Genomic DNA, 55,048 nt, shown 5'->3' with positions numbered 1-55,048 from the left:
CGGCACGCCGCCGTCCACCGGATCCTTCCAGATGTAGTAGTCGCGGTAGGGACTGTTCTTGTCCCCCAGAGCGGATTGGAACCAGGCGTGCTCGGTGGAGGTGTGGTTGACGACGATATCCATCACGATGCGGATGCTTCGCTCATGGGCCGCCGCCAGCAGGGCCTCGAAGTCCGCCATGGTGCCGTAGGCGGGGTCGATATTGAGGTAATCGGCGATGTCGTAGCCGTTGTCCACCTGGGGGGAGACGTAGACGGGGGTCAGCCAGAGGGCGTCGACGCCGAGGGTCTTGAGGTAATCGAGGCGGGCCATGATCCCCTTGAGGTCACCGGTGCCACGGGCACCGCTGTCCTGAAAGCTCTTGGGGTAGATCTGGTAAATCGTGGCGCTCTGCCACCAGGGTGTCTGGCTCATGGTCATGTTCTCGTGTTGCTTGTCATGACAAGGCGCAGCACAGGGCTGCGCCTTGTGTTTTTCCTTCAAGGGGTCAGGCGGCGGTTAGTTCCAGTTTGCCGGCGGCTTGCTGGCGCTTGTAGACCAGCAGGGTCAGCACGGCGGGGACGACGATGGCCACCAGCATGGCGATGGCGTAGATGCCCCAGTATTGCGGCTGGATGGAGAGGATGCCGGGCAGGCCACCGACCCCGATGCCGTTTGCCATCACACCGGCGAAGCCGCAGATGAGGGCCGCACAGCTCGAGCCCACCATGGCGCACAGCATGGGGAATTTGTACTTCAGGTTGATGCCGTACATGGCCGGCTCTGTCACCCCGAGGTAGGCGGAGATGGCTGCGGGCACCGAGATTTCCCGCTCGTTCTCCTTGCGGCTGATGAGGATGATCCCCACCACGGCGGAGGCCTGGGCGATGTTGGACAGCGCGATCAGCGGCCAGATCGGGGTGCCACCCATGCTCTGCATCAGTTGCAGATCCACCGCGTTGGTGGTGTGGTGGATGCCGGTGATGACCAGGGGGGCATAGAGGAAGCCGAACAGGGCGGCGCCTATGGGGGCGAAGGATCCTGTCATGGCAGCCTTGGCGGCGAAGCCGACGCCCTCACCGATCCAGCGGCCGAAGGGGCCGATGAGGGCGTGGGCGACGATTACCGCCAAGAGCAGGGAGATGAAGGGCACTATCACCAGGTAGAGATAGGCCGGGATGATGCGCTTGAGGTTGGTCTCGATCCAGGCGAGGAAGACACCCGCCAGCAGGGCAGGGATGACCTGGGCCTGGTAGCCGACCTTCTGGATGACGAAGAGGCCGAAGTCCCACACCTCCGGGGTCTGCTGGCCGATGCCGTAGGCGTTCATCAACTGCGGGGAGACCAGGGTGACCCCCAGCACTATCCCCAGGATCTCGGAGCCGCCCATCTTCTTGACCGCGGACCAGCAGACGCCGACCGGCAGGAAGTGGAAGATGGCTTCACCCAGCAGCCAGAGGAAGGCGTGGACCTGGGCCCAGAACTGGCTGATCTCGGTGAGGGTGTGGGTGCCGTCGTCGAACATCTTGATGTCGCCGATGACGTTGCGAAAGCCCAGGATCAGACCGCCTGTGATGATGGCGGGCAGCAGGGGCACGAAGATCTCCGCCAGATGGGAGATGCCGCGCTCCAGCGGGTTCATGTTCTGGCGCGCCGCCTGCTTGGCGCTCTCCTTGCTGGCACCGCTCACGCCTATCTCCTGGGTGAGCGCCTTGTACCAGTCCTCCACCTCGTTGCCGATGACCACCTGGAACTGGCCACCCTGAGTGAAGCTGCCCTTCACCGCCGGTATGGTCTCGATGGCCTTGGAATCGGCCTTGGCCGGGTCATTGAGCACGAAGCGCAGCCGGGTCAGGCAGTGGCTGACGGTGGCTATGTTCTCCTTGCCGCCGATCTTGTCGATGAGCTGGGCCAGATGTTGTGCGTTGATCTTGGACATGAGTCTTCCCTCTGTGACTCCAGTGAGTTTGGTATGCATCACCCTGTAGGGCCAACCTGCCGGCCCGAGCGTTCTTGGTATAGTTCCTATTTAGCATGCTACCAATTTCTCCCGGCAGAAATGGGAACGTTCCCATTTCGTGGGCGATCTCACAAAACGGGTGATTTTCACTCAACGACGAGTGATGGGGGTCACGGCAGCCGGCTGGGGGCTATGGTGGCCTGGGGGGGCAGGTTCTGCTCTATCTGACCGAGCAGCTGGCGGGTGGCCTGCTCGCCGGCCCCCTTGTAACCGAGGTCCAGGCTGAGGGCGTTGGGGAACAGAAAACCGAGCAGGGGGTTGTTGCCAAGGCCGGTGACCAGCACCTCGCCGCGGCCCTGCTCCTGCAGGTACTTGGCCGCCCCCATGGCGAGGGTGTCGCTGGCGCAGACCAGGGCCTGGGTGCTTGGGGTGAGCAGCTCGGCCGCCAGCCGATAGCCACTCTGCAGGCTGAGATCCCCGAGCGCGCTGCGGGCTGTCAGCCCCCGCTCTGCGCAGTGGGCGAGGTAGGCGTCGAGGCGGCGCTGGCCCGTGGTGAGATCCGAGACGTCCACCCCGAGGTAGGCGATGTCCCGGGCTCCCCGTTGCTCCAGCTGGGCCAGCATGGTGTGCACGGCGCCGGCATCGTCGAAACAGACTGAGGAAAATCCTGGAAATTCCCGCGCCACCAGCACCAGCTTCTCCCGATATGGGATCATGGCGTCGTAATCGAGGTCGTTGAAGGCGAACAAGATGATGCCGTCCACCCCGCGCCGCGCCAGCACCGCCAGATGCTCGCTCACCTTGTCAGGGGAGAACTTGCTCTCCATCAGCACGGCGTCATAGCCGCGGGCATAGAGGGTCTCCAGCATGCCGCGCACCGCCTGGTTCTCCGAGCTCGAATCGAGTCGCGAGACTATGATGCCCACCACCTGCTGGCTCTGGCTGCGCATGGCGCGGGCCGACTTGCTCGGCACGAAGCCGTGCTGGGCGATAACCTGCTCCACCTTCTCCCGGGTCTGGGGTTTGACCTTGGGATCCTGGTTGAGCACCCGGGAGACGGTCGACTTGCCGACACCCGATAGGCGGGCGATGTCGAGGATGGTCAGTTTCTTTTCCATAACGGGTGCTCGGGCGGTGAATTGCCCACATTGTTGTGATTAACCCCTGTGAATACAAGCCCATGGCGTTAGAATGACCGCTCCCCCCTCTCCATTTCGGCGACGGCCTGCCGCTCGCTACGCACAGGACGCGCATCATGGATCTGTTGGCAAGTCTGCACTTCTCCCTCTCCATCACAGGCCCCATCTGCATGGTGCTGGTGCTCGGCATCTGGCTCAAGCGCCTGGGTCTCTTGCCAGACAGCTTCGTCGAATCCGCCTCCCGCCTGGTGTTTCAGGTCACACTGCCGGCCCTGCTGTTCCTCAGCATGGTACGCACGGACTTCTCCACCATGCCGAGCCCCTGGCTCATCCTCTACGGCCTGTTGGGCACACTTGCGGGGTTTCTGGTGCTCGAGCTGCTGGCGACCCGCTTCATCGGCGAACAGAAGTTGCGGGGCATCTTCGTGCAGGGCAGCTTTCGCGGCAACATGGGGATCATGGGGCTGGCCTATGTGCAAAACGCCTACGGTCCGGAGGGGATAGGCGCCGCCGCCCTGCTGGTGGGGGCGGTGACCGTGCTCTACAACATCCTGGCGGTCATCACCCTCACCCGTAGCCTGGGGGGAGGGCGGGGGATCAAGCCCATCCTGAAGGGGATAGTCAAAAACCCCCTCATCATCGCCATCCTCTCGGCGCTGCCCTTCGGCCTGCTCGGCATAGAGCTGCCCCAGCTGGTCATCAACACCGGCAACTACTTTGCCAACATGACGTTGCCGCTGGCCCTGCTCTGCACCGGCGCCAGCCTGAACCTCAAGGCTTTGCGCGGCGGCGCCGGCCTGACCGGCTGGGCCACCGCCAACCGGCTGTTCTTCATTCCCGTGCTGCTGGTCATGGGGGCCTGGGCACTCGGCTTCAGCATCCAGGCCCTCGGCATCCTGTTCCTCATCAGCTCCACCCCGACGGCGGCCGCCAGCTATGTGATGACCCGTGCCATGGGGGGTGACAGCGTGCTCGCTGCCAACATCATCGCCACCACCACCCTTGGATCGCTGGTGAGCACCAGCCTGGGGGCGGCGCTGATGAACTACCTGGGGCTGATGGGCTGATGGGGAGCTTGTATGTGCTCACGGACTGTATCGCCCCATGCTGTCCGGCGCAGGGTCCCAGACTGAAACGGTGCTGATAAACCAGGGCCGATGAGTTGCTGATACGAGACCTGCTGATTGTGGAGAGGCGGTGCTTGACCTTGCCGCTGGCGGTAGCTTTAGGCTGGGATCACATTCACGAGAGGAGAGAGCACATGACCATCGAACTCAATGTATCCGGTATGTCCTGCGGCGGTTGCGCCGCCAGCCTGCAAAAGGCCCTGCTGGCCCAGAGTGCCGTCACCCAGGCCAAAGTCGATTTCGACAGCAGCAAGGCCGTGGTGGAGAGCAGCCTCAGCAAGGCCGAGATCATCGCCCTGATCGAGGCCAAGGGCTTCTCGGTAGAGTGACTTAACACTATATAGGTAAAAAACAGACCAATATTCTGTTTGCTTGTTTTTATTGGTGAGAATAATCACTTAAATTCGTTTTAAAAAGCATAAAAATGCTGCAATCAACCCATCAGAAGGATTGCAGCATGACCCTCCCTATCCGCAAGACCCTGCTCGCCGCCGTACTCGGCCTGACCCTCTCCCCCCTGGCCATGGCCCTGCCCAGCGTGCACATACTGGCGACCGGCGGCACCATAGCCGGGGCGGGTCAGTCTGCGACCCAGTCCAACTACGAGGCTGGCAAGGTGGCCATCGAGACCCTGATCGCCGCCGTGCCCGAGATGAAGAACGTGGCCGAGGTGCAGGGGGAGCAGGTGGTCAAGATAGGCTCCCAGGACATGAACGACGAGGTGTGGCTCAAGCTCGCCAAGCGGGTCAACGAGCTGCTGGCCAAGGATGATGTGGACGGCATCGTCATCACCCACGGCACCGACACCATGGAAGAGACCGCCTACTTCCTGAACCTCACCGTCAAGAGCGACAAGCCGGTGGTGCTGGTGGGCGCCATGCGTCCTTCCACCGCCATGAGTGCCGACGGTCCGCTGAACCTCTACAACGCCGTGGTCACCGCCTCGGATCCGAGCTCCAAGGGTCGCGGCGTCATGGTCGCCATGAACGACACCGTGCTGGATGCCCGTGACGTCACCAAGACCAACACCACAGGGGTGCAGACCTTTGCCGCCCCGAACTTCGGCCCGCTCGGCTACATCCACAACGGCAAGATAGACTACCAGCGCAGCCCGGCCCGCCTGCACACCAGCAAGACCCCGTTCGACGTGAGCAAGCTCGACAAGCTGCCTCAGGTCGGCATCGTCTACAACTATGCCAATGCCACCGATCTGCCCGCCAAGGCCATGGTGGACGCCAAGTTTGACGGCATCGTCAGCGCCGGGGTGGGCAACGGCAACCTCTACCACAGCCTGTTCGATACCCTGGCCAAGGCGAGCGAGGACGGTATCCGGGTGGTGCGCTCCGCCCGCGTGCCGACCGGTGCCACCACACTGGATGCGGAGATCGACGACGCCAAGTACGGCTTCGTGGCCGCCGGCACCCTGAACCCGCAGAAGGCGCGCATCCTGCTGATGCTCTCCCTGACCCAGAGCAAGGATCCCAAGCAGATCCAGCGCTGGTTCCAGGAGTTCTAACCGCACATTATCGGATGGATCCAACGGGAGGCTCAGGCCTCCCGTTTTCATTGCTCACGCCTTGGCACACTCATTGCTATGGATAGACCACTGTCCACAATGCTCTGGGAAGGATGAACGATGAAACGGTGGATCCAACATTTCTATCAGCTGAACCGCCTCAACTGGCTCATGGTCTGGCTGCTGCTCTGCTGCAGCATCATACTGCTGTTCCCGGTGGGGCTGATGAAGGGGGCCGTCAGCCAGTGGGCCAGCGCCCATGCGGCCTGGCTCGGGGTCGGCATGCTGATCGCCATCTCCTACTTCTGCAGCCAGGGCTTTTTGATCTTCTGGGAGTGGGCCTGTGACGAGTGGCAGTCTCGCCGCCAGCAGGATCAGCTGGCCCAGATGATCGGCTTCCTCGACTTCAACGAGAAGGCGGTGCTGCGCGAGTTCGTGCTGCAGCGCAAGAGCGTCATAAACCTGCCGATCACCGAGCCCGCCGTCAAAAACCTGATGGATGCCGGCGTCCTCACCTACGCCTACGGCAAGCCGGTGCGGGAGAAGGATGACGAGAACCAGATCCGCGCCCTGATGATAGCGCTGCCGGCACGGCCGCTGCTCACCTACAAGGTGCTGGGGCTGTCTCGCGGCAAGATGAGCGACGAGCAGGTGGAACAGATCATGAACGCCAGACCCAAGTTCGCCCAGAAGAGCTTCCAGCGCTGAGGCGTATTCATCCTGAATAAAAAAGCCGGACGTTGTCCGGCTTTTTGCTGTCTGGGGATCTTACTCGGTTCTGGCTTTCAGGTAGCCGGCGTAGTCCGGCACCTGGACGCTGAACGCGCGCTGCATGTGCGGGCTGTCCATGATGAAGTCCGCGGTCGCCTCGTTGGTGGCGACCGGAATATTCCACACCGCCGCGAGACGCAGCAGCGCCTTCACATCCGGATCGTGGGCCGCGGGGTTGAGGGGATCCCAGAAGAAGATCATCACGTCAATCTTGCCCTCGGCGATGAGGGCGCCGAGCTGCTGATCGCCCCCCATGGGGCCGGAGAACAGACAGGTGATGGGCAGCTGTGCCTGCTTGCCGAGCAAGGTCCCCGTGGTGCCGGTCGCATAGAGATGGTGGAGCTTGAGCTCCTCCTTGCGCCTCAGCACCCAGCTCAGCAGGGGGGCCTTCATGTTGTCGTGAGCCACCAGGGCTACCCGTTTGTGGGGCGCCATCTCACGTGCGATCAGTTCCATGGGATCATCCGTAGCAAAATGATGGGAGTAGGGCCGTATCCTAATCGAAAGCGGCGCCCGCTGTCTTGCCGGGCGCCGTAACTGTGATCACTTCGACTCTTCTATCCACTGCCGGTTCTTCTGCTCCAGCACGGAGATGGGCAGCATGCCGAATTCCAGCACCTGGTGGTGGAAGGCCTTGAGGTCAAACTGGCTGCCAAGGGCCTGCTCGGCACTCTCCCTCATCCGGATCAGGGCCAGCTGGCCCGCCTTGTAGGAGGTGGCCTGGCCGGTATAGGCCATGTAGCGCGGTACCTCGGAGCTGATATCGCCCGCCCCCAGCGCCGAGTTCTCCTGCATGTAGCCGACGGCCCTGTCGTGACTCCAGCCATACCAGTGGATGCCGGTGTCCACCACCAGCCGCATGGCCCTGAGCATCTCCTCGTTGAGGCGCCCGAAGTACTGCAGCTGGTTGTTGAAGGCAGGCGAGCCTTCGACCTTCACATCCCCCACCGCCGGATCGTAGAGGCCGCGCCCCTGATAGAGGCCCATGTCGTGGTCTGCCAGATACTCGGTGTAGAGCGCCCAGCCCTCCGCATAGGCGGTGTAGGAGGCGTTCGCCACATACTGCGGGAAGTCGGGATCCTTGGCCGCCAGCTCCTGGGCTATGGTGATCTGGAAGTGGTGGCCGGGGGCCCCCTCGTGGGCCAGCAGGGTGCTGATGTTCCAGCTCTGCAGGCCATAGGGGTAATAGGTATTGAGGAAGAACTGGCCCTTGCGACCGGTCTGGGGGTTACCGTCCTGATACCAGGCGACGCCACCGTAGGGCGCATCCTCATAGGCGACTGGCACGACGTCGTAATCCAGCCTGGGAATGGTGCGCTCGGCATCGAAGAAGTCAGGCAGCACCTGGGCGGCCTTGCTCTTGAAGGCGTTGTACTCCGCCAGCGCCCGCCCATGCTCGGCCAGCGCCTGCTGTTGTGGCTCGCTCAAGGTCGCGCCGGCCGCGTTGTCCGGGTTCAGACCGGCTGACCAGACCGCCAACGGGTTCTGGTAGAAGAAGCCAGGCTCGTTCAAGTAGCGGAAGAAGGCGTAGATCTGGCCGCTCTGCTTGCTCTGGGCCACATCCTCGCTGTCGCACTTGCCGACGGTATGGCACACCTTGACCATGGCGTCGAATATCCGGGTCACCTCGGCCAGCCCCAACTCGTGCACCTCTTGTGGCGTCATCTCTGTGGTGGTGTGTTTCTTCAGCAGCCAGCGATACCAGTCGCGACCATCCGTCATGCCACAGAAGCCGTCATCGCACTCGCCGCTGCCAAGACGCACCCCGTAGGCACCACCATGCTGGTAATCCAGATAATCCCGCAGTGCCAGGTAGCGGCCATTGATGCTGTCCAGCACGGCCTTGTAGTCGGTACGCAGCGTCTCGTCGGCATCCCCTGGCAACTGCTGCCAGCCGAGGTAAGATCCCGCGATCGCTTCCCCATCCAGCTTGCCATTGAGCTGGGCCAACAGCCGGTCCACCAGCTCGTCCGGCAAGGTATTGCCCTGGGCGCTGCCGAGCTCAAACTGCTGCTTCACCTCGGTCAGATAGGCGTCATAGGCCTTGAGCCAGACAAGATGCTCCTGATACCAGGCGAGCGGTGCAGTGGCCGCCCGTGCCTTGGCGGACTGCACCGGGGCTGCGGCCGTGCGGTCGAGATCCCGCCGCCAGCTGGCATCCCCCGGTGCCACCCGCTCGGCCGAGCTCTGGGCGAAGTAGTCGAAGCCACGCTCGACGGTGCGTGCCGCCCTGCCGCTGGCGGGTGCGGCCCCGACCTCGTCGGCCAGATCCACCACCCGGTTGCGGAAGTGATGGATGGGGATCTGGGATTGAGGCAGTTCATAACCTTCCAGGTTGATCCGCAGATCCCAGCGGATCATGTCGTAGAACAACCGATCCCGCTCGCTCAGCACGCTAGGATCCAGTGCATCCAGCCGCTTGAGCAGGGAGGCGTCGAGAGCCTTGCGTTTGGCGATGCTCGCGGCATCGATCGCGAACCCGTAGGGATCCAGCGCCTGGCTCTCGCGCAGGGCCTCGTCCATGGTTTGCATCAGGGTTGCCTTGGTGGCGACGGGATCTGCCGGTGCCTTGGAGCTGTTGTCGTTACAGGCGGTGAGGGAGAGGGCGATGGCGCAAGCCAGAGCCACCTTGTTGAGTGAGAGGTACATGGTTTAGTCCTTTAATGCCTTGTTATTATGAGTCCCCTTGAGGGGTTCCAATAGTGCACCTTTAGACCACCATCTTTTGCGACTCACTTAACAAAAATAGCCTTGTATTTCATATGGATAGTCATGGTGAAAAGCTATGCGTCCAGAAATAAAAAAACCCGCCTGAGCGGGTTAAGAGTCGGTCATCTCATGCCATAACTATTCAGGACGATTCCGAGTGCAGCTGGGATTGTTGATAGTTTTCCAGACCGATGCGATCGATGAGGTCCAGCTGGGTTTCCAGCCAGTCCACATGTTCTTCTTCGTCTTCCAGGATCTCCTGGAACAGGTCACGGCTGACGTAATCATGGACTGATTCGGCATAGGTGATGGCCACCTTCAAATCGGGGATGGCATCCATCTCCAGCGAGAGATCGCAACGCAACATCTCGTCGACCGTCTCACCGATGCGCAGCTTGCCCAGATCCTGCAAGTTGGGTAGTCCTTCCAGAAACAGTACCCGCTTGACCAGTTCATCGGCATGCTTCATCTCATCGATGGACTCGTGGTATTCCTTGTGCCCGAGCCCCTTGAGGCCCCAGTCATCGTAGATGCGGGCATGCAGGAAATACTGGTTGATGGCCACCAACTCATTGGCCAGCACCTTGTTGAGGTGGGCAATGATTTTGGGATCTCCTTTCATCGACATTACTCCTTATGTTCGTGCCTTATAGAGGCAGCGATCACTAGAGCTTAGTCCAGAAAAGTGACAATAGGAGTGCTGGCGATTTGTCTCGCCCGAGGATACAAGGATCCGGCTGACGGATCAGAGAGGGGAGAATTCAGGTATCAAGCCACTTCGTAATAGAGCTGGGCCCGATCCGATTCCATCTTGTTGCGTTCGGTGGCGATGATCTCCATGGCCATGCGTACACACTTGCCACATTGGGCACCCACTTCCAGCGACTCTTTCAGCTGTCTGAATTCTGTCTTGCCTGCTTGTACCGCCTTGCGGATCTGGGTATCTGTGATGCCGCGGCACAAACACACGTACATAATACTGACCTCATACTGGAATGAGGGAAAATCTAAATGAGAATGGTTTGCAGTGCAAATACCGATTGGTAATAAGATCCCCCGCTTGCCAGCCATTCTCCCCTTGGGGACAATGCGGCCATCAGAGAGGAGAGGATGATGCTCAAGAAACTGTTCAATGCCCTGTTCAACAGCCAGGTGGCGCCAGCCGTCGAGGTGACCCCGACCGAGTACGTCGGCTACCTCATCTACCCCGAACCCATGGCGGAAGGGGGCCAGTATCGACTGGCCGGCCGCATCACCAAGGAGGTGGGTGGCGAGGTGCTGACCCACAGATTCATTCGCTCCGACCTGTTCGTCAATCCGGCCGATGCCGAGCGCTTCATGGTGCAAAAAGCCCATACCTTTATCGATCAGATGGGGGAGAAGATGTTCGAGCCTCGCACCCGAGGCGGTGATCCCGCCGCCTCATGAACCCCGTTGACGCAAGCGCGCTGCGCCACTCCCTCGCTCGCTGTGGTGAGCGGCGACTGGTCTGGCTGGAAGGGGGGGAGGCCGATTGCATCGCCCGGGCCGAGCCCTGGCTGGGGGAGGCGGTGTTCTGGCTGGGGGAGGGCCCTGCCCGCCATGATCCCATGCCGGCCGCCAAGGCGCTGCAACGACTCGGCCAGGAGTGCGACACGCTCGTCTTCAATGCCTTCAGCGGTTTCCATCCCGATGCTTTCGGCGCCCTGGCGGGTACCCTGCGCGCCGGTGGCCTGCTGTTGCTGCTGACCCCCCCGAGGGAGAGCTGGCCTACCTTCCCGGATCCGGACAGAGTGCGGCTGGTCGCCCAGTCGGAGGACGCGAGCAAGGCCGGTCATGGTTTTATCGCCCGCCTGGTGCGGCTGCTGGCAGGGGATCCCGCCACCTTGCTGAGTCCACCTGGGGAAAACGGTCACTGGCGGCCGCTGGGGCCGGGTCACCTGCTGAGCGAGGATCAGGCCTGTGCCCTGCCCGCCATTCACAGAGTGCTCCATGGCCACCGCCGCCGCCCCCTGGTACTCAGCGCGGATCGCGGCCGGGGAAAGAGCACCCTGCTCGGTCTCGCCGCCGCCGATCTGCTGCGCCAGCATCCAAACCTGAAGATAGCGGTGACGGCCCCCTCGCAGGGAACGGTTGCCACCCTCTTCGCCCACGCCGCGGCCGGACTCGATACCAGCGAGGGGAGGCTGGAAGGGCTGGAATATGTGTCGCCGGATCGGCTGGTGCAGGGAGATCTGCAGCCTGATCTGCTGATGGTGGACGAGGCGGCCGCCATCCCGACCCCGCTGCTGGAGGCCATGCTGGCCCGTCACAGTCGCATCGTCTTCGCCACCACCGAGCATGGCTACGAGGGGACAGGGCGAGGCTTTCATCTGCGTTTCAAACGGACTCTGGATAAGCAGACCCCGGGCTGGCAGGAGCTGCACCTGAGTGAGCCCATCCGCTGGAGCCGGTACGATCCCCTGGAGCCCCTGGTGTTCCGCCTGCTTGGCCTCGATACGGACGTCTCGCCGCCGCCGCAACCGATAGCACCCGCCTGGCGGTTGCTGGAGCAGGACAGGCTGGCCGAGGACGATGAGCTACTCGGCCAGGTATTCGGCCTGCTGGTGCTGGCCCATTACCAGACCAGTCCGAGCGATCTGCGATACCTGCTGGAGAGCCCGGATCTCGACATCCATCTGCTAGAGCAGGATCAGCATCTGCTCGGGGTTGCCCTGGTGGTACGAGAGGGCAAGATAGATCCCGTCCTGGCTCAGGATATCTGGGCGGGGCGAAGGCGTCCCCGTGGCCATCTGTTACCCCAGTCACTGCTGGCTCACTCCGGCTTCATGACGGCGGGTGAGCGCAGCTACGCCAGGGTGATGCGCATCGCCATCCATCCGAGCCTGCATCGCCATGGCTTGGGCTCAATGCTGCTGGGCAAGCTGGAGGCCCATTATTGGGCACTCGGGTTCGACTATCTGGGGTCGGCCTTCTCCGCCAGCGCCGATCTGCTGCCGTTCTGGCACAAGGCCGGTCTCAAGACCCTGCGCATCGGCCTGCAGCGGGATGCCGCCAGCGGCTGTCACGCAGCCCTGCTGCTCAAGGCGCTGAAAACGCAGTGGGAGCCTGAGCTGGCCCAGTGGCGCCAGCGTTTCCTGCATCAGTTGCCAACCCTGCTGGCGGGGGAGCTCAAGATGCTGGAGGCGGAGATCGTCTGGCAGTGCCTGCAAGGAGAGCCTATCAGGGGACTCGCGCCGGACGAGCTTGACCGCCTGGAGCTGGAGTGTTTCGCCTACCACCACAAGCCGTTCGAGCTGTGTCAGTCCAGCCTGCAACGCTGGTTGGCGAGTCAAACGGCTGTGCTGGATGCATTGGCTTCGGACGAGCGTCGCCTGCTGATCGGGAGCATCTGGCAGTATGCCCCCTGGACGGATCTGGCCAGAGCCTTGGGTCTGGCCGGCAAGCCCGCGATCATCAAGGCATTGCGCAGCCTGCTGGCTCGTCTGCTGGAGAAGGACGGGCCGACGGGCTGAGACCCGGGCGGGATTTCCATAGGGGTCTAAACGCGCGTTTCATGGAGGCATCAGGCCGGTGGAACCGTCGATACAGATACTGGGGGCCAACAGGCCCCTCGTTCGTTGATGGTCTGGCTTGATGATGCCTGTCCTTCCCCAGACTCGGCCTGGGGCGAGAGAAGGGTTACCCGGCTGACTAAGATGCCTCCGTCAGGGCCATCATGACCTTCATACCCCGTACTCAATACCATCACTTAAATCCCTGAATCGCGCCAACTGCTCTGATGAGTTTCTCATGGGGCTGCGCCATTTTGGTTTTTTCGGAATATGGACTAATACTTGATCGTGGTAACGATTTTAATAACTGCATTATTTTCAGGTGGTTAGCATTGTCAGTGGTTAATGTTTGCCATCTTTTCTAACGTGCACAGGGAGTGCAATGTGGGAAAAAATGCAACTAGCCATGGCCCATGGGTCGTCGGTTTCATTGCGGGTCCTGTTTCTGCCGGCGACCTGACGTTCAATATGACGCGCGGGGCCACCGCCATCAGCCAGCAGGTCTATGACCTGCACATGACCATCTTCTACATCTGTTGCGTGATCGGCTTGCTGGTGTTCGGCGCCATGCTCTGGTCCATCGTCCGTCATCGTAAATCCCGTGGTGCCAAGGCAGCCCAATTCCACGAGAGCACCCGCATCGAGCTGCTCTGGACCGCCATTCCCGTGTTGATCCTGGTGGCCATGGCGGTGCCCGCCACCTCGACCCTGCTGAAGATGGAAGACACCTCCAAGGCCGATCTGACCGTGCTGGTCACCGGCTCCCAATGGAAGTGGCATTACAAGTACCTCGAGCACCCGGTGGAGTTCTACTCCCTGCTGGCTACCGACAGGAAGCAGATAAAGGGTGAGCAGCCCAAAGGCGACCACTACTTGCTGGAGGTCGATCAGCCGCTGGTACTGCCCGTCGGCAAGAAGATCCGCTTCCTGATGACTTCGGACGACGTCATCCACTCCTGGTGGGTGCCCGCCTTCGCGGTGAAACGGGATGCTAACCCCGGCTACATCAATGAGTCCTGGACCCGGATAGACAAACCGGGCACCTACCGGGGGCAGTGCGCCGAGCTGTGCGGCAAGGATCACGGTTTCATGCCCATCGTCGTGGTGGCGAAATCCGCCGAGGAGTTTGATGGCTGGATTGTTAAGACCGCAGGGGAGCAGGCGGCCGCCAAGGCGCAGCAGCAAGATCTGGCAAGCCAGACCATGACCCTGCCCCAGGCCATGGAGATCGGCGAGAAGGTGTTCCTCGGCCACTGTGCCGCCTGTCACCAGCCCGCCGGGACCGGGTTGCCCGGCATCTTCCCCGCCCTCAAGGGCAGCAAGGTCACCACGATGGCGGAGAATCGGAGCCATCATCTGGATCTGGTACTCCATGGCAAGAGCGGAACGGCCATGCTCGGCTTTGGCAAGCAGCTCAGCCTGCAGGAGGTGGCCGCCGTGGTGACTTACGAGCGCAATGCCTGGGGCAACAATACCGGCGATGTGGTTCAGGCTGCCGAGGTGCAGTCCATCTTGAAACAGGACAAGTGAGGCGTCGGCATGAGTGATGGAATCATGGATACCCCGCACGGCGAGCACGCCCATCAGCCGGCGACGGGTCTGAGGCGCTGGCTATACACCACGAATCACAAGGATATCGGCACCCTCTATCTGCTGTTCGCGCTGACCATGTTCTTCACCGGCGGTGCCATGGCCATGGTGATCCGGGCCGAGTTGTTCCAGCCCGGGCTGCAACTGGTCGAGCCCCTGTTCTTCAACCAGATGACCACGGTGCACGGCCTCATCATGGTGTTTGGCGCCGTGATGCCGGCCTTCACCGGCCTCGCCAACTGGCTGATCCCCATGATGATAGGGGCGCCGGACATGGCGCTGCCCAGGATGAACAACTGGAGCTTCTGGATACTGCCGTTTGCCTTCCTGATCCTGCTGTCGAGCCTGTTCATGGAGGGCGGCGGCCCGAGCTCTGGCTGGACCTTCTACGCCCCCTTGTCGACCAAGTACAGCGGCAACAGTACGGCGCTGTTTGTGTTCGCCATCCACATCATGGGGATCTCCTCCATCATGGGGGCCATCAACGTCATCGTGACCATCTTCAACCTGCGGGCGCCGGGCATGGGCTGGATGAGGATGCCGCTGTTTGTCTGGACCTGGCTCATCACCGCCTTCCTGCTCATCGCCGTCATGCCGGTGCTGGCGGCGGCGGTGACCATGGTGCTGACGGACAAGTACTTCGGCACCAGTTTCTTCGATGCGGCCGGGGGCGGGGATCCCGTGATGTTCCAGCATATCTTCTGGTTCTTCGGCCACCCCGAGGTCTACATCATGATATTGCCGGCGTTCGGCATCGTCTCCAGCATCATCCCGACCTTTTCCCGCAAGAAGCTGTTCGGCTATCGATCCATGGTCTATGCCACCAGCAGCATAGCCCTGCTCTCCTTCATGGTGTGGGCCCACCACATGTTCACCACCGGGCTGCCGGTGGTGGCCGAACTGTTCTTCATGTACACCACCATGCTGATCGCGGTGCCGACCGGGGTGAAGGTGTTTAACTGGGTCGCCACCATGTGGCGCGGTTCCCTGACCTTCGAGACCCCCATGCTGTTTGCCATCGCCTTCATCACCCTGTTCACCATAGGCGGCTTCTCGGGGCTGATGCTGGCCATGACGCCGGCGGATTTCCAGTATCACGACACCTATTTCGTGGTGGCCCATTTCCACTATGTGCTAGTCACCGGCGCCGTCTTCTCGATCCTGGCTGCCGCTTACTACTGGCTGCCAAAATGGACAGGGCACAGGTATGACGAGCGGCTGGGGCAGTGGCATTTCTGGTGCTCCCTCATCTCGGTGAACATGTTGTTCTTCCCCATGCACTTCGTCGGGCTGGCGGGTATGCCCCGCCGCATCCCGGACTACGCGCTGCAGTTTGCCGACTTCAACATGTTCATCAGCCTGGGGGGGGTCGCCTTCGGGTTGTCTCAACTGCTCTTCGTCTGGGGAGTGGTCAAGTGCATCCGGGGAGGGGAGCCGGCGACGGATCGGGTGTGGGAAGGGGCCGAGGGGTTGGAGTGGACCCTGCCATCGCCGCCTCCCTATCACAGCTTCAAGGTTCCGCCCGAAATCCGGCCGGATGAGCACTAGGGAGGCCCCATGAACCAAGTCAATCATGGGCCGCTGCTCAGGAAGCTGGCCCTGATCATCGTCCTCATGTTCGGGTTCGCCTTCGCACTGGTCCCCCTGTATGACGTCTTTTGCAGGATCACCGGGCTCAATGGCAAGACGGCGGATCGGCCGGCCACGGCGGAGCGCGCCGTGATAGATGACAAGCGGACCATACAGGTAGAGTTCCTGGCCCATGCAGATACCCAGATGCCCTGGCAGTTCAACGGGGAAACCCAGCGCCTGTCGGTGAAGCCCGGTGAGATGAGGCAGGTCAACTTCAAGGTGTTCAACCCGACGGACAGCACCATGGTGGGTCAGGCGGTTCCCTCTGTCTCCCCGGGCACTGCCGCCGCCTACCTGAAGAAGGTGGAGTGCTTCTGTTTCAACCGTCAGGAGTTAAAGGCGGGGGAGAGCAAGCTGATGCCCCTCAAGTTTTACGTAGATCCGGCCCTGCCCGACGATATCAACACCATCACGCTCTCCTATTCGCTCTATGACATCACAAAGTCCAAGCCGGCACCGGCGCTAGCGCAGAGGAAATAACCATGGCCAAGGCGACCCAGACTTACTATGTTCCCGAGCAGAGCCGCTGGCCCATCATAGGTGCCATGGCCCTGTTCCTGCTGGCCTTCGGGGCTGGTCACCTGGTCAACGAGGTCGCCAGCAAGCAGACGGGGATAGGTGGCTACCTGATGCTGGGGGGCGTCGCCCTGCTGGTTTTCATGTTGTTTGGCTGGTTTCGCCACATCATCCAGGAGTCCATGACCGGGCTCTACAGCGCCCAGATGGACAGATCCTTCAGACAGGGCATGGTCTGGTTCATCTTCTCCGAGGTGATGTTCTTCCTGGCTTTCTTCGCGGTGCTGTTCTATGCGCGGCAGTTGGCCATGCCCTGGCTGGATGGCGCCGGCAACAAGGCGATGACGGCGCAACTGCTCTGGCCGGACTTCTCGGCCCACTGGCCCATGCTCAAGACACCTGGCGGCACCATTACCCAGGCGATGCCCTGGCACGGCATTCCGCTCATCAACACCCTGATCTTGCTCAGCTCCTCCGTCACCCTGCTGTTCGCCCATACCGGCCTGGAGAACAACCAGCGTACTCGTCTCAAGTGGATGCTGTTCGCCACCCTGCTGCTGGGGGGAAGCTTTCTGTGGTTACAGGGTTATGAATACATACATGCCTATCGGGAGCTGGGACTGCGGCTGGATTCGGGGATCTATGGCAATACCTTCTTCATCCTGACCGGTTTCCACGGCCTGCACGTCACCCTGGGCACATTGTTTCTTGGCATCATCTGGCTGCGTATCGTGCTGAGGGGTCATTTCACCCCCGAGCGACATTTCGCCTTCCAGGCCGCAGCCTGGTACTGGCACTTCGTCGATGTGGTCTGGCTCTGTCTCTTCGTCTTCGTCTATCTGTTGTGAGGCCGGCTTCAGTAAGGACGGGGGTTGGGTTCCAGCCAGCCCATCGCCAGGGAGAGCAGCAGGATGACGACCACCAGCAGGGAGAAGAAGACCCGTCGACCCAGAGGGGCCGACATCCTCCTGGTCGCCTGATCCGTGGTCATCATCAGCCAGAGGGCGTGGAACAGCTGCCCTATGATGAGCAGCAACATGAGCACCAGCACTATCTTGATCAACATGTTAGGGCCTCGTGATATGCGTGAAGCGGCGACATGGCACAAGCAAGGACCACTCCATCGACGGCGCTGGCTGGTGCTGTTATTCACTCTGGGTGCCTCGGCCATTTTGTGCAAGCTGGCCCTCTGGCAATGGCAACGGGCAGCGGAGAAAGAGGCTTGGCTGCAGCAGGTGGCCGCGGCGCAGCAATCGGCGCCCCTGACGCTGGATAGGCTCGACTGGCGTGAACCGGAGCGGCTCGATGGTACCGTGCTGAGTGGGCAGGTGGTGTGGTTTCGGCCTTACATCTGGCTGCTGGACAATCAGGGGATGGAGGGGGAAATCGGCTATGACGTCATCATCCCGGTCCGGGCCGATGACGGCACGGCCTTGACCGGCACCGCTTCGTCGAAGGAACCCCTGCTCCTGGTCAATCTGGGTTGGATCGCGGCTCCGGTCAGTCGGGATCAGTTGCCCGCGCCCGCGATCCCGTCTGTGCTGGCACTGGATGGCCTGCTGCGAATTAAGCCTGGTGGCCTGCTGCTCGGCCAGAACATAGAGAGCGGCCCTTATCCGAACCGGATCCAGTCCGTCAGGGTTGCCAGCCTGAGTGAACAGACCGGTTTGCCCCTCGCCGACGCCATTTTCTATCAAAAGAGTTCTCCGTTTCTCTACCACTACCAGCACAACGTCATGCCGCCCGAGAAGCACAGGGCCTATGCGTTGCAATGGCTGGGGCTGGCAATGGTGATGCTGGTGGGGGGGCTGGTGCTGACAAGGAGGGGCTCGTCATGAACGAATGGACTAGATGGAAGGTGCCGCTTGCCTTTGCGCTGGTGATCCTGCTGCCCGTATTGCTGGCGGCGCTGACCCTGCATCAGGGCTGGTATGAGGCCGGTACCCGCAGCAAGGGACAGTGGTTGCAGAGGGAGGTCTATCTGCTACCACCGCTCTCGACACATGAGAGTCAGTGGCGTCTGGTCTATCTGGAGCCTGAACGTTGTGAGGCTCTGTGCCAGCAGGTGCCTGCCCTGATGCAGCGGATCCAGAGCGCCCTAGGGCGCAATGGGGACAAGTTGGCACTAGTACCCCTCCCGTTGTCATCCCTTGGCACTGCCAAAGGATTGCAGGCGGATGAGTTGATGCTGGTCGATCCCCAGGGGCTGGCCATATTGCACTACGAGGTACCGGACAACAGCAGTCAGTGGCCCCTGTTTGGCAAGGCGGTGCTGTCGGATCTACAGCAACTGCTCAAGTATCAGCGAGGCGTGCAATGAGACTGCAGAAGATATTGGCCTCGATCGCCATCGCACTGGCCGTGCTGGTCATTCTGCTCGGCGCCTATACCCGGCTTACCGATGCGGGGCTTGCCTGCCCCGACTGGCCAGGTTGTTACGGCTCCCTGGCCATTCCACAGCAAGCACATGCCGAACAGGCGACCCTGCTTTATCCAGATAGCCCACTTGAGCCTCACAAGGCCCGTAGCGAGATGGTACATCGTTATTTTGCCGGGGCCCTGGGTTGCCTCATCACGACCCTGTTTGTTCTGAGCTGGCGTGCTGGTGGCCGCCTGCGTTTTCTCTCGGGGGCGCTACTGGTATTGGTAATCGGGCAGGCGGCGCTTGGCATGTGGACCGTGACCCTGGCACTGCACCCCCTGGTGGTGACGACACACCTGCTCGGTGGCTTTGCGATCCTGACCCTGCTGTGGCTCTATCGCAGCGAATTAGGGCAAGCCCGCCAAGCCATCGTCTGTGGCCAGGGGCTCACCTGGCTGGGCACTCTCGCCTGCGGCATGCTCTTGATCCAGATTGCCCTGGGAGGCTGGACCTCATCCAACTATGCTGCCATGGCCTGCGCCGAGCTGCCGGTTTGTCAGGCCGGTTGGCAGGACCAACTGGCGTGGGAGGAGGCCTTCCATCTGCCCCTCGGCCATGCCAGCTACGAGTTCGGAGTGATGGGCAAGGAGGCGCGCCAGACCATTCATATCGCCCATCGACTGGGGGCTTTGGCCGCGGCCCTGCTGGTGGGAGGCTTCGCACTGGGCCTGATCCGTCATAGTGGGCCGATGCGAGCGTTCGGATCTCTGCTCCTCACCCTGCTGCTGGTTCAGATAGCTCTGGGACTGGCCAATGTGCACCTCGCCCTGCCTCTGGCCAACGCGCTCGCCCATAACTTGGTGGGGGCGCACCTGCTGGTGGTGTGTGTGCTGGCTCGTCGGCACCTCTCCCACGCCGCCACCTTCCCCTCGTTGTCGCCTCTGGCGATCCGGAGCCGGATATGAACGGCAAGTCGCTGGCGCAGCTATTCGATCTCCCGTTGCTACGGGACTACTACCAGCTGACCAAGCCGAAAGTGGTGGCCCTGCTGCTGCTGACGGCCTGGGTCGGCATGCTGTTGGCCGAGCCGACGATCGCCTCCCTGGATAACATGGTGCTGGGGCTGGCGGGGATAGGGTTGCTGGCTTCGGCCGCGGCGGCCATGAATCACAGCCTGGATAGCAGTATCGACGCCCAGATGCGCAGGACGCGTTGGCGCCCGGTGGCGAGGGGGCGGATCAGTACTCGGGCTGCCATGATTTTCGCGCTATGGTTGGCGGCTTCTGGATTTGTGCTGCTCTATTGGGGGGTGAATCCTCTGACCGCCTGGCTGACCCTGGCCAGCCTGTTTGGTTATGCCATCGTCTATACCCTGCTGCTGAAGAAGGCTACCCCTCAAAACATCGTCATCGGCGGGCTGGCAGGGGCCATGCCACCGTTGCTGGGGTGGATCAGCATCACGGGGCAGCTCTCGGCCGAGCCCTGGTTGCTGGTGATGATCATCTTCACCTGGACTCCCCCACATTTCTGGTCCCTGGCAATCCACCGGCGCGATGAGTATGCCGGCGCCAATATTCCCATGCTGCCGGTCACCCATGGCATCGAGTTCACCAAGACAGCCATCCTGTTTTATCTGCTGATGCTGACCCTGATCTGCCTGCTGCCCTACCTGATCGGCATGTCCGGCCTCATTTATCTGGTCGGCAGCCTGGTGTTGAACCTCTGGTTCTGCTGGCATGGTTGGTTGCTGAAGGTGTCTGACCGCCCCGCCCAGGCGATGCGCACCTTCCGTTTCTCCATTTATCACTTGATGCTGCTGTTTGGTCTGTTGATCTTGGATCACCACTGGCAGTGGCGGCTGTCATAAGAAAGTGGGGGTGATCAGGGTCTTGAGCCAAGGATGGACAAAGAAGGGGAAAATCGACGTACGGCAATACAGCAAGGCTGGCCTGAGGGCCAGCCTTGTGCTTTTCAGAGCTTGACCATGATGTGGCGCGGCACCGTGTAGTCCTCCAGCGCGTAGAGGGAGAGATCCTTGCCGTAGCCGGACATCTTCATGCCGCCGTGGGGCATCTCCGAGCAGAGCATGAAGTGGGTGTTGATCCAGGTGCAGCCGTACTGCAGGTGGCTCGCCACCTTGCTGGCGAGGCCCAGATCCCGGGTCCAGACGGAGGAGGCGAGGCCATAGTCCGAGTCGTTGGCCCATTGCACCACCTGCTCGGCGTCGTTGAAACGCGTCACCGACACCACGGGGCCGAACACCTCGCGCCGCACGATTTCGTCCTCCTGACGGGCGCCGACGATCAGGGTCGGCTCGAAGAAGAAGCCGTTGCCTGCACGGATCTTGCCCCCCGTCGTCACCTCCACGTGGCCGCTGCTCTGGGCCCGCTCCACGAAGCTGGCGACCCGGTTGCGCTGGCGGTCCGAGATGAGCGGCCCCATCTCCACCCCCTCCTCGCGCTGGCTCCCCACCTTGATGGAGGAAACGGCCTCTGTCATGGCGGCGACAAACTTGTCGTAGATCTTGCTCTGGGCGTAGATGCGGCAGGCGGCGGTGCAGTCCTGGCCGGCGTTGTAGAAGCCAAAGGTGCGAATGCCCGCCACCACGGCCTCCAGATCCGCGTCATCGAAGATGATGACGGGGGCCTTGCCGCCCAGCTCTAGGTGGGTGCGCTTCATGGTGCGGGCGGCGCTCTGCAGGATCTTCTGGCCGGTGGCGATATCGCCGGTCAGCGACACCATGCGTACCAAGGGGTGTTCCACCAACGGCGCGCCCACGCTCTCGCCCCGGCCGCAGACGATGTTGATGACGCCGCGGGGGAAGAGCTCGCTGGCGAGCTCGGCGAGGCGCAGGGCGGTCAGTGGGGTCTGCTCGGAGGGCTTGAGCACCACGGTGTTGCCGGCGGCGAGCACGGGCGCCATCTTCCAGGCCGCCATCATCAGCGGATAGTTCCAGGGCACTATGCTGCCCACCACGCCTATGGGATCCCGGCGGATCATGCTGGTGTGCCCCTCGATATACTCCCCCGCCAGCGGTCCTTGCAGGCAACGGGCCGCCCCGGCGAAGAAGCGGAAGCAGTCCACCACGGCGGGCAATTCGTCGTTCAGCACTGCCAGATAGGGCTTGCCGCAGTTGAGGGATTCCAGCGCCGCGAACTCCTCGGCGTGGCGCTCTATGGCGTCGGCGAGGCGCAGCAGCAGGTTGCTGCGCTGGGCCGGGGTGGTGCGGCTCCACTGGGCGAAGGCGCGCTGGGCGCCGTTCACCGCCCTGCTTACCTGTTCGAACGAGGCTTCCGGCACCGAGGCGATGAGCTCGCCGGTGGCGGGGTTGAGGACGGGCTCGGTCGGGCCGTCTCCGGTGACAAACTGGCCGTCGATCAAGAGTTGGGTATTGAGCTTCATGGTTGCATCCTTGCGCACGCGTTGAGTCGTTATTTGCCGCTGCCGGCGACGTCCTGGCCGTCACGGGTGAGGTAGTAGGCAAGCAGAATGGGGATGGTGGTGACGGCCACTATGATGAGGGCCACCACGTTGGTGACGGGTCTGTCCCGGGGGCGGATCAGCTCCTGATACATCCAGATGGGCAATGTGGTCTGCTGACCCGCGGTGAAGGTGGTGACGATCACCTCGTCGAAGCTGAGTGCGAACGCCAGCATTCCCCCCGCCAGCAGCGCGGTGGCGAGGTTCGGCAGGATCACGTAACGCAGGGTCTGGAAGCCGTCAGCCCCGAGATCCATGGACGCCTCGATGAGGCTCTGGTTGGTGCGGCGAAAGCGCGCCAGGGCGTTGTTGTAGACCACCACCACGCAGAAGGTGGCGTGGCCGATGACGATGGTCCAGAAGCTGAACGGGATCTCCATCAGGCCATAGGCGGAGCGCAGCGCGATGCCGGTGACGATACCGGGCAGGGCGATGGGCAGCACCAGCAGCAGCGACACCACCTCCTGGCCGAAGAAGCGGCTGCGGGCGATGGCCCCTGCCGCCAGGGTGCCGAGCACCATGGCGGCCAGGGTCGCGAGTCCCGCCACCTCCAGCGACAGCTGGATGGCGCGCCACACGTCCGGCCGGTTCAGCGTCACCTCGAACCACTTCAGAGTCAGGCCGGGGGGCGGGAACTGGTAGCTTTTGCTCTCGCTGGTGAAGGCGTAGAGGAAGATAAACAGGATGGGGATATGCAGGAACAGCAGCCCGCCGATGGCGGCGTATTTCAGCAGCCCGGATGGGCGCTGTCCCTCGCTGATGAGCGAGCTGGCAGATGAATTAGAGCGCATCGAAGGCTCCCAGACGTTTCGCGATGGCCAGATAGATGGCGATGATGAGGATGGGTACCAGGGAGAAGGCGGCGGCGAACGGCAGATTGCCCGCCGTGCCCTGCTGGATATAGACCACCTGGCCTATGTACATGGTCGAGTTGCCTATGATGCCCGGGATGATGTAGTCCCCCAGAGTCAGAGAGAAGGTGAAGATGGATCCCGCGACCACGCCCGGCAGTGCCAACGGCAGGATCAGGGTACGGAAGGTCTGGGCCGGGGTAGCGCCGAGATCGCCGCTCGCCTCCAGCAGAGAGCGCGGGATCTGCTCCACCGCTGCCTGGATCGGCAGGATCATGAAGGGCAGCCAGACGTAGACGAACACGATGAAGGTGCCGAGCCGTGAGAACGACAGTGAGGGGCCGCCTATCACCGGCAGGGAGAGGATGCCGTCCAACAGCCAGTCCAGCCCAAGGCTCCCCGCCAGCCAGCTGATGACTCCCTCCTTGGCCAGGATCAGCTTCCAGGCGTAGACCCGCACCAGGTAGCTGGACCAGAGTGGCAGCATGATGCCGAGGTAGAACAGGGCCCGGGTCTTGCCGCTGGTGTAGCGCGCCATGTAGTAGGCGACGGGGAATCCGAGCAGGGCGCAGGCCAGGGTCACCAGCAGCGCCATGCCTACCGTTCTGAGGATGACGTCCAGGTTCTCGGGTCGCAGCAGGGCGACGAAGTTTTGCAGTCCCAGCTCGTGGCGTATCTGGCCGCTGAACTCGTCCAGCCCGAAGAAGGCGTTGGAGAGCAGCATCAGCAAGGAACCCACATAGATGATGCCGAGCCAGATCAGCGGTGGGCCCAGCAGGATCCCCAGCAGCAGGCCGGGGCGGCCATAGAGCAGGGTGGAGAGGCGCCGTAGCGGCCGAAGGGTCGATGGTGCAGAGACAGGGTTCATGGGAAGGCTCGCACTCTGGGGGAGGCTCATGACTGAGCTTCCGGTTCGGAAGCCGTCAGGCGGTGAATGGCCTGCTCCGGCCAGCTGAGGCTGACCCGGGCGCCGTGGGGGAGGCGCTCCTGCCCCTCGTTGGGGTGGTTGACGATGATCTCGAGCTGTTCACCCAGGCTGACCCGGTAGCGCACGAAGGCCCCCAGGTATTCCACCTCGCGGATCTCCCCCGACCAGCCGGGGCTGCCGGCTTCGCTCAGGCGGATCCGCTCCGGACGCACCATCATCTGGCTGCTGTCGCCACACAGGCGCCTGGCCTGCTCCCCCTCGAACAGGTTGACGGTGCCGACGAAGCGGGCGACGAAGGGGGTGGCCGGGGCGTCGTAGATCCTATCCGGCGGGGCTATCTGCTCTATCCTGCCCTGATTGAAGATGCAGATGCGGTCGCTCATGGAGAGCGCCTCCTGCTGATCGTGGGTGACGAAGATGAAGGTGATGCCGAGCTGGCGTTGCAAGGCTTTCAGCTCTAGCTGCATCTGCTCGCGCAGCTTGAGATCCAGTGCGCCGAGCGGCTCGTCCAGCAGCAGGATGCGCGGCTGGTTGATCAGCGCCCGGGCGATGGCGATGCGCTGGCGTTGGCCGCCGGATAGCTGGCCTGGGCGGCGATTGCCGACGCCGGGCAGGCGCACCAGCTCCAGCATCTCGTCCACCTTGCGATAGCGTTCCGTCTTTGGCACGCCCCTGAGCATCAGGCCATAGCCGATGTTGTCGCGCACATCCATGTTGGGGAAGAGCGCATAGTCCTGGAACACGGTGTTGAGGTTGCGATCGTAGGGCGGCACCCGTGAGCAGGGCTCGCCGAACAGGCGGATCTCGCCTGCGCTCGGGTATTCGAAGCCGGCGATCATCCGCAGGCAGGTGGTCTTGCCTGACCCGCTCGGGCCCAGGAGGGTGAAGAACTCGCCGGCGGGGATCTGGAAGGAGATGTCGTCGACCGCCTTCAACTCGCCATAGTGGCGGCTGACCCGGTCAAATTGTACGGCTGTCATGATACGTCCTTGTCATCTAACCGGGCCGGGTCTCCACCCGGCCCGCAAGAGGGCTATGTCAGGTGTCGTTTACCTGAAGGGGATCAGCGACCACCTAGGATGGCGATATAGTCCGAGACCCAGCGGTAGTAGGGGACACAGGTACCCTGGCTCTTGCACTGGGAAACCGGCGTGCGCCAGAAGTGAACCCGATCGAAGTTGTCGATGCCGTTGGTCTTGCATCCATCGGCCCCGAGCAGGGTATTGCCCTCACAGGCGGCGGGTACCACGGGTACCGAGCCGAACCAGGAGGCGAGATCCCCCTGCAGCTTGTTGTTGAGGGAGTGCTCCAGCCACTTGTAGGCGCAGGTCAGGTTCTTGGCCTCGCTGTGTACCATGCTGGTATCGGCCCAACCGGTGACCCCCTCCTTGGGCACAGTGGTGGCGATGGGCTGCTTGTCGGCGATCAGGGTGTTGGCCTGGAAGGGCCAGGAGTCGGAGGCGACCACCCCTTCATTCTTGAAGTCATCGATCTGGACGAAGGCGTCGTGCCAGTAGCGCCCCACCAACTGGCGCTGCTTGCGCAACAGCTCGAGGGAGGCCTTGTACTGATCCTCGTTCAGCTCGTAGGGATCCTTGATGCCGAGCCCAGGCTGGTGGCTCATCAGGTAGAGGGCCGCATCGGCGATGTGGATGGGGCCGTCGAACGCCTGTACTCGCCCCTTGTTGGACTTGCCGTCCGGCAGGGTCTGCTCCTCGAACACCACACTCCAGGAGTCGGGGGCCTTGGGGAAGGTCTTGGTGTTGTACATCAGGATATTGCCGCCCCACTGGTAGGGCACGCCGTAGTGCTTGCCATCCACCGTGTGCCAGGGGGCGCTCTGCAGGCGGGGATCAACCTTGCCGTAGCTCGGGATGAGCGCCAGGTTCAGGGCCTGCACCTTGCCGCCTGCGATGAGGCGCAGGCTGGCATCGCCGGAGGCGGTCACCAGATCGAAGCCCCCCTCGTTCATCAGGGCCACCATCTCGTCCGAGGTGGCCGCCGTCTTGACGCTGACCTTGCAGCCGGTCTCCTTTTCGAAGCCGGTCACCCAGTCGTAGTTTTTGTCGGTCTCGCCGCGCTCCACGTAGCCGGCCCAGGCCACGATATTGAGTTGGCCTTCACCCTTGCCGAGCTCGGTGGGGGCAGCCTGGGTCTGGCCAGCCAGCAGGGCCGGGATCAGGGCCAGGGTCAGTGGGGTCAGTTTCATCTTGCGCTCCTTGCATGATCGGGAGCCATGGCGACATCGTCATGGCATTAACATCCTGTTAACTGCCATGAGCGTAGGAGAGGGACGTCGTAATGAGAATTTCAATTTTTAACCGACTTGGTATCTGAAAAATCGATATCGAGTGCAGATGAATCTGAATTTCAGAGATGCGCCTCTTAACGAAACGCGGGTTGACGGGCCCGCAACCGGCTCTGATCCCGCACTATGTCGATGAACTCACGGGCGGTCCAGCTCAGGTGCGAGCCACGGCGCCATACCAGGCCTATATCGATGGCGGGGATGGGTTCCTTGATGGGGCGGGCCTCGACCCGCTCCTGCTCCAGGGACCAGGGGCGGTAGGCGAAATCCGGCAGCAGGGCGGCCCCAAGCTGGCTGGCCACCAGGCTGCGCACCGCCTCCACCGAGGCGGTGCGCAGCACGATGCGGGGAGCGACCCCGTAGCGGCGCAGGCCGGAGCCGATGATCTGATCCAGCTGATCGGCGGTGAGGGAGATCATGGGCTCCTCGGCGAGGGCCTTGAGGGAGAGGCTGGACTCGGCGCAGAGGGGGTGGTTGGCGGCGAGCCAGAGCCGCAGCGGTGAGCGGGTCAGCAGCTCGGTATCGAACGCCTCCTGGCGGATGGTGCGGTTCGTCATCAGGATCCCCACGTCCACCTCACCGTTGACGATCTGGTGCTCGAGATAGGGCTGTTCGTCCTCCTTCACCTCGATGCGCACCGCCGGGAAGGCGCGGCGAAAACGGCCGAGGGCTTCCGACAGGTAGTAACCGGCCACCAGGGTAGTCACTCCCAGGGTGAGCTGACCCTGATCCTGCTGGGCCACCGCCTTGAGGGACTGGCCCGCCTCCGTCATGGCGCCGAGGATGCGTCTGGCATGCAGCAAAAACTGGTGGCCCTGGGCGGTGAGGCTGACCCCGCGCGGGTTGCGCTCGAACAGGGCGGCGCCGAGTTCGGTCTCCAGCTCGCGGATGGCGCTGGTGACCGCAGACTGGGAGATGTGCAGCTCGGCGGCGGCGCGACTCACCGAGAAACTGTCGGCCACGGCGACGAAATAGCGGATCTGGCGAAAGGTGAAGTTCATCTGGGCATCCTGCCACTGGGTGAGCAGTCAGCTTAACCGCGAACGACGTCCAAACGAAAGGCGCCCGCAGGCGCCTTTGTCATTGTCTTTGAATGCTTAGCGGGAGCTGGCCGCCTCGATCACCGGCAGCCGGTTCACCCCCTTGCCCAGATAGGCGAGGGTGATGGTCACTATGATGCAGGTGAAGCTGAGCCACATGTAGGGCAGGTAGTCCAGGGTCGCGACCCCCAGCACCCCGGCCATGAAGATGCCGTTGTCGCTCCAGGGCACCATGCCACAGGTGAGGGTACCGCCGAACTCGGCGTTGCGGGAGAGGTTCTTGCGCGCCAGTCCCAGCCGGTCGTAGTTCTTGGCCATGATCTTGGGGGTCAGGATCAGCGACACATACATGGCCGAGCCGAACACGTTGGCCAGGAAGGCGGTGCCTATGGTGTGAGTAGTCAGGCTGCCGGCGCCGTTGATCCGTTTCTCGAAGGCGCTGGCGATGACCGCCAGGATGCCGACCTTCTCCAGCAGACCGCCGAAGCCCAGGCCGAAGATGATGACGGCGACGGACCCCAGCATAGACTCCATGCCGCCACGACCCAGGATGTTGTCGATGAAGTCGACCCCGGAGACGATGGGGAAGGGGCTGTAGGCCGAGTGCATTGCCTTGACCGGATCCATGCCCTGGAAGGCGATGGCCCAGACAAGGCCCAGCAGGGCACCGAAGCTGATCACCGGGAAGGCTGGCTTGCGGTTGGCCAAGAGGCCCAGCACCAGCACCACGGGGACTATGGCCAGCGGCGTGATGTTGAACTGCTTGTCGAGGGCCTCCATCACTAGGTTGACCTGCTCCAGGCTGACATTGCCGGAGTACTGCATGCCGACCACGGTGAACAGGGCGGCCGTGATGACATAGGAGAACAGGCTGATGGGCAGCATGCCCTTGATGTGTTCCACCACGTCGACGTTGGACATGGTGGATGCCAGCACCACGGAATCGGAGAGGGGGGAGAGCTTGTCACCGAAGTAGACGCCGGAGAGCACGGCGCCCGCCACCAGGGGCGCGGGTACCCCCAGGCTGTGGCCTATGCCCATCATGGCGATGCCAGCGGTGGCGGCGGAGCCCCAGGAGGTGCCGGTCGCCAGCGAGGTGAGGGAGCAGATGATCAGGGTCGCCAGCAGGAAGATGGACGGGTGAATCACCTTGAGGCCGAAGTAGATGATGCTGGGGACTATGCCGCCGGCAATCCAGGTGCCCACCAGCGCCCCGACGGAGACCAGTATCAGGATGGCCCCCATCCCCTTGGCGACGCCGTCGACGGCGGCCTGCTCCAGGGACTTGTAATCATGGCCGAGCCGGATGCCGAGCCCCATGATGACGAACCAGGCGATGAACAGCGCCAACTGGATTGGCAGATCGAGCACGCTGGTGAAGGAGAAGGCCAGGGCCAGGAAAATCGCCAGGCAGGCAAACACCTGCGGCATGCTTGGCAATCGGATGTGGTTTTGTTGGTTTTGCATAGATACTTCCTAAACTCTTGCTCGCCAAGGTTGGAGCCTCTCGTCCTGTGGATACGAGTATCCCGAGGAGCCAACCCAAAAAGAGGGCGCAATCTACCACAAACCCAAGGCCCGAAATCCCAACTTATTTAGCAAAAATGCATTAATGATTGAAAAACTTGCCCATTAGTTGATCTCGTAAGCATTTTTTGAGTGTTTGGTCGATGCCACACAAATGGACGAGACCCATAGGAAAGTCCGATTGCACCCTCATAAAATACAAATGATAATTATTATCAATCGTTGCGAGAGGGAATTCACCATGATCTGGATAGTGCGCTGCCTGCTATTGGCAGGGGGGCTTGCGGTATTGGGTTGGGGTCAGGACAAGGCATACGGCATCTGGAGCCTGGGGTTCCTGCTGGCGGCCTGGGTCATGCTGGAACCCAGGCTGAGGCCTGTGTTGATCCTGCTGCCGGTGGCGGGCATGACGGGGGTGGTGGCCCTGATCTGGCAGCAGAGCTGGCACTAGTCGCTAGCGGGAGGGAACGGCCAGGATCCTGTCATGGGCCTGGCGCAGCGCGGCGATGACCCTCTGCTCCATCTCGGTGCGCTCGACCTCTGTGGTGAAGTAGATCATGTCGACGTTGTGGCGAATGTAGTGGGCGGGAAGCTGGTTCAGGGTCAGGCAGCAGAGATCCGCCAGTTGCTGGGGGCTCAGGGCCTGACCCAGCCCCTGTTTCTCTATCTCCTTGAGCACCAGATGCTCATAGAAGTTGTGAATGTCGGTATCCAGGATCATGGGTCGCCCCTGTGGTGGCCTAGTGTTATCAACAGCATAGCCATGAGCCACAAAAACAAAAGGCCCATCACTCTCGTGATGGGCCTTTTGCATGATAGATGGTGCGAAGAGAGGGACTCGAACCCTCACATCCGTGGGACACTAACACCTGAAGCTAGCGCGTCTACCAATTCCGCCACCTTCGCACACTGATTTTCTCCAGCTGGTTTTTAAATGCGGTTGGAGCGCATTCTCTGATTTTACATGTCAGAAGCATGGTGCGAAGAGAGGGACTCGAACCCTCACACCCGGGGGGCACTAACACCTGAAGCTAGCGCGTCTACCAATTCCGCCACCTTCGCACATCGGGTTATCAGTCTGGATTTACATGCTGTCTGACAAAAGCATGGTGCGAAGAGAGGGACTCGAACCCTCACACCCGGGGGGCACTAACACCTGAAGCTAGCGCGTCTACCAATTCCGCCACCTTCGCACATCGGGTTATCAGTCTGGATTTACATGCTGTCTGATAAAAGCATGGTGCGAAGAGAGGGACTCGAACCCTCACATCCGTGGGACACTAACACCTGAAGCTAGCGCGTCTACCAATTCCGCCACCTTCGCACATTGTCATCAATCTTGTTTTCCATGCCATCGATGAAGCATGTCGCAGTATGGTGCGAAGAGAGGGACTCGAACCCTCACATCCGTGGGACACTAACACCTGAAGCTAGCGCGTCTACCAATTCCGCCACCTTCGCATCACTGCGGTGGGGGATTCTATAGAGTTTTGGGGGAGCGTCAACAGCCAAAGGGGACTTTTTTCGCTGTTGACGGATAAAGCCGCGCCAAGGGCACAAAACTTCAGCAATCAGCGCTTGTCCCTGGCCAGCGCATCCCGATACATCTGCTCGTATTGGGTCACGGAGTCTGCCCAGTTGAAACGGGTCTGCATGGCCGTACGCTGCACCTTGGCAAAGCGCTCCGGTTCCTGCAGGTAGTGGAGCAGGCTGCGACGCATGGCATCGAGCAGGGTGCTGGCGGTGGGATCGTTGAAGCAAAAACCGGTGGCCCGCGCAGGGTCAGCGTCCCAGTCCACGACGGTATCCTTCAGGCCGCCGACGGCTCGCACCAGCGGCAGGGTACCGTAGGCCAGGCTGTACATCTGGTTGAGGCCGCAGGGCTCGAACAGGGAGGGCATCAGGAAGAAGTCGGCGCCCGCCTCCACCAGATGGGCCAGCCGATCGTCGTAGGCGTTGATGAAGGCGAACTTGTCGGCGTGTTGCTGGGCGATGGCCTGCAGCTGGGCGGCGAGGGACGGGTCGCCGGAGCCGACGATGACCAGCTGGACCTGATGCTGCAGGAACTTGGTCAGGGTGGGGATCAGCAGATGGACCCCTTTCTGCTCGGTCAGGCGACATACCATGCCGTAAATCGGCAAATCTGCAGCGGGAAGGCCCGCCTCCTGCTGCAGAGTCTGCTTGCAGATACCCTTGCCGGCGAGGTGGTCGGCGTCATAGGTCGCGGGCAGGTAGGTGTCGCAGGCGGGATCCCAGTCCTGATAGTCGCAGCCGTTGAGGATGCCGCACAGATCGCTGGCCCGCTGCTGGAACACGCTGGCCATGCCGTGGGCACCCAGGTGAGTCAGCAGCTCGTTGGCATAGTTGGGGCTGACCGCATTGATCTTGTCCGCATAGAGCACCCCGCATTTGAGCAGGTTGACGTGGCCGTAGTCGTAGTTGATGCGCCGCTCGTAGTCGGTGATCTCGGGTAGGGCCCAGAACTGCGGGCGATCGAACACCCCCTGAAAGGCAGCGTTATGGATGCTGATGACCGAACGGGTGTGCTGGAAGAAGGGGTTGCCGGCATAGCGGGTCTTGAGCAGCAGCGGCAGCAGACCGGTGTGCCAGTCGTTGCAGTGGACGATGTCGGGGGCAAAAGCAAGCTGTTCACAGGCGTGCAGGGTGGCGGCGGCAAAGAAGGCGAACCGCTCGCCGTTGTCGGGGTAGGCCTGGTTGTTCTCCGCGTAGAGCTGGGGGCGCTCGAAGTACTGCGGGCAATCCAGCAGGTAGACGCAGACCCCGTCCAGTTCCAGCTGGTAGATGCGATAGCTGATGTCGGCCCGATCCGGTGGGGTGGGCAGCCAGCGGGAGGCGATGAGTGTCGCCTCGTCCCGGCGCTTGAGGGTCTGGTAGAAGGGCAGGATGATGCGAACGTCGTGGCCCTGGCGGGCGAGATTCAGTGGCAGGGCTCTGGCCACGTCCGCCAGGCCCCCGGTCTTCACCAACCCCTCGACCTCAGAGGCAACAAACAGGATTTTCAACGGGCTAGTAACCAACTCTTGCTCCCTTAGGTACCACGACGATACCGCCTTCGGACACGGTAAACCTCTCTCTGTCATGGTCCAGATTCTCACCGATCACGGTGCCGGGTGCAATTTCAACGTTTTTATCTATGATCGCGCGCCGAATTGAGCAGCCTTCCCCGATCTTCACGTCCCCCAGCAGCACGGATTCGCTGATGTGACTGCAGGGGCCTATGTTGCAGCTAAAGCCCAGGATGGAGCGCTGGATCTGGCTACCCTGGATGAAACAGCCGCCGGAGATCAGGGAGTTGGCGATCTTCACCTTGCAGTCGTCGGTGTCGATGAAGGTGGCGGGGGGCAGGGGCGGATAGTGGGTGTGCAGCGGCCACTTGCGGTTGTAGAGGGAGAAGGGGGCATCGTCGGCCACCAGGTCCATGTGTGCCTGCCAATAGGAGTCCAGCGTCCCCACATCGCGCCAGTAGACGTTGGGTTTCTCCCCCGGGATCCGGTTGCTGCTGTAGTCGTAGACATAGACGGGGGTGCGGGGGTAGAGGCTGGGGATGATGTCCTTGCCAAAGTCGTGGCTGGAGTTCTCCTCGGCGGCATCCCGCTTCAGCTCGCGGTACAGCGTCTCGGTCTCGAAGATGTAGTTGCCCATGGAGACCAGGGCCTGGGTCGGATCCCCGGGGATGTGTTTGGGATGCTTGGGTTTTTCCTCGAAGCCTATCATCCGCCCCTCCTGATCCACCTCGATCACCCCGAAGGCGCTAGCCTCCTCGATGGGCATGCGCAGGGCGGCGACCGTCATGGCGGCGGCCTTCTGCTTGTGGAAGGAGACCATCTGGCTCACGTCCATCTTGTAGATGTGATCCGAGCCGAAGATGCAGACGTGCTCGGGATCCGAGGTCTCGATGAAGCGCAGGTTCTGGTAGATGGCGTCCGCGGTGCCGTCATACCAGCGCTTGCCCATCCGCATCTGGGCCGGGATGGGGTCGATGAAGCGATCTGTGATGCCGACGATGTTCCAGCCCTTCTTCATATGCAGGTAGAGGGATTGGGACTTGAACTGGGTGAGCACATAGATGCGCAGGAAGTCGGCGTTGACGAAGTTGTTGAGGACGAAGTCGATCAGCCGGTAACTGCCGCCAAAGGGCACCGAGGGTTTGCTGCGGGTGGTGGTCAGTGGCTGGAGACGGGTCCCTTCTCCCCCTGCCAAAATCATGGTCAAAATGCCTGCCATCGTATTTCTCTCTCTGTATGAAAAGGTTTTCAGTCTGCTGCGAAAAAACACCCCGAAAGGGGTGGAAATCGTTTTCTTTCACCTTAACAGATTCCGTCTGGCACTCTCTACTGCTTTTATGACAGCCGTTACACTTAATTACACTTTGCTCAGATAGACCTTGAATTTGGCATCGCTGCCGATCACCTCGGTCTGTCTGAAGTGAGCCTCCAGTATAGGCAGATATCGCAAGAAGGCGTTGGCGACTATGGTCAGGGAGCCGTTGGCACTGAGGTAGGCGGGGGCCTTTTCCAGGAAGGTTTCGGTGGCGGCATAGAAGGTTTTGAGCCCGGCGTGGAAGGGCGGGTTCGAGACGATATGTTGGAATTTTCCATCAATATCGGAGTAGACATCGGAGGCCTGCACGTGACCCTGCAGGCCGTTGGCGGCCAGGGTACGGCGGCTGGACTCCAGCGCCAGGGCGCTGATGTCCACCATGTTCACTTGCAGCTCGGGGTTGCGCTTGGCCAGCATGGCACCGATGACGCCGGCACCGCAGCCGAAGTCCAGCAGCCTGCCGGACATGGGGGGGAGGCTCGCCAGCAGCATCTGGCTGCCGAGATCCAGGTCATCGGCGCTGAATACCCCGGGCAGGGCCATCACCTTCAGCGCCGTGTCGCCGGCCTTGCACTCATAGCGGCTGAACCAGGCATCCAGCTCGAACGGGGCGACCGGCTTGCCTAGCTCACCGTGATAGAGGGAGCAGCGGCGCGCCGAGTCCCGCTTGATGGGCTTATCCCCATAGGCTGCCAGCAGCTTGTCGGCACCGTTGATCCCCCCCCGGTTCTCCCCCGCCAGCAAGAGATCGGCGCCCGCTTCCAGCAAGGGGGTCATCATGGCCAGCAGGTATTGGGCCTCGGCCTTGGCCTTGGGCATCAGCAGCAGCAGGGCATCGAAGCGGGGGGCGCCGCCGAGTTGGTGATCGAACAGGATGCGATCCCCGAGAGCCTCTTGCTGGCCGAGGTAGTAGCAGTAGTCGGTGGTGAAGACGGTCAGGGAATCGGTCAGTTCGGCCAGCTGGCGTGGGTAGTCATCCTCCAGGGCACCGCAGACGAGCAGCCGCTTGCCGACGAAGAGGGCTTGGTTACGTTCCAGCATCTGGCTGACGGCACTGACAGGACGGCTCATTGGTTTTCTCCACGCAATTTTGGGCGGCCATTATACATGGCTGCTTTCGCCTTGACATTTATGCCGCCTTCCCGAAATATGCCAGTCACCTTATATATCCAGAGATGAGCCATGCGCCAGCGCGTATCGAAACGAAAGCATAAACACAGCCTGTTCCCCGGGCCTGCTGACGTGCGCGCGTAACCTCTCATCCCTGAGACGATTCAAGCCCCGGTAGCGACCCTCGTACCGGGGCTTTTTATTGACCAAACCACCCATTCAGGAGAAGGAAATCCATGTTTCAAGGTTCGATAGTTGCCCTGATCACCCCGTTCAAGCAGGACCAGCTGGATGAGGCCGCGCTGGCTCGTCTGGTGGAGTGGCACATAGAGCAAGGCACCCACGGCATAGTGCCGGTCGGTACCACGGGGGAGAGCCCGACCCTGACCCACGACGAGCACTGCCGGGTGGTGGAGCTGGTGGTCAAGCAGGTGGCCGGTCGCGTGCCCGTCATCGCCGGCGCCGGCTCCAACAATCCGGTCGAGGCCATCGAATACACCCGTCATGCCGAGCAGGCCGGGGCCGATGCCACCCTGCACGTGGCCGGTTACTACAACCGCCCGAATCAGGAGGGGTTGTATCACCACTTCAAGGCGGTGCATGACGCCACCACCAAGCCCATCATCGTCTACAACATCCCGCCCCGTGCCATCGTCGACGTGCAGCCGACGACCCTGGCCCGCCTGGCCGAGCTTCCACGTATCGCCGGAGTGAAGGATGCCACCGGCGATCTGGCCCGCCCCTGGATCGAGCGCCAGCTCATCAAGAAGCCGTTCGCCTGGCTCTCCGGCGAAGACGCCACCGCGGTTGCCTACAACATAGGTGGCGGTCAGGGTTGCATCTCGGTGACCGCCAACGTGGCCCCCAAGCTGGTGGCCGAGGTACAGAATCTGGCCCTGGCCGGTGACTGGCAGGCGGCCCGCGAGCTGCAGGACAAGCTGATCCCCCTGCATCAGGCCATGTTCGCCGAACCGAGCCCGGCCGGCGCCAAGTACGCGGTCTCCCTGCTGGGTCTGTGCAGCGAGGAGTGCAGGTTGCCGGTGATGCCTCTGTCCGAGGCCACTCGCGAGCGCATCCGCAGCGCCATGCAGGCGCTGGATCTGCTGTAAAAATGGGCTCTGGATCGCGCTTTTGAGTGTCAGGTCAGTTAGGCGCTGACTTTGTAGATATACTCGCTTGGATACATTTCAAGGATGAGTGGGCATGCAAGAATGGGATCCGGAGCACTTCACCAGTTTCGAACACCTCTGTGAAGTGACCCTGGCCGCGGTCAGAGAGAAGACCGAGGCCGAACAGATCTATCTATGGCTGCGGGCGCCTGCGCCCCAGCTTTACTGTTACCGGCCGGAGTCGGGCCTGCTCTGCCTGGCTGCCGACACCCTGCCGACCCTCCCCATCTCCTTTATCGAACGCTCCCTCGTGCTCGGCCAGCTGCTGGTGGAACCTGTGGCACAGGCCCGGGGGCTCTGGGAAAACGTCGAGCCCGAGGCCCCGCGCCTGCGGGTCAGCTTCCCCCTCAAACGGCACCAGGGGCTGGAGGCCGTGGTCTATCTGGAGACGAGGCGCCGACTGGATCGTCTGCCCATGCGTCACCAGCAGAGCATTCAACTGCTGATGCATTATCTGGCAGCGGAGCTGGATGGTAGAAGGCTGGCCAGCCAGGTGGACAGGGAGCGGGATCAGCGCCTCAGCACCCAGGCGGATCTCGTTCGCAGCCAGGCCCTGCAGGATGCCTTCCTCAATATGCTGCAGGCCCTGCACCTGGTCGGGGTCAAGCTCTCCGGCTGCGACAACGAAGACAGGCTGCTGCACGACGCCGTGGTCCTCGCTAGGGAGGAGCTGCAGTTCGATCGCGTCGCCATCTTCCTCATCGACAACGATCTCAAGACCATGCAGGGCACCTGGGGCACCAACGAGGCGGGGGAGCTCACCAATGAGCGCCACTTCGTCACCCCCATCCCCGAACACCCCACTGTGCAGGAGGCGCTGCGGCGCAAGGATTATGTGCTGGTGCTGGAGGATGCCCCCCTCTATTACGAGCAGCAGGAGGTGGGGCGGGGCTGGAACGCCATGGTCTCCCTGTGGGATGGGACCACCCCCATCGGCTGGATAGCCGCCGACAACCTGCTCTGGCGCCGTCCCCTCAAGGCATATCAGAGCGAGATCTTCAAGCAGTACGCCGCCGTGCTCTCCCAGTTGCTGATCCGACAGCGAACCCAGGCCAAGCTGGAGCGCTTCAACCGGGAGCTGGAGCTGAGGGTGCAGGAGCGGACCCGGCAACTGGCCGACACCAACCGGGCGCTGGAGGAGGCGAATCGGCGCCTCTCCCTGCTCTCCCTCGAGGATCCCCTGACCGGGATCGCCAATCGCCGCCAGTGGGACATCACCATGGAGCGGGAGTGGGAGCGGGCCCGCCGCCATCAGGGGGTGCTGGCGGTGCTGATGATCGACGTGGATGAGTTCAAGTCCTACAACGATCACTTCGGTCATGGCAAGGGCGACCAGTGTCTGCAGCGGGTCGCGGCCCTGCTGCAGGAGACGGAGCGGCGGCGCACCAATCTGGTGGCCCGTTACGGGGGGGAGGAGTTCGTCATCCTGCTGTGCGCGCCGCAGCCGGGGGAAGCGGAGCGACTGGCGGAGCAGATCCACCAGGGGCTCAGCAGGCTGCAGATCCCCCATCCGGCCTCCCAGGTAGAGCCGTACCTCACGGTCAGCATCGGCTTCAGCTATCTCATCCCCTCATCGGACAAGGGGTGGCAGACCCTCACCGAGCAGGCGGATCAGGCGCTCTATCACGCCAAGTCCCGGGGACGGGCCTGCACCCTGGCCTATCTGGTGGATGCGGTCCCCGTCATCGCCCCTCACTGACCCGGTCGCCGTGCCGGCATTCTCCCCCGGCAACCATAAATGGGGCCGCAAGCGTTTCTCATCCTTCGGCACGTGGCGATAAGCCCGCGCTCTGGCTAGAATGGGAGCCCATTTTCCAACCATAGATCCCGCATCATGACCCTATCCGGATTCAAAGGCCTGGTTTTCGACCTCGACGGCACCCTGGTGGACTCCATGCCACTGCACTTGGCCGCCTGGGAGCACACGGCGCGGGAGTTTGGCTTCCGCTTCGATGGGGACTGGTTCTATGAGCTAGGGGGCATGCCGAGCCGCAAGATTGCCCTGCTGGTGGCCGAGGAGCAGCGGATTGCGCTGGATCCCCTGGTGGTGACCCGCTGCAAGACGGAGCACTACGTGGCCAACCTGCACAAGGCGACCCCCTTCCCGGCCATGCTGGAGCTGGTGGAGCGCTACCACGGCATCATCCCCATGGGGATAGGGACGGGGTCACCCCGCGTCAATGCCGAGGCCGTGCTGCGCAACACCGGGCTGGATCGCTACTTCCCCGTGGTGGTCACCGCCGATGACGTCGAGCTGCACAAACCCCATCCGGACACCTTCCTGCTGGTGGCGCGTCGCCTCGGGGTCGAGCCGGGTCAGTGCCTGGTGTTCGAAGACACGGGGATAGGGGCCCAGGCCGGTCAGGCGGCGGGCATGCAGGTGTGCATGGTGCGTGAAGGAGAGCCGGTCGGATTGACCTACTGAGTAGGGAGGATTCGGGTCTCTAAACCCGGGGTAAAGCGTCCACTCTCATACGGGACAGGCGATAAACATGAGAGTGGACAGTCACTCGCGCCAAGGATTGACGTGGCGAAGTGTGGGGCAAGAAGAGGCGAGCCTTATTGCTCGCTGTTGCCACCCTGATTGTCATCGTAGCGGCTCGGCGCACCGTGGGGGCGCGGCGCCATGGAGACGCGAGGCTTGCGGGCGCGCTGGATGCTCACTGCCGGGCGACCGGAGTGCATGGCGATGGTGGAGATCTTGGCCTTGTAGACCAGCTGCTGGTTGCCATGGGCATCGGTCAACAGCACGCTGTACTGGTCGAAACCACTGATGGTCCCCTCCAGCTTGATGCCGCTCACCAGGAAGATGGCGACCTGACTACGATTCTTGCGCAACCAGTTGAGGGCGGAATCTTGCCCGTTCCCAAGAGAGAAGGCCTGCTCAATCGTGGAGTAGCTTGGGGATTCAGTTGTCATAAATTATTGTCCCGCGGAAAAAAAAGTGGCGTTTGATTGTGCTAAATGGTCACTGCCTTGTCAAAGCCATTCGCGTTTCCCGGATGGGGGCTGAATGACCCAAAGAACAGGGCTGGTGGTTCAGGGCGGTGGCTGCGATAATTGACAGCTCTGGCCATGACAGGCCTCTGCTGGAATCCTATCTTGCATCCGGTTTCAAATCCAATGACTTATACCCATGACGCGACGGCCTGTGAAGAGTGCGATCTGCTGGTACCGGCAACCGCCCTCGCGGTGGGGGAGACGAGCAGCTGTCCCCGTTGCGGTCATACCCTGAGCCGGCACCTGCCCCAGCAGGAGCGCAGACCCATCGCCTACGGTTTCGCGGCCCTCATCATGTTCGCGCTCGCCAACACCTTCACCTTCATGTCCTTCTCCTCCCACGGGGTGGGGCAGGAGATGACCTTCCTGCAGTGCATCACCACCCTGGTGGAACAGGGCTATCTGTTCCTCGGCGCCGTGCTGAGCCTGACCCTGATAGGCCTGCCGCTGGTCTACGTGGGTTCCATCATGCTGGTGCTGTGGCGCCTCGACAAGGATATGCACAGCCGGGCGCTGCGCTCCCTCGGTCGCCTGCTGTGCCGGATCAAGCCCTGGCTGATGGTGGATGTCTTCCTCATCGGGGTGCTCATCTCCCTGGTCAAGCTGATGGGCATGGCGGAGATCAAGATGGGGCTCTCGTTCTGGGCCTTCGTCGGTTACACCGTGCTGCTCATCAAGATGATCTCCTCCCTGGATCGGATGTGGTTGTGGCAGCGGCTGTTTGGCCCCACAGAGGCACGGGAGCTGGATCCCGAGGCCGGCGCCATGGAGTCCGAGCTGGTGGGCTGCCATATCTGCGGCGCCTTGAGCGAGGCCGGCACCGACCGTTGCCCGCGCTGCGGCGATCACCTGCATTCGCGCAAGCCCGGGGGGCTGAATCGCACCTGGGCGCTGCTCATCACCTCGGTGATCCTCTACATCCCCGCCAACCTCTATCCCATCATGGATACGGTGTTTCTGGGGGATGACAGCCCCTCGACCATACTGGGCGGGGTGGTGCTGCTGTGGGCCCTGGGTTCCTATCCCATCGCCGCCGTCATCTTCTTTGCCAGCGTGGTGATCCCCCTGGCGAAGATCCTGGCGCTGCTGTGGCTCTGCTACGTGGTGCAGCGCGGCCAGGGAGCCTCGCCGCTGCGCAAGCTGAAACTCTATCGCATGACCGAATTTGTGGGGCGCTGGTCGATGATCGACGTCTTCGTGGTGGCCATATTGGCAGGTCTCATCCGACTCGATAATCTGATGACCATCTACCCGGGCCCCGCGGCCGTCGCCTTCGCGGGGGTCGTCCTGATCACCATGGTGGCCGCCATGAGTTTCGATTCCCGATTGATCTGGGATTTACAACAAGGAGAGCGCGAACGTGAGTGAGCGTAAGACAAGGTGGAAACCCGGCTCGGATTTTCTGAGCTCGGCCGCCGCTATCTGGATGGTGCCCATGCTGGCGCTGTTCATCGGAGCCTGGATGCTGTTCCAGCACTGGTATTCACAAGGCCCCAGCTTCACTCTGACCGTGGCCACCGCCGAGGGCATAGTGGCGGGCAAGACAATGATCCGCTCCCGCGAGGTGGAGGTGGGTCGCATCGAGGCGGTGGAGCTCAGCGATGACTACAGCCATGCGGTGCTGAAGGCGCGCCTGACCAATGCTGCCGCCGGCATGCTCAAGAAGGACAGCCAGTTCTGGGTGGTCAAGCCCAGGATAGGCCGGGAAGGGGTCTCAGGCCTCGGCACCCTGCTCTCCGGCGCCTACATCGAGCTCTCCCCCGGCAAGAAGGGCAAGGCGCGCAACACCTACGCCATGCTGGACAGGCCGCCCCTGGCGTCGCTCGATGCCAAGGGGCTGCGGCTCTCCCTCACCAGCCGTGACGCCAATGCCCTGGGGGTGGGGTCACCCATCAACTATCAGGGCTTCACCATAGGTCAGGTGGAGGAGGCTAAGTTCCTGCCCGAGAAGAGCGAGATGCAGTACCAGCTCTTCATCAACGCCCCCTATGACATCCTGGTGAGCGGCAACTCCCGCTTCTGGCTGACCCCGGGCTTCGAGGTTTCCATGAGCAGCGAGGGGATGAAGGTCAAGATGGATTCCCTGGAGAGCCTGGTCAACGGTGGCATCACTATGGGACTGCCGCCCGGCTGGCTGCCGGGTGAGCCGGTCAAGCAGAACGACGAGTTCGTGCTGTTCAAGGACGAGGCGAGCGTGCTGGCCGGTAGCCTGGATCAGTTCATCGACTACGTCTTCCTGTTCGAGAACGACGTGGGCGGCCTGCACCCTGGCGCGGCGGTGCAATACCGCGGCATTCGGGTCGGCACCGTCATCTCGGCCCCCTACCTCATCGATGACAAGGGGGTTCAGCTGTTCAAGAGCCGCCAGATCCCGGTGCTGGCGCGCATCGAGGTGCAGCGCCTCTCCCACCGCTACGCCAATGCGGAGAAGGAGCAGTGGCGCGCCCTGTTCAACAAACAGTTCAAGGAGGGCCTGAGGGCCAGCCTGAAGACCGCCAGCCTGCTGACCGGCGGCAAGGTGGTGGATCTCAACTTCTACCCGGACGTGCCCGCCTACCAGCCGCTCAAGGTGGCCGGCTATCAGGTGTTCCCGACCGCCCAGGCCGGGCTGGATCAGATCGAGCGCAAGGTGAACCTCATCCTCGACAAGTTCGTCGACATGGACATGGCCACCACCTTGACCCAGGTCAACAGCACCCTGGCGACCCTGGACAAGACCCTCAAGCACGTCAGTGCCGTGAGCGCCAATCTGGAGCAGTTCACCGGCCAGCCATCGACCCAGCAGTTGCCAGCCTCGCTGAACGAGAGCCTCAAGCAGTTGCAGGAGACGCTGCAGACCTATGATGCCGGCTCCCAGACCAATCAGGAGCTGCGGCAGTCTGTGCAATCCCTCAATCAGCTGATGAGCGAGTTGCAGCCCCTGGTGCATTCATTGAACGAGCAGCCGAGTTCGCTGATCTTCGACCGCTCCCGTCCCAAGGATCCCGAGCCCAAGCGAGGAAAATGATGAAAAAACGGATGATGACGCTGGCCTTGCTGGGCCTGCTGGCGGGTTGCAGTTCGGCTCCTGCCAGCCTGCACTACTACTCCCTCGATGCGGACAGCCAGCCGGCCCCCCTGATGGCGACCCAGCCCCAGCACCAGCTGGTGCTGAGACCCATCGCCCTGTCCGGGCAGCTGGACAGGGTCAGCCTGGTCTATCAGCTGGAGGGCAATGAGCTGCACTTCGCCGAGTACCATCGCTGGGCAGGCTCCCTGGATGCTCAGTTGAATCAGCTGACCCTGGATGGCCTCTCCAGCCGCCTGCCGGGTTGGGTGGTGCGTCAGGACGGGGCCCGCAAGGGGCCTGTGTTGAGCATCTCGGTGGAGCGCTTCCAGGGGCGCCACGATGGTCGCGCCCTGCTGAGCGGCCGCTGGCGCTTGCTGACCGAGGAGGGCGTCGTGCTGAGGGACGTGCCCTTCCAGCAGGTGCGGGTCTTGCCCGCCGATGGCTATGGCACCCTGGTGGACGAGCTGGGACAGGGCTGGCAGCTGCTGCTGGATCAGATAGCGGCAGAGGTGCGCAAGGCCAGTTGAGACTGGCATGAAAAACGGGAGGCCTTGGCCTCCCGTTTTGTTTTGCAGGGTGGAGCAGACGCGGTTATTGCTGTACCTCGGAGACCCCTTGCACCTTGACCTCGACCCGGCGATCCGGGGCCAGGCAGACGATCAGCTCACGCTTGGACTTGCTGGTGCAGCTCTCGCCGGTGACCGGGTTGCTCTTGCCATGGCCTTCCACGTTCACCTTGCCGGCAGGCAGGCCCTTGCCAATCAGGTAGTTGGCCACGGTCTGCGCACGCAGCTCGGAGAGCTTCTGGTTGTAGGCGTCGGAGCCGATGCGGTCGGTGTAGCCGATGACGGTGGCGGAACCATCCTTGGGTCTGGCTTCCTCAATCTGGTTGTAGAGGGTATCCAGCGCCTGGCCGGCTTCCGGCTTGAGGGTGGCCTTGTTGAAGTCAAACAGCACGTCCGAACTCAGGGTGAACTGCTTGTCCACCACCACGGGCTCGGGAGCCGGGGCCGGGGCGGCGACCGGCAGGGCCGGGGCGACCTGACCGAAGCGGTAGACGGCGGCGAGCGAGAGCAGGCCGTTGTCCATGCGCAGGCCGGTGTCATCTCGGCTGCCGTAGGGGGTGCTGTACTGGTATTCGAGGCGGGCGGCCCAGTCCAGGTTGAGGGCATATTCGGCACCGAGGGCACCGACGAAGACGCCGCGGCTGTCGTTGTCCAGCTCGTCGCTGCTGCTCCAGCCATAGCCACCACCGACGCGGCCGTAGAGATCCAGGCTCTCGGTGACCGGGAAGCCGAGCTTCAGGGTCAGCTGAGCCAGTTGCGCCTCGACGGAGTCGTTGAAGGCCGCGCCGTTGCGGGTGCCGCTGTACTTGTATTTGCCGAGATAGTCGTAACCTAGCTCGATCCCCAGGTTCTGGTTGATCTGATAGCCCCCGAAGAGACCGGCACCGACTTCGTCATTGTCTTCGTCGGTTGCGGAGATGGTGTTGCTCTCGTCGACACCGTAGAAGTTGGACCAACCCAATTTGGCACCGCCATACCAGGTATTGTCTTGTCCGGCTGCCTGAGCGTTGGCCGCAAGCAAGCCTGAAACCAGCAAGGTAATCAGTGTTTTTTTCATGTGAAGCCTCTGCAATTTTGTTTGTCGGGAGGTCGAATCCGCATCGCCTCTCCGTATGGGTTGGGCCAGTGGCCGGCCACAACATGTTTAAACGTAGCCCGTTTTTTTTGAACCACAAGCAACTGATATAAAACATATTGTGATAACTATGCCCATCATAGGGGAGTTGTCCGGGCAAGAGGGCTAGTATGGCTCCGATTTGTGACGGGTGTCATATGGGTTGTTCGTTTTACATTCAAGGGGGGGCAACAAAAAAGGCCGACGAGATGTCGGCCTTCTGCATGGGGGCATGGCTTATTGCGGGATGAACTCGTACTGCTGCTCGATGAAGGCGCCGGCCCGCTCGCTCAGGGCGGCGTGCACGACGGTCGTGGGGTGCACCTGATCCCAGAACATCTTGCCCTCGCAGTTCAGCTCACCCGCGCTGCGGCGCGCCATGGGGGAGGCGACGGCCTGGGCCAGCAAGGGGTTGCCGGCGATGGCGAGGCGCTCCGGCTCGCTGAAGGCCGCGAGCTGGCTGTCGGTGCCGGCGCTGCGGGAGGCGAAGGGCTTCCACACATAGCCGCCGCCATAGCAGGCATGCTCGGTGTCGCTCAGGCCGAAGTTCTGCGGCTCACGCAGCATCTCGGCGAACTGCTTGTCGATCTCGAACAGTTTCACCAGGCCGGTGGGGGCCAGCTGGCGGGCCAGGTTCAGCAGCAGCTCGTTGTGATAGGCCGAGACATGGCTGGCGGCCTCCACCACCTTCTGGCTACGCGCCGAGGGGTTCTGGCCGAGATCCGGCAGGTTGAACAGCAGTATCTGCTTGGCGCCGTTGAGCACCATGCGGTTCGCCGAGTCGCTGATGACGTCACGCACCCGCTTGGCATCCTGCTCCGTGTTCCAGCCATAGGCCAGGTAGTCGTTGGCACCGACCCAGAGGATCACCAGGTCGTCCGGTTTGAAGCTGTCCTTCTCCAGGAACTGGGTGATCTCGTAGTCCAGGTTGTTGATGACCTGGTACTTGGGGTTCCAGGAGATCTTGTTGTAGGCCACGGCGGTGGCGCCCCCTTCGGCCTCGTTGGCGATCTTCAGGCCCGGGAACTGCTGGGTCAGCTGCTCCAGCCAGACCGGGCCGTTGGAGAAACGGCCCTGATAATAGGGCGGGCTGGAGGGGAGGTAACCGCGCATCTTGCCGTACATCTTGCCGGTATCGGAGAGGCTGTCACCGAACATGACGATGCGGGAGAAGGCGGGACGCGGCTCGGCGGCCTGTGCCGTCAGTGCGCAGAGTCCCAATAAACACAGAAACCATTTTTTCATGTCGTCGTTCTCATAGAATTGAAAGCAGGCCTTGCCTGCGGGCTGTTCCTCGGTGGTGAAATGAGCTGGGGACCCATTTGCCACACTGCAGGGTAGGGGGCCGAATTTAATTTCGCATCTACGGGGTATAATTAAATCGATTTCGGTCACACAGGGCTCCCCCAGATGGGTGAAGCTTCACGTTTGTTTCACGGTCGGGGGGGCAAGATAGCCTCATACCGCAACGACAGGAGCATGAGATGAACAAAGCAAGCGTAATCGGCCTGGTGGCCCTGATGTCCGTATCCTCTTTCGCCATGGCAGCCTACACAGGCCCGCAGGAGCAGAACGTCATCACGGTTTCCCAGTTGAAGGATCAGCGTGACGATAACTGGGTGACCCTGGAGGGCAAGCTGACCAAGCACCTGGGTGGCGAGAACTACCTGTTCAGTGACGCCAGTGGCGAGGTGGAAGTGGAAGTGGACGGGGATGTGTGGCGTGGCGTCGAAGTGGGCCCGAACGATCTGATCCGCATCCGCGGCGAGGTGGACCACAGCTGGAACAAGACCGAGGTCGAGGTGGATCGCCTGGAGAAAGTGGGTGCCGAGGCGCCGAGCAAGGGTGGCTTCATCACCAAGTAAGCGGCGAATGCCGGTCCAATGAGAAGGGCGCTCCATGAGCGCCCTTCCTGTTTCTGTTGTCAGCCGGCCCGGCTGGGCACGCTGCGCTTGAACCCCTTCTCGGCCTGATTGACCTTGTAGAGGTAGCGGCGCGCCTCCGCCTTGGGGTGCTGCTCGGTCAGCACCTGGTAGACGGCCTCGGGGGAGAGGCGGTTGATCATGCCGGGGGCCGCCTTGCGATCGCTGGAGAAGGTGTTGAGCACCCCGCCCGCCCCGCCGTTGTAGGCGGAGATCACCGCATAGCGCCTGGACTGGGGGTCCTGGATATCCGCCAGATAGACGGTCTGCAGCAGGTGCAGGTAGGCGGTCCCGACGTCGATGTTGTAGGCGGGGTTGAACAGATCCTCCCGGGTCGGCTGGCCGTTCTTGCCCTTGACCCGCACATAGACGTCCCGCCCTGCGGTGGCCGGGATCACCTGCATCAGGCCATAGGCGTTGGCGTGGCTGACCGCATAGGGGTTGAAGCTGCTCTCCGTCTTGATCACCGCGTAGATCAGGCTCTCGGCGACCCCGTACTTGCGGGAGGCGTCGCGGATGATGCTGGCGTACTTGTAGCCGCGCTTGTCCTCGTGATTCGCCACCATGGGGATGTCGATGAAGAAGATGTTGCGAATGCCGAGGGTGCGCTTCTTCATGGCGGTGTTGAGCAGGTAGTCCGCGTAACGCTCGGCGCGCCAGCTGGAGCGGATCGGCTGCCCCTGGTTGTCCAGCACCTGGCCATAGAGGAAGGGCTCGCCGCCGGGCATGATCTCCCGGTCGGAGTAAAGATCCACTTCCGCCGGATCGTCCGGTGTCATCAGGGTTTCGATGATGGCGCGGCGTAGGTGGGAGCGGGGATCGATCCCCGACACGGTTTCCACCATGATGTGACCGCTGGAGAAGTCGATGTGGGCCCGGCTCTTGTACTGATCCGTGTATTTGACATAGTCAAACTTGCCCGCAAATAACGCCTCTCGCCCCCAGATCTCGTTCACGTTGTGGGAGAGGGCACTGATCATGTGTTCGAAGCCGCGCACATCCTTGCCGTTGACCAGATCCTCGTCTTCTTCGCGGGGGGCGGGGGAAGAGGAGCAGGCAGAGAGAAACAGCACGGCGCACAGCAGCCAAAAAAGTCGACCCATAAAATCCTCAAGCTGGGTGGCGGGGCCGCCCGTCATTCAAAACCCCTGAGCAAGGAGGGAGGTGGCCGTCGACGACCTGATGTTGGAAGGCGACCCCTTGCTCAGGGCTAATTGTTACTGGCTGGGAGGGGTGTAGCCGTCGATGGCCACTTCACCCGCCTCAAACAGGTAGCTCACCATCTCCTTCTCCAGCAGCTGGCGATGCTCGAGGTTCATCATGTTCAGCTTCTTCTCGTTGATCAGCATCACCTGCTTTTTCTGCCATTCGGTCCAGGCTTCCTTGCTGATGTTGTCGAAGATCCGCTTGCCGAGCTCGCCGGGGTAGAGTTGGAAATCGAGACCCGGCGCCTCTTTCTTCAGACGCTGGCAGAATACGGTACGGCTCATGTTGACCTCTGTGGTTGCAACTCAGGATTGTAAGTCCGGGTAGGCGAGCAGGCGGGCCGTGGCGGCCGCCAACCCCACCTCGGCAGGATGGCGTAAGTTATACCAGAGTCGGGAATCCGCTTCCATGAGCAGCGGGGGCGGCGGGGCAGTCAGTTCGATCAGCAGGGGCTGGATATCCAGGTGGAAGTGACTGAAGGTGTGGCGAAAACCAGTCAGTTCCCGGTAGTCGGAGCCGTGCAGTCCCAGCGCCTGCAGACGGTCTTCTATCTCGGCGCGCGCCTCGACCTGGGGGAAGCAGTAGAGCCCGCCCCAGATCCCCTGAGGGGGGCGCTTCTCCAGCAGCAGCTGATCCCCGTGGCGGATGATCAGCATGATGCCGGTCCGGGCGGGGATGCTCTGCTTGGGCTTGCTGTTGGGGTAGGCGGTGGGATTGCCTTGCGACAGCCCCTGGCAATCAGCCTGGACCGGGCAGCGGGCACAGGCGGGCTTGCTGCGGGTGCAGACGGTGGCCCCCATGTCCATCATGGCTTGGTTGTACTGGGCGACGCCGACTCTGGGGGTGAGGCGGGTCGCCAGCTCCCAGAGGCTGTTCTCCACCGGCTTCAGCCCGGGCCAGCCCGGCAGCGCCAGCCAGCGCGTGAGGACCCGCTTTACGTTGCCGTCCAGGATGGCGTGGGGCTGACCCAGGGAGAGGGAGAGCACGGCACCGGCGGTGGAGCGACCTATGCCGGGCAGGGCCATCACCTCTTCCAGCTGTTCCGGGAACAGGCCGCCGTGCAGATCACGGATCTGCTGGGCCGCCTTGTGCAGGTTGCGGGCGCGGGCGTAGTAGCCGAGCCCGGTCCAGTGGTGCAGCACCTCGTCGATGGGGGCGTCGGCCAGGGCCAGCACGTCGGGGAAGCGCGCCATGAACCGTTCGTAGTAGGGGATGACGGTGGCGACCTGGGTCTGTTGCAGCATGATCTCGGAGATCCAGACCCGGTAGGGAGTCTTGTCCTGCTGCCAGGGCAGGGTCTTGCGGCCATGGATCTGGTACCAGTCCAGGATCCGGGTGGCGAATGAGGTGTTGTCTGGGTTGCTCACGATATGCTCATGTTATTGATCTAATAATGAAATCTGGATGTGCCTGCGTTGGATGCCTGAAGGTGTGCCCCTCGGGGGACTGCTCGCCACCCATCTAGCTCGGCTCATCGATGAAAAAGGGGAGCTCTCGGGCTCCCTCTTGTTGTCTGACTGCCTGCGAGTGTAGCGGGATTAGCCGCGCCAGTCCTGCAGTGCCTTGAGGCTGGCATGCTGGCCGCCGACCTGCAGCACGATATCATCCTGGGCGATGGCGATCAGGGTCACCCCGGGGGCAATCTCGCTCCCCTCCCGCAGCTCTCGCCCGTTGAGTACCACGGCCCGCTTGGCCGGATCGGAGGAGTAGTTGTGGGCGCCGTAGGTGAGGGGCGGTACCTGCTGCTTGATGGCCGCGGGCAGGGCGCTGAGGGGGATGGCCCCGGCCGAGCGCTCAACCTGGGGCGCCGACTCCTCCACCAGCGGGGTGTTGTTGAGGGCCATCATGATGCGCTCCGCCAGGCTCTGGCCGTTGGTGGCGGCCGTTGCCGTCGACCTCGGGGCCGGGGCCGCCTTGGGTTGCACCACGGGTTCCGGCAGGGGAGGTGGCAGGGGACGGGTGATCATCGGCTTGGGTTCGACCCGCACGAAGGGGGGCGTCACCACCTCTTTCACCTCGATCTGCTGCTCGATGGGCTTGAGGTGATAGAGGTGCCAGCCATAGTTGGCGCCCGCGCCCATGACGAGGGCGAGGGGGGCCAGCAGCCACCAGATCCAGCGGCGGCTCGGTTCCTCCTCCTGGCTCACGGGCAGCCCCATGAGCGGCATGTGCGGGGTGAACTGGGGTTGATCGGCCCGGCGCAGGGCCTTGAGCAAGGTAGACATCAGGAGTTCTCCTCCACCAATTCATCCAGGTTGACCGGCACGTCGGCGCGCAGGGCGCCATCTTCCAGCTTGGGCATGGGCTCACCGGCCTGTACGTTCAGGCGCAGCAGGGTGTTGCTGCCGGCGATCCCGTCCGGGGCCAGCCCCTGTTCACGCTGGAACTGTTGCAGCTTGCGTTTGAGCTCGGCATCGAAGCGACTCACCTTGCGATCCGGTTGCTGCATGGCGCGGCTCAGGGCGTTGTCCAGCCACTGCACCTGGGCCGGGCCGGCGTTGTTGCCGATCAGGGTGACGCCCCCCTTGGGCGTGCGCCACAGCAGGGTATAGCTGCCCCCCCAGGCATCGGCGAGCCACTGACGGTCCACCTGCCAGCTCTGGTTGCCGATGAGCAGGGAGGCCTTGTCCGGCCCCAGGTTCACCAGGGTGGCGTAGTAGAGGCCGCCGGTCTCATCGGTCAGGCTGATGAGGGCCGGGTGCTGCAAGGCCTGCAGCTCGGCCAGGGTGGCCTCCCCCTCCTGGCAGCGCAGGCCGGCGCGGGGGGCGTTGTCACAGGTCGCCTCCTCCAGCTCGGCCTGGTAGCCCCATACCTTGTAGAGATTCTGCATGGCCACATCGGGCTCGAGCGCCTGGTTGATGGCACGGGTCAGCTGCTCCTGCTGTTCCGGGGTGTCGTCCACCTTGACCGGCACCTCCACCCTGACCACGGGGCGGGTGGGGAAGACACCGACGAACTGCCAACCCCACCAGCCGGTGGCCACCAGGAGGGCCCCCACCAGGGCCACGGTCAGACCGGACTGCCAGCTCCCCTCGTCGCGAATGCCGCTCACCTCGAAGGCCGCCTGGCTGATGTCGCCGTGCACTATCTTGTGGCTGCCACGGGCGAAGGCGGCGATCAGGGCGCGATCGCAGATGAGGTTGATGAGGCGCGGGATGCCGCCGGAGAGGCGATGCAGGGTCTGGATCGCCCTGGGGGTGAAGATGGGCTGCACGCAGCCGGCCACCTGCAGGCGGAAGCGCACATAGGCATCCACGTCCTGGCGCGACAGCGGCAGCAGGTGATAGCGGGCGGTGATGCGCTGGGCCAGCTGGCGCAGCAGGGGTTGGCGCAGCATCTGCTGCAGCTCGGGCTGACCGATGAGCACCACCTGCAGCAGCTTCTTCTCGTCGGTCTCGAGATTGGTGAGCAGGCGCAGCTGCTCCAGCACCCCGGGCAGCAGATGCTGGGCTTCATCCACCAGCACCACGCTGCGCTTGCCCGCCGCCAGGTTGGCCAGCAGGTGGTCGCGGATGAGGTCGAACAGGGGCTTGATGCCGGCCTCCTGCTCGTAGGCAAGCTGGTATTCGTCGCAGATGGCCGCCAGCAGATCCCGCTCGGTCAGGGACGGATTGAGGATGTAGGCGATCTCGGTGTCGGCGGGCAGTTGTTGCAACAGACAGCGGGAAACCGTGGTCTTGCCCGTCCCCACTTCTCCGGTGAGTAGCACGAAGCCTCCCCCATCCTGCAACCCGTAGTTGAGGTGGGCCAAGGCCTCCCCGTGGCGTTCGCTCATGTAGAGGTATTTGGGGTTGGGCGAGATGGAGAACGGGGGCTCCGACAGACCGAAGAACTGTGTGTACATAAGGATCCATTCCATTGTTATGGGCGGCAGGTTAAAGCCTCCCCAGAGGGATGTCAAAGACCCGGATACCATAAGAGGGTCATCCTGCATGGTGACTCAAACGGCTAGAGTGATCGGGGCCGAATGATTGCGCCGCTCAGCGCCGATGCCGGAGCAAGGAACATCGTCTCCTCGGCTCAAAAGCGGTATCATCGAGGCAGGTTTATCGAGGGAGAGTGCGCGTGCAGACTTATCTGGTTGGGGGAGCGGTGCGGGACCGCCTGTTGGGCTTGCCGCAGGGGGACAGGGATCACCTGGTGGTCGGTGCGACCGTGCAGCAGATGCTGGATCTTGGGTTTACCCAGGTCGGCCGCGACTTCCCCGTGTTCCTGCACCCCAAGACCCAGCAGGAGTATGCGCTGGCCCGCACCGAGCGCAAGCAGGGACAGGGCTACACGGGCTTCGTCTGCCATGCCGACCCGAGCGTCACCCTGGAGCAGGACCTGCTGCGCCGGGATCTCACCGTCAACGCCATCGCCGAGGATGAGCACGGCCAGCTGCACGACCCCTATGGCGGCCTGCGGGATCTGGCGGCGCGGCTGCTGCGCCACGTCTCCCCGGCCTTCGCCGAGGATCCCCTGCGTATCCTGCGGGTGGCCCGCTTCGCCGCCCGTTTCCACAGCCAGGGCTTCACGGTGGCTCCCGAGACCCTGGCCCTGATGGGGGAGATGACAGAAGCTGGGGAGCTGGCCCACCTGACCCCTGAGCGGGTGTGGAAGGAGCTGGAGAAGGTGCTGCTGGGGCCGACCCCCGCCGTCTTCTTCGAGGTGCTGCGGGAATGCGGCGCCCTCAAGGCCCTGTTCCCCGAGCTGGATGCCCTGTTCGGAGTGCCGGCCCCGGCCAAGTGGCACCCGGAGATCGACACCGGCATCCACACCATGATGGTGCTGGCCCAGGCCTGCCAGCGTTCCCCTGAGCTGGCGGTGCGCTTCGCCGCCCTCTGCCACGACTTTGGCAAGGGGCTGACGCCCCCGGAGTTCTGGCCGAGCCACCACGGCCACGGCCAGAAGGGGTTGCCCCTCATCCGGGACTTCTGCGAGCGCTTTAGAGTACCGAACGATTGCCGGGATCTGGCGCTGCTGGTGAGCGATCTGCACACCCATATCCACATCGCCTTCGAACTCAAGCCCGCGACCCTGCTCAAGCTGTTCGACAAGGCGGATGCCTGGCGTCGGCCCGAACGCTTCGCTCAACTGCTGGACACCTGCCGGGCCGACTTCCACGGCCGCACCGGTTTCGAGGAGCGGGTCTATGCCGAGCCGGACTATGTGGCCCAGGCGCTGGCGGCGGCCCAGGCCGTGCCGGTGAAGGAGATAGTGGCGGCGGGCTTCAAGGGGGAAGAGATCCGCGAGCAGCTCGGCAAGCGGCGACTCGATGCCATCAGCCGGGTGCGGGACGAGTGGACCTTTATCGAGGAGTGATGAGATCCCTCTGGTGACGGCTCGACAGCAGTAGCCGGTAAGCGATGAAGGGATCTTTCTCGAGGAGCAGGTGTAGGAAAGGCGTCGTCAGCCGTTAGAGGACAAAAAGAAAAGCCCGGGTCAGTGACCCGGGCTTTTTGCTGGGAGGCATCTTACGAGAAGCAGGCCTGCAGCACGTAGAAGATGGCGATGGCCAGGATGGCGCCGGCGGGCAGGGTGATGACCCAGGAGACGACGATGTTGCGCAGCACGCCCAGGTTCAGGGCCGCGATGCCACGGGCAAGCCCCACCCCCATCACAGCACCCACCAGCGTCTGGGTGGTGGAGATGGGCAGACCGGTGCCGGAGGCGATCACCACGGTGGCGGCGGTGGCCAGCTGGGCGGCGAAGCCACGGCTCGGAGTCAGGTGAGTGATGCCGGTGCCGACGGTGGCCATCACCTTCTCGCCCATGGTGGCGAGGCCGATGACGATACCGATGCCGCCGAGGGGCAGGATCCACCAGGCGATGTGGGAGCTGCCGCCGATCTCACCACCGGCCGCGACGATGGAGGCCACCGCGGAGAGCGGGCCTATGGCGTTGGCCACGTCGTTGGAGCCGTGGGCGAAGGCCATGGCACAGGCGGTGATGATCATCAGGATGCCGAACACCTTCTCCACGTTGGCGAAGTGCATCTTGCTGTCATCCTGCGGGTTGTACTGCTGGCCGCGGATGTAGAGCCAGCCGGCAAACGCCACCGCGATGGAGATGGCGACGGAGAGCATGATCCCCTCGCCGTTGCTCAGGTGTAGGCCGACGTGGGTCAGTCCCTTCTTGATGGTGACCAAGCAGATGACCAGGGCCGTCAGGAACATGTAGAAGGGGACGTAGCGCTTGGCGTTGTTCAGGGGATCATCGGTGTTGAATATGAGCTTCTGCACGCTGATGAACATGAAGTAGGCGATCACCCCGGAGATGGCCGGCGTGACGATCCAGGAGCCGACGATGCCGCCGAACTTGTTCCACTGTACCGCCTCCGGGCCAATGCTCACCACGGCGAAGCCGACGATGGCGCCGATGATGGAGTGGGTGGTGGAGACGGGCCAGCCGAAGTAGGAGGCCAGGATCAGCCACAGACCCGCCGCCAGCAGGGAGGCTATCATGCCGAGCACCAGCAGATCCGGGGTGTCGGCGAAGGCGTTGCTGTCGATGATGCCGTTGCGGATGGTAGCGGTCACCTCGCCACCGGCCAGATAGGCACCGGCGAACTCGAAGATCATGGCGATGATGATCGCCTGACGAATGGTCAGGGATTTGGTACCGACCGATGTCCCCATGGCATTGGCGACGTCATTCGCGCCTATGCCCCAGGCCATCAAAAAGCCGAACAAGGCCGCCACGAGCACCAGGGTGGTGCCGTAATTTGCGATAATGTCCATTAGTAGTGTTTACCCAGTCAGTCGATTACGAACGAGCCAGCATCAGTTCCAGACGGGCGCCAACGCGCTCGGCCTGATCAGCCAGGTCACCTACCCATTCGAGGATCTTGTAGAGGAACATAACGTCGATCGGATTGTATTTGTGCTCAACGGCTTGCAGCTGTTGGCGCAGCCCGATCTGCATGGTGTCAGTATCGTCCTCGATGAGATCCAGCTGGTGGATCATCTCGGCAACCATTTCAACTTCACGTCCTTTAAAGCCGGTTTCGAGCAGCTCATCGAGTTCTCCGATGGCTTTTTCGGCTTGGGCGGTCGCATCGATACAACGTTTGAGATAGGCCATGAAGTCGGCACGCATCTCGGAGGGGAATTCCATTTTACGACCAAGCATGCGGCCGGAGATATCCTTGGCACGGTTGGCAATCTTGTCCTGCTGGGTCAGCATCTCGAGCAGATCGGTACGGGCGACCGGCAGAAACAGGCCGCGGGGCAGCTTGAGACGAATTTCGCGTTTGAGGATGTCCGCTTCTTTTTCCAGCTGGGCGATCTGCTGCCGGATCTTCTCGGCATCTTCCCAACGGTCTTCGGCAACGGCATCAAAGAACGGAATGAGCTGCTCGCAGCACACGTGAACCTTGACGATATGCTTCTGCAGCGGCTTGATGGGGGACTTGGCGAAAAGTCCCAGGATAGTATTTACTGGCATGGCCAAACCTGTGTCGGTGAAAAAACACTCGATACTATTTCATGAGGGGCGCATGGTAACCGAACTATGCCCTCAATAAAACCGTGAATTAATCCTGATGTTTCGCTGGCATTATATCCCCGTGGCGGGGATCATGCCCCCCAAAGTTGCCAGCCAGCCCGGAATGACTATGCAAACTGAGATCGAGATTAAATTTTTCGTAGCCACGGACATCCAGGAACAACTCTCCAACCTTCTGAATAAATTCGATATTATCTCCTCGAGCAGCACGAGTCTCGGCAACGTTTATTTCGATACCCCGGATCTCGCACTGCGCAGGCTCGACATGGGGCTGCGCATCCGCCGCAGCGATGAATTTTCCGAGCAGACCATCAAGTGTCGGGGCCAGGTGGTCGGGGGGCTGCACGCCCGTCCCGAGTACAACGCCCCCATCGACGGGGATCTGCCCACCCTGGCGAGCTTCCCCGACGCTATCTGGCCGAGCCTGGCCGCACGCGATGAAATCCAGACCCAGCTGTTGGCCCAGTTCAGCACCGATTTTGTGCGCCGCCACTGGCTGATCGCCTTTGAGGGCGCCGAGATAGAGCTGGCCTGGGACAGGGGGGAGATCGTCGGGAGCCTGGGGCGCAGCGCCATCGACGAGCTGGAGCTTGAGCTGAAAACTGGCGAGGCGAGCGCCCTCTTCGTCCTGGCGGCCGAGCTGGCCGAGCTGGGGGGCATCCGGTTGGGGGCTCAGTCCAAGGCCCAGCGCGGCTACCGGCTGGCGGGGCTCGGCAAGGCGCCGGCGCCGCAATCCCTGCCGGACCTGAGCGGGCGGGATGCCAGGGCGTGCATCATCCTCGGGCTGCAACATTGGCAGCATCACGAACAGCTCTGGTTGGAGTCTGACCAGGCTGCCAGGGCACAGGCCCTGTCTGCTCTCCTGCAAGGGGTGGCGCTGCTGAAAGAAGCGGCGACGATCCTGGTGCCGTCCCCCGTCTGGCTGCCGGCCCTGCTGGCCCAAGCTGCCCGGCTGGTGGCGTTGGCGGGCGAGGAGGACGGCGTCCTTACCCTGGTCCACAGTGCCGACTACGTGCGGCTGCAACTGGCCATCGCGGCCTGGCTGCATCTGGAGGCCTGAGAGGCCGTTCGCGCCTTCGCGGCAGTTCTGTGAGACCTAACAAAAAGGTGAGCCT

53 protein-coding genes and 5 tRNA genes (1 of these 58 only partly in view) are annotated in these 55,048 nt (G+C 62.4%); 24 read left to right on the top strand and 34 right to left on the bottom strand.

Annotated elements, in window-relative coordinates:
• The 3 genes from treC to treR form a co-directional block, all read right to left on the bottom strand.
• Positions 1-414, bottom strand: the 5' end (the start) of a protein-coding gene (gene treC, locus ACRCYW_RS06695) for an alpha,alpha-phosphotrehalase (protein ID WP_438549349.1). The gene continues 1,248 nt to the left of window position 1, outside the view; 414 of the gene's 1,662 nt are visible here — the first part of the coding sequence; it begins with the start codon at positions 412-414; its stop codon lies off the left edge, out of view.
• Between the two features lie 73 nt (positions 415-487).
• Positions 488-1,918, bottom strand: a complete 1,431-nt coding sequence (gene treB / locus ACRCYW_RS06690) for a PTS trehalose transporter subunit IIBC (protein ID WP_438549348.1) — start codon at positions 1,916-1,918, stop codon at positions 488-490.
• 191 nt (positions 1,919-2,109) lie between these two features.
• Positions 2,110-3,057, bottom strand: coding sequence for a trehalose operon repressor TreR (treR, locus tag ACRCYW_RS06685; protein ID WP_438549347.1), 948 nt, complete (start codon positions 3,055-3,057; stop codon positions 2,110-2,112).
• A gap of 137 nt (positions 3,058-3,194) precedes the next feature.
• On the opposite strand from treR, the gene ACRCYW_RS06680 reads away from it, so the two are divergent.
• From ACRCYW_RS06680 to ACRCYW_RS06665, 4 genes are all read left to right on the top strand, one after another.
• Positions 3,195-4,145, top strand: coding sequence for an AEC family transporter (locus ACRCYW_RS06680; RefSeq protein ID WP_438549346.1), 951 nt, complete (start codon positions 3,195-3,197; stop codon positions 4,143-4,145).
• A gap of 194 nt (positions 4,146-4,339) precedes the next feature.
• Positions 4,340-4,534 carry a heavy-metal-associated domain-containing protein gene (locus ACRCYW_RS06675; protein WP_438549345.1) on the top strand — a complete coding sequence of 65 codons (195 nt, stop codon included), beginning with the start codon at positions 4,340-4,342 and terminating at the stop codon, positions 4,532-4,534.
• Positions 4,535-4,662: 128 nt separating this feature from the next.
• Positions 4,663-5,721 carry an L-asparaginase 2 gene (ansB, locus tag ACRCYW_RS06670; RefSeq protein WP_438549344.1) on the top strand — a complete coding sequence of 353 codons (1,059 nt, stop codon included), beginning with the start codon at positions 4,663-4,665 and terminating at the stop codon, positions 5,719-5,721.
• A gap of 120 nt (positions 5,722-5,841) precedes the next feature.
• Complete coding sequence (locus ACRCYW_RS06665; protein WP_438549343.1) at positions 5,842-6,429, top strand: superinfection exclusion B family protein; 588 nt, start codon at positions 5,842-5,844, stop codon at positions 6,427-6,429.
• A gap of 60 nt (positions 6,430-6,489) precedes the next feature.
• On the opposite strand, the gene ACRCYW_RS06660 is transcribed toward ACRCYW_RS06665, so the two are convergent.
• The 4 genes from ACRCYW_RS06660 to ACRCYW_RS06645 all read right to left on the bottom strand — a co-directional run bounded on the left by ACRCYW_RS06660 (position 6,490) and on the right by ACRCYW_RS06645 (position 10,176).
• The gene (locus ACRCYW_RS06660) at positions 6,490-6,948 is read right to left on the bottom strand and encodes a methylglyoxal synthase (RefSeq protein ID WP_438549342.1); all 459 of its coding nucleotides are present in this window, start codon (positions 6,946-6,948) and stop codon (positions 6,490-6,492) included.
• 87 nt (positions 6,949-7,035) lie between these two features.
• Positions 7,036-9,141: a DUF885 domain-containing protein gene (locus ACRCYW_RS06655; protein ID WP_438549341.1), complete on the bottom strand. Its 2,106-nt coding sequence runs from the start codon at positions 9,139-9,141 to the stop codon at positions 7,036-7,038.
• A gap of 202 nt (positions 9,142-9,343) precedes the next feature.
• Entirely contained in the window at positions 9,344-9,823 is a 480-nt protein-coding gene (gene bfr, locus ACRCYW_RS06650; RefSeq protein WP_100860562.1) for a bacterioferritin, read from the bottom strand.
• 146 nt (positions 9,824-9,969) lie between these two features.
• Positions 9,970-10,176, bottom strand: a complete 207-nt coding sequence (locus ACRCYW_RS06645; RefSeq protein ID WP_438549340.1) for a bacterioferritin-associated ferredoxin — start codon at positions 10,174-10,176, stop codon at positions 9,970-9,972.
• Positions 10,177-10,314: 138 nt separating this feature from the next.
• Between ACRCYW_RS06645 and ACRCYW_RS06640 the strand changes: the two genes are divergently transcribed.
• The 6 genes from ACRCYW_RS06640 to ACRCYW_RS06615 all read left to right on the top strand — a co-directional run bounded on the left by ACRCYW_RS06640 (position 10,315) and on the right by ACRCYW_RS06615 (position 17,320).
• The gene (locus tag ACRCYW_RS06640) at positions 10,315-10,629 is read left to right on the top strand and encodes an HlyU family transcriptional regulator (RefSeq protein WP_438549339.1); all 315 of its coding nucleotides are present in this window, start codon (positions 10,315-10,317) and stop codon (positions 10,627-10,629) included.
• Positions 10,626-12,695, top strand: coding sequence for a tRNA(Met) cytidine acetyltransferase TmcA (locus ACRCYW_RS06635; RefSeq protein ID WP_438549338.1), 2,070 nt, complete (start codon positions 10,626-10,628; stop codon positions 12,693-12,695). Before ACRCYW_RS06640 ends, ACRCYW_RS06635 begins: the two co-directional genes overlap by 4 nt.
• Positions 12,696-13,202: 507 nt before the next feature.
• Complete coding sequence (gene coxB / locus ACRCYW_RS06630; protein ID WP_438549337.1) at positions 13,203-14,264, top strand: cytochrome c oxidase subunit II; 1,062 nt, start codon at positions 13,203-13,205, stop codon at positions 14,262-14,264.
• A gap of 9 nt (positions 14,265-14,273) precedes the next feature.
• Positions 14,274-15,872 carry a cytochrome c oxidase subunit I gene (gene ctaD, locus ACRCYW_RS06625; protein ID WP_438549336.1) on the top strand — a complete coding sequence of 533 codons (1,599 nt, stop codon included), beginning with the start codon at positions 14,274-14,276 and terminating at the stop codon, positions 15,870-15,872.
• A 9-nt stretch (positions 15,873-15,881) separates the two neighbouring features.
• Complete coding sequence (locus ACRCYW_RS06620; protein WP_438549335.1) at positions 15,882-16,436, top strand: cytochrome c oxidase assembly protein; 555 nt, start codon at positions 15,882-15,884, stop codon at positions 16,434-16,436.
• Positions 16,437-16,438: 2 nt separating this feature from the next.
• Positions 16,439-17,320: a cytochrome c oxidase subunit 3 gene (locus tag ACRCYW_RS06615; RefSeq protein WP_438549334.1), complete on the top strand. Its 882-nt coding sequence runs from the start codon at positions 16,439-16,441 to the stop codon at positions 17,318-17,320.
• 8 nt (positions 17,321-17,328) lie between these two features.
• Here the strand turns inward: ACRCYW_RS06615 and ACRCYW_RS06610 are convergent, their stop codons facing one another.
• Entirely contained in the window at positions 17,329-17,538 is a 210-nt protein-coding gene (locus ACRCYW_RS06610) for a DUF2909 family protein (protein ID WP_253627400.1), read from the bottom strand.
• Positions 17,539-17,611: 73 nt separating this feature from the next.
• Between ACRCYW_RS06610 and ACRCYW_RS06605 the strand changes: the two genes are divergently transcribed.
• Genes ACRCYW_RS06605 through cyoE form a run of 4 tightly spaced genes read left to right on the top strand, consistent with a single transcriptional unit; the run spans position 17,612 to position 20,701 of the window.
• Positions 17,612-18,310: an SURF1 family protein gene (locus tag ACRCYW_RS06605; protein ID WP_318164222.1), complete on the top strand. Its 699-nt coding sequence runs from the start codon at positions 17,612-17,614 to the stop codon at positions 18,308-18,310.
• A complete protein-coding gene (locus ACRCYW_RS06600; protein WP_411660350.1) occupies positions 18,307-18,792 on the top strand; it encodes a hypothetical protein in 486 nt (161 codons plus the stop codon). Before ACRCYW_RS06605 ends, ACRCYW_RS06600 begins: the two co-directional genes overlap by 4 nt.
• Positions 18,789-19,799 (top strand): COX15/CtaA family protein, encoded by a 1,011-nt coding sequence (locus tag ACRCYW_RS06595; RefSeq protein ID WP_438549333.1) that lies wholly within the window; start codon positions 18,789-18,791, stop codon positions 19,797-19,799. The genes ACRCYW_RS06600 and ACRCYW_RS06595 overlap by 4 nt, the downstream gene beginning before the upstream one ends.
• Positions 19,796-20,701, top strand: coding sequence for a heme o synthase (gene cyoE, locus ACRCYW_RS06590; RefSeq protein WP_438549332.1), 906 nt, complete (start codon positions 19,796-19,798; stop codon positions 20,699-20,701). The genes ACRCYW_RS06595 and cyoE overlap by 4 nt, the downstream gene beginning before the upstream one ends.
• 104 nt (positions 20,702-20,805) lie before the next feature.
• Here the strand turns inward: cyoE and ACRCYW_RS06585 are convergent, their stop codons facing one another.
• The 7 genes from ACRCYW_RS06585 to nhaC all read right to left on the bottom strand — a co-directional run bounded on the left by ACRCYW_RS06585 (position 20,806) and on the right by nhaC (position 28,908).
• Positions 20,806-22,236, bottom strand: coding sequence for a gamma-aminobutyraldehyde dehydrogenase (locus ACRCYW_RS06585; RefSeq protein ID WP_438549331.1), 1,431 nt, complete (start codon positions 22,234-22,236; stop codon positions 20,806-20,808).
• A gap of 29 nt (positions 22,237-22,265) precedes the next feature.
• Positions 22,266-23,105, bottom strand: a complete 840-nt coding sequence (locus ACRCYW_RS06580) for an ABC transporter permease (RefSeq protein WP_438549330.1) — start codon at positions 23,103-23,105, stop codon at positions 22,266-22,268.
• The gene (locus ACRCYW_RS06575) at positions 23,095-24,063 is read right to left on the bottom strand and encodes an ABC transporter permease (protein ID WP_438549329.1); all 969 of its coding nucleotides are present in this window, start codon (positions 24,061-24,063) and stop codon (positions 23,095-23,097) included. Before ACRCYW_RS06575 ends, ACRCYW_RS06580 begins: the two co-directional genes overlap by 11 nt.
• Positions 24,060-25,073, bottom strand: coding sequence for an ABC transporter ATP-binding protein (locus ACRCYW_RS06570; protein ID WP_438549328.1), 1,014 nt, complete (start codon positions 25,071-25,073; stop codon positions 24,060-24,062). The genes ACRCYW_RS06575 and ACRCYW_RS06570 overlap by 4 nt, the downstream gene beginning before the upstream one ends.
• A gap of 83 nt (positions 25,074-25,156) precedes the next feature.
• On the bottom strand, positions 25,157-26,302 hold the full coding sequence (locus tag ACRCYW_RS06565; protein WP_438549327.1) for an ABC transporter substrate-binding protein: 1,146 nt from the start codon (positions 26,300-26,302) through the stop codon (positions 25,157-25,159).
• Positions 26,303-26,478: 176 nt separating this feature from the next.
• On the bottom strand, positions 26,479-27,402 hold the full coding sequence (locus ACRCYW_RS06560) for a LysR family transcriptional regulator (protein ID WP_438549326.1): 924 nt from the start codon (positions 27,400-27,402) through the stop codon (positions 26,479-26,481).
• 96 nt (positions 27,403-27,498) lie between these two features.
• A complete protein-coding gene (nhaC, locus tag ACRCYW_RS06555; RefSeq protein ID WP_438549325.1) occupies positions 27,499-28,908 on the bottom strand; it encodes a Na+/H+ antiporter NhaC in 1,410 nt (469 codons plus the stop codon).
• A gap of 301 nt (positions 28,909-29,209) precedes the next feature.
• Here nhaC and ACRCYW_RS06550 point away from each other — a divergent pair, with 301 nt between their 5' ends.
• Entirely contained in the window at positions 29,210-29,419 is a 210-nt protein-coding gene (locus ACRCYW_RS06550; RefSeq protein ID WP_438549324.1) for a hypothetical protein, read from the top strand.
• A gap of 3 nt (positions 29,420-29,422) precedes the next feature.
• Here the strand turns inward: ACRCYW_RS06550 and ACRCYW_RS06545 are convergent, their stop codons facing one another.
• The 9 genes from ACRCYW_RS06545 to rsmC all read right to left on the bottom strand — a co-directional run bounded on the left by ACRCYW_RS06545 (position 29,423) and on the right by rsmC (position 34,380).
• The gene (locus ACRCYW_RS06545) at positions 29,423-29,689 is read right to left on the bottom strand and encodes a late competence development ComFB family protein (protein WP_438549323.1); all 267 of its coding nucleotides are present in this window, start codon (positions 29,687-29,689) and stop codon (positions 29,423-29,425) included.
• 99 nt (positions 29,690-29,788) lie between these two features.
• Positions 29,789-29,874, bottom strand: a tRNA-Leu gene (locus tag ACRCYW_RS06540).
• Positions 29,875-29,944: 70 nt separating this feature from the next.
• Positions 29,945-30,030: transfer RNA gene (locus ACRCYW_RS06535), tRNA-Leu, on the bottom strand.
• Positions 30,031-30,075: 45 nt separating this feature from the next.
• Positions 30,076-30,161 (bottom strand) — tRNA-Leu (locus ACRCYW_RS06530).
• 45 nt (positions 30,162-30,206) lie between these two features.
• Positions 30,207-30,292: transfer RNA gene (locus tag ACRCYW_RS06525), tRNA-Leu, on the bottom strand.
• Positions 30,293-30,343: 51 nt separating this feature from the next.
• Positions 30,344-30,429: transfer RNA gene (locus ACRCYW_RS06520), tRNA-Leu, on the bottom strand.
• 110 nt (positions 30,430-30,539) lie between these two features.
• Positions 30,540-32,006 carry a glycogen synthase GlgA gene (gene glgA, locus ACRCYW_RS06515; RefSeq protein ID WP_438549322.1) on the bottom strand — a complete coding sequence of 489 codons (1,467 nt, stop codon included), beginning with the start codon at positions 32,004-32,006 and terminating at the stop codon, positions 30,540-30,542.
• Positions 31,996-33,213 carry a glucose-1-phosphate adenylyltransferase gene (gene glgC, locus ACRCYW_RS06510; protein ID WP_438549321.1) on the bottom strand — a complete coding sequence of 406 codons (1,218 nt, stop codon included), beginning with the start codon at positions 33,211-33,213 and terminating at the stop codon, positions 31,996-31,998. Before glgC ends, glgA begins: the two co-directional genes overlap by 11 nt.
• Before the next feature lie 138 nt (positions 33,214-33,351).
• A complete protein-coding gene (rsmC, locus tag ACRCYW_RS06505) occupies positions 33,352-34,380 on the bottom strand; it encodes a 16S rRNA (guanine(1207)-N(2))-methyltransferase RsmC (RefSeq protein WP_438549320.1) in 1,029 nt (342 codons plus the stop codon).
• Between the two features lie 275 nt (positions 34,381-34,655).
• On the opposite strand from rsmC, the gene dapA reads away from it, so the two are divergent.
• From dapA to ACRCYW_RS06490, 3 genes are all read left to right on the top strand, one after another.
• Positions 34,656-35,528, top strand: a complete 873-nt coding sequence (dapA, locus tag ACRCYW_RS06500; RefSeq protein WP_438549319.1) for a 4-hydroxy-tetrahydrodipicolinate synthase — start codon at positions 34,656-34,658, stop codon at positions 35,526-35,528.
• 94 nt (positions 35,529-35,622) lie between these two features.
• Positions 35,623-37,287: a diguanylate cyclase domain-containing protein gene (locus ACRCYW_RS06495; RefSeq protein ID WP_438549318.1), complete on the top strand. Its 1,665-nt coding sequence runs from the start codon at positions 35,623-35,625 to the stop codon at positions 37,285-37,287.
• A 135-nt stretch (positions 37,288-37,422) separates the two neighbouring features.
• Positions 37,423-38,013, top strand: a complete 591-nt coding sequence (locus ACRCYW_RS06490; protein WP_438549317.1) for an HAD family hydrolase — start codon at positions 37,423-37,425, stop codon at positions 38,011-38,013.
• A 134-nt stretch (positions 38,014-38,147) separates the two neighbouring features.
• Here the strand turns inward: ACRCYW_RS06490 and hfq are convergent, their stop codons facing one another.
• Positions 38,148-38,507 carry an RNA chaperone Hfq gene (hfq, locus tag ACRCYW_RS06485; RefSeq protein WP_434665469.1) on the bottom strand — a complete coding sequence of 120 codons (360 nt, stop codon included), beginning with the start codon at positions 38,505-38,507 and terminating at the stop codon, positions 38,148-38,150.
• A 204-nt stretch (positions 38,508-38,711) separates the two neighbouring features.
• Between hfq and ACRCYW_RS06480 the strand changes: the two genes are divergently transcribed.
• The 3 genes from ACRCYW_RS06480 to ACRCYW_RS06470 are packed head-to-tail and all read left to right on the top strand — an operon-like array spanning position 38,712 to position 42,164.
• A complete protein-coding gene (locus ACRCYW_RS06480; RefSeq protein ID WP_438549316.1) occupies positions 38,712-39,956 on the top strand; it encodes a PqiA/YebS family transporter subunit in 1,245 nt (414 codons plus the stop codon).
• Positions 39,949-41,595, top strand: a complete 1,647-nt coding sequence (gene pqiB / locus ACRCYW_RS06475) for an intermembrane transport protein PqiB (RefSeq protein WP_438549315.1) — start codon at positions 39,949-39,951, stop codon at positions 41,593-41,595. Before ACRCYW_RS06480 ends, pqiB begins: the two co-directional genes overlap by 8 nt.
• Positions 41,595-42,164, top strand: coding sequence for a PqiC family protein (locus ACRCYW_RS06470; protein ID WP_438549314.1), 570 nt, complete (start codon positions 41,595-41,597; stop codon positions 42,162-42,164). Before pqiB ends, ACRCYW_RS06470 begins: the two co-directional genes overlap by 1 nt.
• 64 nt (positions 42,165-42,228) lie before the next feature.
• Here ACRCYW_RS06470 and ompA read toward each other — a convergent pair whose 3' ends face one another.
• Both ompA and ACRCYW_RS06460 read right to left on the bottom strand, forming a co-directional pair.
• The gene (gene ompA, locus ACRCYW_RS06465; RefSeq protein ID WP_438549313.1) at positions 42,229-43,260 is read right to left on the bottom strand and encodes a porin OmpA; all 1,032 of its coding nucleotides are present in this window, start codon (positions 43,258-43,260) and stop codon (positions 42,229-42,231) included.
• Positions 43,261-43,554: 294 nt separating this feature from the next.
• Entirely contained in the window at positions 43,555-44,562 is a 1,008-nt protein-coding gene (locus ACRCYW_RS06460) for an SGNH/GDSL hydrolase family protein (RefSeq protein WP_438549312.1), read from the bottom strand.
• A gap of 239 nt (positions 44,563-44,801) precedes the next feature.
• Here ACRCYW_RS06460 and ACRCYW_RS06455 point away from each other — a divergent pair, with 239 nt between their 5' ends.
• Positions 44,802-45,182 (top strand): YgiW/YdeI family stress tolerance OB fold protein, encoded by a 381-nt coding sequence (locus tag ACRCYW_RS06455; RefSeq protein WP_438549311.1) that lies wholly within the window; start codon positions 44,802-44,804, stop codon positions 45,180-45,182.
• A 59-nt stretch (positions 45,183-45,241) separates the two neighbouring features.
• On the opposite strand, the gene mltC is transcribed toward ACRCYW_RS06455, so the two are convergent.
• The 5 genes from mltC to ACRCYW_RS06430 all read right to left on the bottom strand — a co-directional run bounded on the left by mltC (position 45,242) and on the right by ACRCYW_RS06430 (position 50,289).
• Positions 45,242-46,342: a membrane-bound lytic murein transglycosylase MltC gene (gene mltC, locus ACRCYW_RS06450; RefSeq protein WP_438549310.1), complete on the bottom strand. Its 1,101-nt coding sequence runs from the start codon at positions 46,340-46,342 to the stop codon at positions 45,242-45,244.
• A gap of 114 nt (positions 46,343-46,456) precedes the next feature.
• The gene (locus tag ACRCYW_RS06445) at positions 46,457-46,729 is read right to left on the bottom strand and encodes an oxidative damage protection protein (RefSeq protein WP_139433930.1); all 273 of its coding nucleotides are present in this window, start codon (positions 46,727-46,729) and stop codon (positions 46,457-46,459) included.
• A 21-nt stretch (positions 46,730-46,750) separates the two neighbouring features.
• Positions 46,751-47,812, bottom strand: coding sequence for an A/G-specific adenine glycosylase (gene mutY, locus ACRCYW_RS06440; protein ID WP_438549309.1), 1,062 nt, complete (start codon positions 47,810-47,812; stop codon positions 46,751-46,753).
• A 171-nt stretch (positions 47,813-47,983) separates the two neighbouring features.
• Positions 47,984-48,670, bottom strand: coding sequence for a GspB family T2SS assembly factor variant ExeB (gene exeB, locus ACRCYW_RS06435; RefSeq protein ID WP_438549308.1), 687 nt, complete (start codon positions 48,668-48,670; stop codon positions 47,984-47,986).
• Positions 48,670-50,289, bottom strand: coding sequence for an ExeA family protein (locus ACRCYW_RS06430; protein WP_438549307.1), 1,620 nt, complete (start codon positions 50,287-50,289; stop codon positions 48,670-48,672). The genes exeB and ACRCYW_RS06430 overlap by 1 nt, the downstream gene beginning before the upstream one ends.
• A 221-nt stretch (positions 50,290-50,510) precedes the next feature.
• Here ACRCYW_RS06430 and ACRCYW_RS06425 point away from each other — a divergent pair, with 221 nt between their 5' ends.
• On the top strand, positions 50,511-51,749 hold the full coding sequence (locus ACRCYW_RS06425; RefSeq protein ID WP_438549306.1) for a multifunctional CCA addition/repair protein: 1,239 nt from the start codon (positions 50,511-50,513) through the stop codon (positions 51,747-51,749).
• 152 nt (positions 51,750-51,901) lie between these two features.
• Here the strand turns inward: ACRCYW_RS06425 and ACRCYW_RS06420 are convergent, their stop codons facing one another.
• A complete protein-coding gene (locus ACRCYW_RS06420) occupies positions 51,902-53,167 on the bottom strand; it encodes an inorganic phosphate transporter (protein ID WP_438549305.1) in 1,266 nt (421 codons plus the stop codon).
• Positions 53,168-53,192: 25 nt separating this feature from the next.
• On the bottom strand, positions 53,193-53,873 hold the full coding sequence (locus ACRCYW_RS06415; RefSeq protein WP_349920907.1) for a TIGR00153 family protein: 681 nt from the start codon (positions 53,871-53,873) through the stop codon (positions 53,193-53,195).
• Positions 53,874-54,042: 169 nt separating this feature from the next.
• On the opposite strand from ACRCYW_RS06415, the gene ACRCYW_RS06410 reads away from it, so the two are divergent.
• Positions 54,043-54,993 (top strand): CYTH domain-containing protein, encoded by a 951-nt coding sequence (locus ACRCYW_RS06410; RefSeq protein WP_438549304.1) that lies wholly within the window; start codon positions 54,043-54,045, stop codon positions 54,991-54,993.
• Positions 54,994-55,048: the final 55 nt, after the last annotated feature.

It is taken from the genome of Aeromonas sp. (genome assembly GCF_051657805.1).
In the GTDB taxonomy this organism is placed as follows: Bacteria; Pseudomonadota; Gammaproteobacteria; order Enterobacterales; family Aeromonadaceae; genus Aeromonas.
This window is presented reverse-complemented; position numbering and strand designations above follow the sequence as displayed.

Excerpts from the sequence above, each read along its gene's own strand:
- treB (WP_438549348.1), bottom strand. The coding sequence starts at position 1,918 with ATGTCCAAGATCAACGCACAACATCTGGCCCAGCTCATCGACAAGATC.
- treR (WP_438549347.1), bottom strand. The coding sequence starts at position 3,057 with ATGGAAAAGAAACTGACCATCCTCGACATCGCCCGCCTATCGGGTGTC.
- ACRCYW_RS06680 (WP_438549346.1), top strand. The coding sequence starts at position 3,195 with ATGGATCTGTTGGCAAGTCTGCACTTCTCCCTCTCCATCACAGGCCCC.
- ACRCYW_RS06675 (WP_438549345.1), top strand. The coding sequence starts at position 4,340 with ATGACCATCGAACTCAATGTATCCGGTATGTCCTGCGGCGGTTGCGCC.
- ansB (WP_438549344.1), top strand. The coding sequence starts at position 4,663 with ATGACCCTCCCTATCCGCAAGACCCTGCTCGCCGCCGTACTCGGCCTG.
- ACRCYW_RS06665 (WP_438549343.1), top strand. The coding sequence starts at position 5,842 with ATGAAACGGTGGATCCAACATTTCTATCAGCTGAACCGCCTCAACTGG.
- ACRCYW_RS06660 (WP_438549342.1), bottom strand. The coding sequence starts at position 6,948 with ATGGAACTGATCGCACGTGAGATGGCGCCCCACAAACGGGTAGCCCTG.
- ACRCYW_RS06655 (WP_438549341.1), bottom strand. The coding sequence starts at position 9,141 with ATGTACCTCTCACTCAACAAGGTGGCTCTGGCTTGCGCCATCGCCCTC.
- bfr (WP_100860562.1), bottom strand. The coding sequence starts at position 9,823 with ATGAAAGGAGATCCCAAAATCATTGCCCACCTCAACAAGGTGCTGGCC.
- ACRCYW_RS06645 (WP_438549340.1), bottom strand. The coding sequence starts at position 10,176 with ATGTACGTGTGTTTGTGCCGCGGCATCACAGATACCCAGATCCGCAAG.
- ACRCYW_RS06640 (WP_438549339.1), top strand. The coding sequence starts at position 10,315 with ATGCTCAAGAAACTGTTCAATGCCCTGTTCAACAGCCAGGTGGCGCCA.
- ACRCYW_RS06635 (WP_438549338.1), top strand. The coding sequence starts at position 10,626 with ATGAACCCCGTTGACGCAAGCGCGCTGCGCCACTCCCTCGCTCGCTGT.
- coxB (WP_438549337.1), top strand. The coding sequence starts at position 13,203 with ATGACGCGCGGGGCCACCGCCATCAGCCAGCAGGTCTATGACCTGCAC.
- ctaD (WP_438549336.1), top strand. The coding sequence starts at position 14,274 with ATGAGTGATGGAATCATGGATACCCCGCACGGCGAGCACGCCCATCAG.
- ACRCYW_RS06620 (WP_438549335.1), top strand. The coding sequence starts at position 15,882 with ATGAACCAAGTCAATCATGGGCCGCTGCTCAGGAAGCTGGCCCTGATC.
- ACRCYW_RS06615 (WP_438549334.1), top strand. The coding sequence starts at position 16,439 with ATGGCCAAGGCGACCCAGACTTACTATGTTCCCGAGCAGAGCCGCTGG.
- ACRCYW_RS06610 (WP_253627400.1), bottom strand. The coding sequence starts at position 17,538 with ATGTTGATCAAGATAGTGCTGGTGCTCATGTTGCTGCTCATCATAGGG.
- ACRCYW_RS06600 (WP_411660350.1), top strand. The coding sequence starts at position 18,307 with ATGAACGAATGGACTAGATGGAAGGTGCCGCTTGCCTTTGCGCTGGTG.
- ACRCYW_RS06595 (WP_438549333.1), top strand. The coding sequence starts at position 18,789 with ATGAGACTGCAGAAGATATTGGCCTCGATCGCCATCGCACTGGCCGTG.
- cyoE (WP_438549332.1), top strand. The coding sequence starts at position 19,796 with ATGAACGGCAAGTCGCTGGCGCAGCTATTCGATCTCCCGTTGCTACGG.
- ACRCYW_RS06585 (WP_438549331.1), bottom strand. The coding sequence starts at position 22,236 with ATGAAGCTCAATACCCAACTCTTGATCGACGGCCAGTTTGTCACCGGA.
- ACRCYW_RS06580 (WP_438549330.1), bottom strand. The coding sequence starts at position 23,105 with ATGCGCTCTAATTCATCTGCCAGCTCGCTCATCAGCGAGGGACAGCGC.
- ACRCYW_RS06575 (WP_438549329.1), bottom strand. The coding sequence starts at position 24,063 with ATGAGCCTCCCCCAGAGTGCGAGCCTTCCCATGAACCCTGTCTCTGCA.
- ACRCYW_RS06570 (WP_438549328.1), bottom strand. The coding sequence starts at position 25,073 with ATGACAGCCGTACAATTTGACCGGGTCAGCCGCCACTATGGCGAGTTG.
- ACRCYW_RS06565 (WP_438549327.1), bottom strand. The coding sequence starts at position 26,302 with ATGAAACTGACCCCACTGACCCTGGCCCTGATCCCGGCCCTGCTGGCT.
- ACRCYW_RS06560 (WP_438549326.1), bottom strand. The coding sequence starts at position 27,402 with ATGAACTTCACCTTTCGCCAGATCCGCTATTTCGTCGCCGTGGCCGAC.
- nhaC (WP_438549325.1), bottom strand. The coding sequence starts at position 28,908 with ATGCAAAACCAACAAAACCACATCCGATTGCCAAGCATGCCGCAGGTG.
- ACRCYW_RS06550 (WP_438549324.1), top strand. The coding sequence starts at position 29,210 with ATGATCTGGATAGTGCGCTGCCTGCTATTGGCAGGGGGGCTTGCGGTA.
- ACRCYW_RS06545 (WP_438549323.1), bottom strand. The coding sequence starts at position 29,689 with ATGATCCTGGATACCGACATTCACAACTTCTATGAGCATCTGGTGCTC.
- glgC (WP_438549321.1), bottom strand. The coding sequence starts at position 33,213 with ATGGCAGGCATTTTGACCATGATTTTGGCAGGGGGAGAAGGGACCCGT.
- rsmC (WP_438549320.1), bottom strand. The coding sequence starts at position 34,380 with ATGAGCCGTCCTGTCAGTGCCGTCAGCCAGATGCTGGAACGTAACCAA.
- dapA (WP_438549319.1), top strand. The coding sequence starts at position 34,656 with ATGTTTCAAGGTTCGATAGTTGCCCTGATCACCCCGTTCAAGCAGGAC.
- ACRCYW_RS06495 (WP_438549318.1), top strand. The coding sequence starts at position 35,623 with ATGCAAGAATGGGATCCGGAGCACTTCACCAGTTTCGAACACCTCTGT.
- ACRCYW_RS06490 (WP_438549317.1), top strand. The coding sequence starts at position 37,423 with ATGACCCTATCCGGATTCAAAGGCCTGGTTTTCGACCTCGACGGCACC.
- hfq (WP_434665469.1), bottom strand. The coding sequence starts at position 38,507 with ATGACAACTGAATCCCCAAGCTACTCCACGATTGAGCAGGCCTTCTCT.
- ACRCYW_RS06480 (WP_438549316.1), top strand. The coding sequence starts at position 38,712 with ATGACTTATACCCATGACGCGACGGCCTGTGAAGAGTGCGATCTGCTG.
- ACRCYW_RS06470 (WP_438549314.1), top strand. The coding sequence starts at position 41,595 with ATGAAAAAACGGATGATGACGCTGGCCTTGCTGGGCCTGCTGGCGGGT.
- ompA (WP_438549313.1), bottom strand. The coding sequence starts at position 43,260 with ATGAAAAAAACACTGATTACCTTGCTGGTTTCAGGCTTGCTTGCGGCC.
- ACRCYW_RS06460 (WP_438549312.1), bottom strand. The coding sequence starts at position 44,562 with ATGAAAAAATGGTTTCTGTGTTTATTGGGACTCTGCGCACTGACGGCA.
- ACRCYW_RS06455 (WP_438549311.1), top strand. The coding sequence starts at position 44,802 with ATGAACAAAGCAAGCGTAATCGGCCTGGTGGCCCTGATGTCCGTATCC.
- mltC (WP_438549310.1), bottom strand. The coding sequence starts at position 46,342 with ATGGGTCGACTTTTTTGGCTGCTGTGCGCCGTGCTGTTTCTCTCTGCC.
- ACRCYW_RS06445 (WP_139433930.1), bottom strand. The coding sequence starts at position 46,729 with ATGAGCCGTACCGTATTCTGCCAGCGTCTGAAGAAAGAGGCGCCGGGT.
- exeB (WP_438549308.1), bottom strand. The coding sequence starts at position 48,670 with ATGTCTACCTTGCTCAAGGCCCTGCGCCGGGCCGATCAACCCCAGTTC.
- ACRCYW_RS06430 (WP_438549307.1), bottom strand. The coding sequence starts at position 50,289 with ATGTACACACAGTTCTTCGGTCTGTCGGAGCCCCCGTTCTCCATCTCG.
- ACRCYW_RS06420 (WP_438549305.1), bottom strand. The coding sequence starts at position 53,167 with ATGGACATTATCGCAAATTACGGCACCACCCTGGTGCTCGTGGCGGCC.
- ACRCYW_RS06415 (WP_349920907.1), bottom strand. The coding sequence starts at position 53,873 with ATGCCAGTAAATACTATCCTGGGACTTTTCGCCAAGTCCCCCATCAAG.
- ACRCYW_RS06410 (WP_438549304.1), top strand. The coding sequence starts at position 54,043 with ATGCAAACTGAGATCGAGATTAAATTTTTCGTAGCCACGGACATCCAG.